The organism is Winogradskyella sp. ABM4_392 (assembly GCF_056160445.1).
In genome coordinates this window covers 403,701-445,481 of the sequence record NZ_JBSWXE010000003.1, presented here as the reverse complement: position 1 = coordinate 445,481, position 41,781 = coordinate 403,701, and the positions used below count along the sequence as shown (strand labels likewise).

38 protein-coding genes (1 of these 38 cut by a window edge) are annotated in these 41,781 nt (G+C 34.0%); 16 read left to right on the top strand and 22 right to left on the bottom strand.

The genetic code is table 11. The features are described from left to right. The 5 genes from ACXAFS_RS10725 to ACXAFS_RS10705 all read left to right on the top strand — a co-directional run. On the top strand, positions 1 to 2,718 hold a 2,718-nt coding region (locus tag ACXAFS_RS10725), incomplete at its 5' end, for a T9SS type A sorting domain-containing protein (protein WP_475306890.1). Between the two features lie 14 nt (positions 2,719 to 2,732). After that, entirely contained in the window at positions 2,733 to 2,939 is a 207-nt protein-coding gene (locus tag ACXAFS_RS10720; protein WP_243471398.1) for a PID-CTERM protein-sorting domain-containing protein, read from the top strand. A 374-nt stretch (positions 2,940 to 3,313) separates the two neighbouring features. Next, positions 3,314 to 4,150, top strand: a complete 837-nt coding sequence (locus ACXAFS_RS10715; protein ID WP_475306888.1) for a T9SS type A sorting domain-containing protein — start codon at positions 3,314 to 3,316, stop codon at positions 4,148 to 4,150. A 193-nt stretch (positions 4,151 to 4,343) separates the two neighbouring features. Further along, complete coding sequence (locus tag ACXAFS_RS10710) at positions 4,344 to 4,940, top strand: archaeosortase/exosortase family protein (RefSeq protein ID WP_475306887.1); 597 nt, start codon at positions 4,344 to 4,346, stop codon at positions 4,938 to 4,940. Further along, complete coding sequence (locus tag ACXAFS_RS10705) at positions 4,918 to 5,328, top strand: hypothetical protein (RefSeq protein ID WP_475306886.1); 411 nt, start codon at positions 4,918 to 4,920, stop codon at positions 5,326 to 5,328. Before ACXAFS_RS10710 ends, ACXAFS_RS10705 begins: the two co-directional genes overlap by 23 nt. Here the strand turns inward: ACXAFS_RS10705 and pepT are convergent. Both pepT and ACXAFS_RS10695 read right to left on the bottom strand, forming a co-directional pair. Then, entirely contained in the window at positions 5,325 to 6,554 is a 1,230-nt protein-coding gene (gene pepT, locus ACXAFS_RS10700) for a peptidase T (protein WP_475306885.1), read from the bottom strand. The genes ACXAFS_RS10705 and pepT overlap by 4 nt on opposite strands. A 20-nt stretch (positions 6,555 to 6,574) precedes the next feature. Beyond that, a complete protein-coding gene (locus tag ACXAFS_RS10695) occupies positions 6,575 to 7,405 on the bottom strand; it encodes a universal stress protein (protein ID WP_475306883.1) in 831 nt (276 codons plus the stop codon). 147 nt (positions 7,406 to 7,552) lie between these two features. On the opposite strand from ACXAFS_RS10695, the gene ACXAFS_RS10690 reads away from it, so the two are divergent. From ACXAFS_RS10690 to ACXAFS_RS10680, 3 genes are read left to right on the top strand one after another with little or no spacing between them, the layout of a single operon-like run. Then, complete coding sequence (locus ACXAFS_RS10690; protein ID WP_475306882.1) at positions 7,553 to 8,590, top strand: quinone-dependent dihydroorotate dehydrogenase; 1,038 nt, start codon at positions 7,553 to 7,555, stop codon at positions 8,588 to 8,590. Between the two features lie 6 nt (positions 8,591 to 8,596). Further along, positions 8,597 to 9,220 carry a LysE family translocator gene (locus tag ACXAFS_RS10685; protein ID WP_475306881.1) on the top strand — a complete coding sequence of 208 codons (624 nt, stop codon included), beginning with the start codon at positions 8,597 to 8,599 and terminating at the stop codon, positions 9,218 to 9,220. A gap of 39 nt (positions 9,221 to 9,259) precedes the next feature. Continuing rightward, the gene (locus ACXAFS_RS10680) at positions 9,260 to 10,123 is read left to right on the top strand and encodes a hydroxymethylglutaryl-CoA lyase (protein ID WP_475306880.1); all 864 of its coding nucleotides are present in this window, start codon (positions 9,260 to 9,262) and stop codon (positions 10,121 to 10,123) included. A 64-nt stretch (positions 10,124 to 10,187) separates the two neighbouring features. Here ACXAFS_RS10680 and ACXAFS_RS10675 read toward each other — a convergent pair whose 3' ends face one another. Together ACXAFS_RS10675 and ACXAFS_RS10670 are read right to left on the bottom strand one after the other, a co-directional pair. Continuing rightward, positions 10,188 to 10,829, bottom strand: a complete 642-nt coding sequence (locus tag ACXAFS_RS10675) for an HmuY family protein (RefSeq protein ID WP_475306878.1) — start codon at positions 10,827 to 10,829, stop codon at positions 10,188 to 10,190. A gap of 24 nt (positions 10,830 to 10,853) precedes the next feature. Beyond that, a complete protein-coding gene (locus tag ACXAFS_RS10670; RefSeq protein WP_475306877.1) occupies positions 10,854 to 12,938 on the bottom strand; it encodes a TonB-dependent receptor plug domain-containing protein in 2,085 nt (694 codons plus the stop codon). 91 nt (positions 12,939 to 13,029) lie between these two features. Between ACXAFS_RS10670 and ACXAFS_RS10665 the strand changes: the two genes are divergently transcribed. The 4 genes from ACXAFS_RS10665 (at position 13,030) to ACXAFS_RS10650 (ending at position 18,279) form a co-directional block, all read left to right on the top strand. Continuing rightward, positions 13,030 to 13,935 (top strand): DUF6607 family protein, encoded by a 906-nt coding sequence (locus tag ACXAFS_RS10665; RefSeq protein WP_475306876.1) that lies wholly within the window; start codon positions 13,030 to 13,032, stop codon positions 13,933 to 13,935. A gap of 7 nt (positions 13,936 to 13,942) precedes the next feature. Beyond that, positions 13,943 to 15,421: an ankyrin repeat domain-containing protein gene (locus tag ACXAFS_RS10660; RefSeq protein WP_475306874.1), complete on the top strand. Its 1,479-nt coding sequence runs from the start codon at positions 13,943 to 13,945 to the stop codon at positions 15,419 to 15,421. 7 nt (positions 15,422 to 15,428) lie between these two features. After that, positions 15,429 to 15,914 (top strand): DUF2271 domain-containing protein, encoded by a 486-nt coding sequence (locus tag ACXAFS_RS10655; protein ID WP_475306873.1) that lies wholly within the window; start codon positions 15,429 to 15,431, stop codon positions 15,912 to 15,914. Between the two features lie 166 nt (positions 15,915 to 16,080). Beyond that, a complete protein-coding gene (locus ACXAFS_RS10650) occupies positions 16,081 to 18,279 on the top strand; it encodes a PepSY domain-containing protein (protein ID WP_475306871.1) in 2,199 nt (732 codons plus the stop codon). A gap of 73 nt (positions 18,280 to 18,352) precedes the next feature. Here ACXAFS_RS10650 and ACXAFS_RS10645 read toward each other — a convergent pair whose 3' ends face one another. Further along, positions 18,353 to 20,584, bottom strand: a complete 2,232-nt coding sequence (locus ACXAFS_RS10645) for a TonB-dependent receptor family protein (RefSeq protein ID WP_475306870.1) — start codon at positions 20,582 to 20,584, stop codon at positions 18,353 to 18,355. Between the two features lie 228 nt (positions 20,585 to 20,812). Here ACXAFS_RS10645 and guaB point away from each other — a divergent pair, with 228 nt between their 5' ends. Continuing rightward, on the top strand, positions 20,813 to 22,282 hold the full coding sequence (guaB, locus tag ACXAFS_RS10640) for an IMP dehydrogenase (RefSeq protein ID WP_475306868.1): 1,470 nt from the start codon (positions 20,813 to 20,815) through the stop codon (positions 22,280 to 22,282). 10 nt (positions 22,283 to 22,292) lie between these two features. On the opposite strand, the gene ACXAFS_RS10635 is transcribed toward guaB, so the two are convergent. The 7 genes from ACXAFS_RS10635 to ACXAFS_RS10605 all read right to left on the bottom strand — a co-directional run bounded on the left by ACXAFS_RS10635 (position 22,293) and on the right by ACXAFS_RS10605 (position 27,167). Next, positions 22,293 to 22,760 (bottom strand): hypothetical protein, encoded by a 468-nt coding sequence (locus ACXAFS_RS10635; protein WP_475306867.1) that lies wholly within the window; start codon positions 22,758 to 22,760, stop codon positions 22,293 to 22,295. A gap of 66 nt (positions 22,761 to 22,826) precedes the next feature. After that, the gene (locus ACXAFS_RS10630; RefSeq protein ID WP_475306865.1) at positions 22,827 to 23,639 is read right to left on the bottom strand and encodes an alpha/beta hydrolase; all 813 of its coding nucleotides are present in this window, start codon (positions 23,637 to 23,639) and stop codon (positions 22,827 to 22,829) included. A 25-nt stretch (positions 23,640 to 23,664) separates the two neighbouring features. After that, on the bottom strand, positions 23,665 to 24,282 hold the full coding sequence (locus ACXAFS_RS10625; RefSeq protein WP_475306864.1) for a hypothetical protein: 618 nt from the start codon (positions 24,280 to 24,282) through the stop codon (positions 23,665 to 23,667). 219 nt (positions 24,283 to 24,501) lie between these two features. Beyond that, the gene (locus ACXAFS_RS10620) at positions 24,502 to 25,020 is read right to left on the bottom strand and encodes a hypothetical protein (RefSeq protein WP_475306862.1); all 519 of its coding nucleotides are present in this window, start codon (positions 25,018 to 25,020) and stop codon (positions 24,502 to 24,504) included. A 151-nt stretch (positions 25,021 to 25,171) separates the two neighbouring features. Further along, on the bottom strand, positions 25,172 to 25,963 hold the full coding sequence (locus tag ACXAFS_RS10615; RefSeq protein WP_475306861.1) for an anti-sigma factor: 792 nt from the start codon (positions 25,961 to 25,963) through the stop codon (positions 25,172 to 25,174). A gap of 1 nt (position 25,964) precedes the next feature. Further along, a complete protein-coding gene (locus tag ACXAFS_RS10610; RefSeq protein WP_475306860.1) occupies positions 25,965 to 26,495 on the bottom strand; it encodes an RNA polymerase sigma factor in 531 nt (176 codons plus the stop codon). Between the two features lie 90 nt (positions 26,496 to 26,585). Further along, entirely contained in the window at positions 26,586 to 27,167 is a 582-nt protein-coding gene (locus ACXAFS_RS10605) for a superoxide dismutase family protein (protein WP_475306858.1), read from the bottom strand. A gap of 259 nt (positions 27,168 to 27,426) precedes the next feature. Between ACXAFS_RS10605 and hemN the strand changes: the two genes are divergently transcribed. Both hemN and ACXAFS_RS10595 read left to right on the top strand, forming a co-directional pair. Then, a complete protein-coding gene (hemN, locus tag ACXAFS_RS10600) occupies positions 27,427 to 28,791 on the top strand; it encodes an oxygen-independent coproporphyrinogen III oxidase (RefSeq protein WP_475306857.1) in 1,365 nt (454 codons plus the stop codon). A 12-nt stretch (positions 28,792 to 28,803) separates the two neighbouring features. Beyond that, on the top strand, positions 28,804 to 29,637 hold the full coding sequence (locus ACXAFS_RS10595) for a universal stress protein (RefSeq protein WP_475306856.1): 834 nt from the start codon (positions 28,804 to 28,806) through the stop codon (positions 29,635 to 29,637). Between the two features lie 95 nt (positions 29,638 to 29,732). On the opposite strand, the gene ACXAFS_RS10590 is transcribed toward ACXAFS_RS10595, so the two are convergent. The 9 genes from ACXAFS_RS10590 to ACXAFS_RS10550 all read right to left on the bottom strand — a co-directional run bounded on the left by ACXAFS_RS10590 (position 29,733) and on the right by ACXAFS_RS10550 (position 39,053). Beyond that, on the bottom strand, positions 29,733 to 30,299 hold the full coding sequence (locus ACXAFS_RS10590) for a hypothetical protein (RefSeq protein WP_475306854.1): 567 nt from the start codon (positions 30,297 to 30,299) through the stop codon (positions 29,733 to 29,735). Between the two features lie 79 nt (positions 30,300 to 30,378). Then, entirely contained in the window at positions 30,379 to 31,080 is a 702-nt protein-coding gene (locus ACXAFS_RS10585; RefSeq protein ID WP_475306853.1) for a sulfite exporter TauE/SafE family protein, read from the bottom strand. Between the two features lies 1 nt (position 31,081). After that, positions 31,082 to 31,528, bottom strand: coding sequence for a FixH family protein (locus tag ACXAFS_RS10580; protein WP_475306852.1), 447 nt, complete (start codon positions 31,526 to 31,528; stop codon positions 31,082 to 31,084). Positions 31,529 to 31,568: 40 nt separating this feature from the next. After that, on the bottom strand, positions 31,569 to 32,993 hold the full coding sequence (ccoG, locus tag ACXAFS_RS10575; RefSeq protein WP_475306851.1) for a cytochrome c oxidase accessory protein CcoG: 1,425 nt from the start codon (positions 32,991 to 32,993) through the stop codon (positions 31,569 to 31,571). Between the two features lie 24 nt (positions 32,994 to 33,017). Further along, on the bottom strand, positions 33,018 to 33,998 hold the full coding sequence (locus ACXAFS_RS10570) for a cbb3-type cytochrome c oxidase N-terminal domain-containing protein (protein WP_475306849.1): 981 nt from the start codon (positions 33,996 to 33,998) through the stop codon (positions 33,018 to 33,020). Next, entirely contained in the window at positions 33,995 to 34,180 is a 186-nt protein-coding gene (locus tag ACXAFS_RS10565) for a CcoQ/FixQ family Cbb3-type cytochrome c oxidase assembly chaperone (RefSeq protein ID WP_475306848.1), read from the bottom strand. The genes ACXAFS_RS10570 and ACXAFS_RS10565 overlap by 4 nt, the downstream gene beginning before the upstream one ends. Positions 34,181 to 34,185: 5 nt before the next feature. Beyond that, the gene (ccoN, locus tag ACXAFS_RS10560; RefSeq protein WP_475306847.1) at positions 34,186 to 36,393 is read right to left on the bottom strand and encodes a cytochrome-c oxidase, cbb3-type subunit I; all 2,208 of its coding nucleotides are present in this window, start codon (positions 36,391 to 36,393) and stop codon (positions 34,186 to 34,188) included. A 10-nt stretch (positions 36,394 to 36,403) separates the two neighbouring features. Then, on the bottom strand, positions 36,404 to 36,583 hold the full coding sequence (gene ccoS / locus ACXAFS_RS10555) for a cbb3-type cytochrome oxidase assembly protein CcoS (RefSeq protein ID WP_138434330.1): 180 nt from the start codon (positions 36,581 to 36,583) through the stop codon (positions 36,404 to 36,406). Positions 36,584 to 36,677: 94 nt separating this feature from the next. After that, positions 36,678 to 39,053, bottom strand: a complete 2,376-nt coding sequence (locus ACXAFS_RS10550; RefSeq protein ID WP_475306845.1) for a heavy metal translocating P-type ATPase — start codon at positions 39,051 to 39,053, stop codon at positions 36,678 to 36,680. Positions 39,054 to 39,163: 110 nt separating this feature from the next. Between ACXAFS_RS10550 and ACXAFS_RS10545 the strand changes: the two genes are divergently transcribed. Then, complete coding sequence (locus tag ACXAFS_RS10545; RefSeq protein ID WP_475306844.1) at positions 39,164 to 39,841, top strand: Crp/Fnr family transcriptional regulator; 678 nt, start codon at positions 39,164 to 39,166, stop codon at positions 39,839 to 39,841. 58 nt (positions 39,842 to 39,899) lie between these two features. Here the strand turns inward: ACXAFS_RS10545 and ACXAFS_RS10540 are convergent, their stop codons facing one another. After that, positions 39,900 to 41,781 carry the 3' portion of a WD40/YVTN/BNR-like repeat-containing protein gene (locus tag ACXAFS_RS10540; protein ID WP_475306843.1) on the bottom strand. It continues 1,328 nt past the right edge of the window, so 1,882 of the gene's 3,210 nt are visible here — the last part of the coding sequence; its start codon lies off the right edge, out of view; the stop codon is at positions 39,900 to 39,902.

Genomic DNA, 41,781 nt, shown 5'->3' with positions numbered 1-41,781 from the left:
GTGATCAGCGATGGTACAAATACATATCCAGTAATGGTAGGAACTGTAGTTGCAGGACCATACAACAGTGGTGATACAGTTACGTTAACAGTAGACGCTACGGATGATGCTTGTGACTCAAGTTTAGGAGACTTTACATTTACATGTCCATTACCAGCACCAGACAATGATCTATGTGCGGATGCAGAGATGGTTGCCTGTGGTGATACGGTAATGGGAGATACCACAGCAGCAACATCAGATGCAGAGCAAACATATTGCGGAACTTCAGCACCAAGTGCAACCAACGGAGGAGTTTGGTATGCGTATATGGGTGACGGAAGTGACGTAACGTTTGATCTTACAGGATCGTCATTTGATACTAAGATATTCGTATACACAGGAGTATGTGGAGACCTGACCTGTTTAGATGGAGATGATGATGGTGGTGACGGTACAACCTCATTGGTTACAGTATCGACTACGGTAGGTACAACATATTATGTGTATGTAAGTGGCTTTGGTTCAAATAGAGGTGCATACACTATGAGTGTTTCTTGTGAAACACCAGAACCAGCACCAGACAACGATCTATGTGCAGATGCAGAAACTATAGCTTGTGGTGATACTTTAAGTGGTACAACTGACAATGCTACAAATACAGGTGTTCCAGCAGGTACAGGACCTAATGCTAGTTCTGTAGGTGTATGGTATATTTTTACAGGAACAGGCGATACTGTCACTGCATCAACTTGTGATTCAGCAGATTTTGATACTGAGATTACAGTATATACAGGTGCCTGTGATGATTTAAGTAGTTTAATAAACAATGATGATGGTTCAGGTTGTTCAGGATTTACCTCAGAGCTTGAATTTGAATCAACATTAGGAACAACTTATTATATTTATGTATCAAGCTTTGGTACAACTACTGGTAATTTTGACCTAAGTATAACATGTGAAACAGCAGATCCATGTGCTGGTCCGTTACCAGAATTAACTTGGACAGGTACTATGGATACCAATTGGGAGAATACAGGTAACTGGGATAATAATGAAGCGCCAGGTTTAATGGTGTTTGCAGATGTAACTATTCCTATGGGAGCACCTAATTACCCAATGTTAACGGTTGGACAGGATTTATATATTTCTGAATGTTCTACTGTAACTGTAGAAAGTGGAGCTTCTTTAAATGTTAATCCTAACGTAGAAGTTACTAATGATGGTATTGTTGTTAATGATGGCTCAGTAACTTTTGAGTCTGATGCAACAGGTTCTGCTTACATTGGATCAGGAATGGGTATGTTTATGGGTGATTTCACCGTAGAACGCTATATTCCTGCGAAAAGAGCTTACCGTCAATTGGGTACACCAGTTACAACGAGTACACCAATATCTGATAACTGGCAGCAGGATACGCATATTACAGGTCCTGCAGGTAATACAGATGGATTTGATGTAACGTTTACAGGAAACCCTTCAGCGTATATCTTTGATAACATAGCTTATGAGTATGTAGAGTTAGCTAATACAAATGCAACTAACCTAATACCAGGAACTATGTATCATATTTTAATCAGAGGTGATAGAAACACTGATTTAGGAGATAACGATGCAACACCATCAGAAACTACATTACATGCTACAGGTGAGTTAACTGCAGAAAATGTAGGCTCTCAAATGATAGCTGTAAATGTACCAGAACAACGATTCATAGCTGTTGGTAATCCATTCCAGTCGCAGATTGATATGAATACTGTTTTAACAACAGGTTCAACAAATATCAATCCTAATTTCTACTGGGTTTGGGATCCAACGTTAGGTACTAGAGGTGCTTACACAGCTATTATGGCCTCTTCTGGAATTGCTTCAACAGCTGGTTCTGATGCGAATCAATATTTACAAGCTGGACAAGCTGGTTGGGTTTACACAGCTGGTGCAGGACAGTCGTCTGTAATATTTGATCAAACTAGTAAGAACAATTCTGGTTTTGAAACTTCAACATTCACAGATAATGGAGGAAGCACAAGTCTAAGTCAATTACGTTTATCTTTATATGAAAGTAGTGCCTTTGCTAATAACGACACAGCTACTGATGGTGTGTTAATATTGTTTGGCGCTAATGGAAATAATGGTATAGATGCTAATGATGCATTAAGTATTACAAACTTAGACGAGAATTTTGCAACTAGTAATAACGGTGAACTGCTAAGTATTGAAAACAGAGCAATGCCGCAAGAAACAGAAGAAATACAATTGGAAATTAATACTTATAGAAGTACAAATTATACAATTGTTGCTGAAGGTATATCAATAGAAGGTGTAACACCTTACTTATTTGATAACTATACAGGTACTTACACTGAGATTCCTCAGACAGGTTCTGTTAACTATAGCTATTCTGTAGATGCTGGTATAACATCATCAATTGCTAATGATCGTTTTACAGTTGTATTCTTCCAGTCAACATTATCAACTGGTAGTTTTGACTTAGATAGCGTTAAGCTTTATCCTAATCCAACTAATATTGGTAAGTTCTATTTAAATGTTCCTTTAGGAATGGATGACTTAGAGATTACTATCTACGATGTTTTAGGTACGAGGTTATATAACGAAACAGGATTTAATGCTGGTAGCAGAATTACAGTAGAAACTGGTTCAGAGTTCAGTATGGGAACCTATTTTGTAGAGTTGAGTTCTAAGGGTAGAACAACAACTAAGAAGTTAATTATTAATTAATAAATTTAAATATTATGAAGAATTCTAAAAAGCGAATTTCTAGAGCCATAGGTACAATGGCTATAGTATGTGCATTGTTTATGTCTACGGATATAAACGCACAAGGACCTCCAGGAGGAGCAACAGATACACAGGATGTTCCTTTAGATGGCGGGCTGGTAGCTTTAGTCATCGGAGCGGCAGCATTTGGAGTTAAAAAATTACGAGATAATTTAAAGTAGTTTTCAACTATAAACTTCAAGTATGATAGAGAATCGTCTTCAATGAAAATTGAAGACGATTTTTTTCTCAAATATTACAGATTAAATAATGCTAATCCTTGAGATAGACCTGTAATCGTTTATAATTATAATATTATCGAATATTGAAGAGTAAATTATTACAAATCAATTTTAATGTTGAAATTACAAAAGCGCATAAAATATTTTTTGAATTTTATCAAGATTCATTCTGCTATTTATTCTCATAAATCTTAATTTTTTTAAGAGAATGAAAGTAAAAATTTGTAACGGCTTAAAATTGAAAGCCAATCGATAACTTTTAGGATAATATTCGAGTCAAAAATCTACTTTTTTAACTGAATTAAAGATTTAGAATGATGCAGTTTAATAATACATTGAAGAAACCGTTAGACATTTTGTTTGTAATATGTGTTGTTTTTTTTACAACAATTACAAATGCCCAAGGACCACCTGACGGAGGCACAGATACCGCAGATACATTTCCCCATCAATTGAGTGTTCTATTATATGAAAGTTCAATTTTTGCAAATAATGAGGATCCTTCAGATGGTGTAGTTATAGCGTTTGATACTGAAGGTAATAATGCAATAGACGATGATGATAATTTAAATAACGACCTTATTGATGAAAATATAGCCATAATTAACAATGGTATTTACCTAAGCTTAGAAAAAAGGAATATTCCTCAAGATCAAGAAGAAATTCAATTAGATATTAATAGCTACCTTAATAGTAACTATGTATTGGTATTAGAGGGTATAGATATGCTTGGTGCAACACCATATTTATATGATGATTATACAAGTACTTATACTGAAATTCCACAGGATGATGTTTTGGAATACTCTTACAGCATAGATGAGAATATTTCAGAAAGTCAAGCCAGAGAACGTTTTAGTATTCTGTTTGGTACTTCTGCTTTGTCTATTGATGAGAATTATTTAGGTGAAATAGTATTATTTCCTAATCCAACAAATATTGGAAAATTCTATATACAACTACCTGTAGGAGTAGATAATGTTGAAGTTGAAATTTATGATATTCAGGGTTCTAGACTTTATAATAGTACAAAACATGTTACTGAATCTAGAGTAAGCATTGAAATGGATTCTAAATTTATCACTGGAATTTATCTTGTAACTCTTACCTATGAGGATAAAAAAATTGTTAAGAAATTGATTATACATTAGTGATTTGTTTGGTATTAATAATCTAAAATCAAGGGCTCATGATTATGTTGATTAGCTCCTGATGAGTATCTTACAGATTTAAATACTATTTGTATGGTGTTTCGTGAGTATAACTTCTTAAAACTTACAGTTAGTGATTTAATTAATTTGGATGTGTTAGAGTTAAAAAAGATATTAGATAATTTAAATTAGTGTGGAAAAATTAAATTCATTTTTAAGTGATATTCCAAAACCAATCAGGCTTTTTTTAGCTAAGGCCTTATTGTTTTTTGTTGTGTGGAAAATAATATACATTGGTTTTTTGTTGAAATCCAAGGTAGTAGACCATCAATTAACTACTCACATCGGTAATGCATGTGTTGAGATCTTAAATAATTGGACTTCAATGTCTGGCTTTAGAGCCGTTAGAGAAGCAAAATCTTCTATTTATGAAGGAGAAACGACTACTGAAATAGCTTCCCTTATATTACATAATGACAAAAGAGTTTTATATATAGCTGATCTTTGTAATGGCTTAGAATTAATAGCATTGTATATTGGCTTTATTGTATGTATGCCTTCTTCGTTTTGGCGAAAAGTTAGATATATAATTATTGGAGTTATTATACTAGATGTAGTTAATATAGCTAGGTGTATTGGCTTAATTTACTTACAAGAGTATTACGAGTATTATTTTGACATTGCACATAAGTACATATTTAATATCACTGTTTATTCAGTTACCTTTATATTATGGGTAATTTATACTAGAAAAATCCATTTAAATAATGAAACTATACAAGTCGGATAAGATTCGTTTTATAATGGGTCTTGTTATTATTTTTATACTTTACTCGTGTTACTATATTTTTATTGCTGAGCATAGAGATACAGCTATGCTGCCAAGAAAAATGCGACATTTTATTAGTCTGTTATTTACAATTGCAGTTTACTTTGCAGGTACTTTTCACCTCGGAAAACTCAAGGCAACTTGGATGTCAAAGCTTTGGCACATGGTACACATCAGTGGACTGTGTATTATAACTGGTATAGGATTATTTGATTGGTTATTTCTTGAAGGAAGCACAATACCAAGACTTAGCATCTTTGCAAGGTCAGTTCAAGAAATCCTAATTTCACCTTTAATGTATTTAGCAATGGGTTTGCTAAATAATTTACTCACAAAACCTGCAAATTAATTTTTTATAGCAGTTAGTTCGGCAATCTTACATATAACTTCTACTGCTTTTTGCATGCTCTCTACTGGAACATATTCATAACGTCCATGAAAGTTGTGGCCACCAGCAAAAATGTTAGGACATGGTAAACCCATGTACGATAATTGTGAACCATCAGTACCGCCTCTAATAGGTTTTATTAAAGGTTTAATATCTAAGGATTTCATAGCTTCTTCAGCAATATCTACAATATGCTTTACGGGTTCTACCTTTTCTTTCATATTATAGTATTGATCTTTTATTTCTATCTCAAAGATTTCGGCTTCAAACTTTGTATTTAAATCAAATACTACCTTTTCCATTAAAGCTTTGCGAGCTTCGAATTTATCTTTATCATGATCTCTGATAATGTACTGAAGTAGTGTTTCTTCAACTTTACCATCTATTTTATGTAAATGGAAAAATCCTTCGTAACCTTCGGTGTGCTCAGGTGTTTCAAGTCTTGGTAAAGCATTAATAAATTCGGTGGCATAGTACATGGAATTTACCATTTTACCTTTAGCGTAGCCAGGATGAACAATTTTTCCTTTTACTTTAATTTTGGCTCCTGCTGCATTAAAATTTTCGTATTCTAGTTCACCAATTTGACTGCCATCCATAGTATAAGCCCAATCAGCACCAAATTTTTCAACATCAAACTTATGTGCACCTCTTCCTATTTCTTCATCTGGCGTAAAACCTACTTTAATCTCACCATGTTTAATTTCAGGATGATTAATAAGGTATTCCATTGCTGTTACAATTTCTGTAATACCAGCTTTATCATCAGCACCCAAAAGGGTCGTACCATCAGTAGTTATTAGAGTTTGACCTTTATAAAGTAATAGGTCTTCAAAATAATCTGGTGATAAAATGATGTTTTTTTCAGCATTTAAAACAATATCCTTACCATCGTAATCTTCAACAATTTGCGGATTTACATTAGCTCCCGTAAAGTCAGGAGATGTATCAAAATGTGATATAAAACCAATAGTTGGCACATCATGATCTACATTACTAGGTAAAGTTGCCATAATGTAAGCGTTATCGTCTATTGATACATCACTCATACCAATAGCTTTTAGCTCTTCGACTAATTTATTGGCTAAATCCCATTGTTTTTTAGTACTTGGTGTAGTTTCAGAATTAGGATCTGATTCTGTGTCTATAGTCACATAGCTTATAAAACGATCTATGATGTGCTGCATATTTTTTACTTATTTCTTTATTAAAGCTTAAATGTAATTACAGGTAAATTAGAGTGATTTACTAAGTCTTCAGAAATGCTACCACCAAAGAAATGGCTTAAGCCTGTTCTACCATGAGTTATTATAGATACAGCATCTGCACCTTCTCTTTTAGCATAATTTAATACACCATCTTCTACCATATGGTCAGAAGCAAAAGCAACATCAAAGTCTTTCGTGTCTAACTGAGATAGTTTTAAAAAGTCAGCTACCTTTTCATTAATTTCATCGGTACTCAAAAAACTTAAGTTTGGAAGATTTACATGAAGTAAAGTCACTTTTTCTGCTAATTCATTAAGCGTTTCTAAAGCATTTTTTACAGCAGAAATACTTTCCTCATTAAAATCGCATCCAAGTACTACATTGTTAAAATTAACTGAACTAGGTTTAGACTTAACAACGAGAACAGGTGTGTCGCTGTAACGCACTACTTTTTCTGTGTTAGAACCAGTGAAAACACCATCGTGTACGCTATGTCCTCTAGATCCCATAATTATAAGGTCTGCTTGCTCATAACTGGCAACTTCAGAAACTTCTTTTAATACTTTATGATGTTTTATTACTGGTGTAACTGTAATATCTTCTAAGTAAGGTTTGTCCAAGAATTTTTCGAATTCCTTATTAGTTACCATAAGCATAAATGCAGTTTCTTCACTTTTTTCTGAACCAGAGGTTGAAAATATAGATTCAGAAAGTTCTAGCATATGCATAACAATAAGCTCAGCATTATGTTGTTTAGCTAATGCTGCACCAGTTTCTAATGCGTATTCTGAATGTTGAGAGAAATCTACAGGAATTATAATTTTTTTCATGATGTGATTATTAGTTATTGCTCAAAGTTAATAATTTGAATGATTAAAAATAATGATAAATGACAGTTTATGTTTTAATTATTAATTGAAGCTAGAGCACACATAAGTTTGCCAAGATTATTATTTTTGTAATGCAAATTTATTTCCATGTATAAAGCTATTATAAGACCAATTTTATTTTGGTTCGATCCAGAAAAAGTACATCATTTCACCTTTTCTTTAATAAGAACACTTTCAAAATTACCAGGATGTAAAAGCCTTTTTAAGAAGATGTACCTGGTTGAAGATAAAAAGCTTGAGCGTGAGCTTTTTGGTTTAACCTTTATGAATCCTGTTGGTCTTGCTGCTGGGTTTGATAAAGATGCCAAGCTCTATAATGAACTTTCTAATTTTGGCTTTGGGTTTATTGAAATAGGTACATTAACACCAAAACCTCAAGACGGAAACCCTAAAAAACGTTTGTTTAGATTGAAAGAAGACTCAGCTATTATTAACAGAATGGGTTTTAATAATGGAGGAGTGGAAGAGGCAGTTGAGCGACTAAAAAACCCTTCGACTTCGCTCAGGGCAAGAGGAGTATTAATTGGTGGTAATATTGGTAAGAATAAAGTAACACCTAATGAAGATGCGGTAAAAGATTACGAAATCTGTTTTAATGCCCTTTTCGATTACGTCGATTATTTTGTAGTTAATGTAAGCTCACCAAATACACCAAATTTAAGAGCATTACAAGATAAAGAGCCATTAACAGAATTACTTAAAGCTTTACAGGTACTTAACTTTCAGAAGCCTAAGAGTAAACCAATTCTTTTAAAAATAGCTCCAGATTTAACAAACGAGCAATTAGATGATATTATAGATATCGTAAAAATCACAAAAATAGATGGTGTAATTGCTACAAATACAACCATTTCAAGAGAAGGCTTACAAAGCGAAAATAAAAAGGAAGTTGGAGGTATGAGTGGTAAGCCTTTAAAATCCCGTTCTACAGAAGTGATTAATTACTTGTCTGAAAAAAGTAATAAAGCTTTTCCAATTATTGGAGTGGGAGGTATTCATTCTGCAAAAGATGCTTTAGAAAAAATTGAAGCTGGTGCAGATTTGGTACAGTTGTATACTGGTTTTATTTACGAAGGACCAAAACTCATTACTTCCATAAATAAGGCATTACTTCAAAAAGTTTAATAGGTATTGGTTGCAGAAACCCTCATATCATTTGCATTTGCTACTTCTGCTTTGGCAATTTCGCCAGGACCAGACAACATTTATGTTTTAGTACAAAGCATTACAAATGGTAAAGCTTATGGAATAGCAACGGTTTGTGGCTTAATAACAGGTTGTATAGTTCATACTACGCTATTGGCATTTGGTGTTTCGGCAATTATTAAGGCCAATGATGATTTGTTTTTTGGAATAAAAGTACTAGGAGCTTTGTATTTGTTGTACTTAGCTTATAAAGTTTTTAAAGCAGATGCTCAATTAGATTTTGATTCTGAAACTGCTCCTAAGAAAAGTCTAAAAGCTTTATTTGTTCAAGGGTTTTTTATGAATGTTTTAAACCCTAAAGTCACCATTTTCTTTCTCGCTTTTTTTCCTGGATTTTTGTTCAGTAAAACAATGAGTACAATTGCTCAATTTTACATTTTGGGTGGTATTTTTATGTTAGTGTCTTTTATTATTTTTTCGGCTATTGCATTACTTGCAGGAGAAATTAAATCTTACACATTGAAGCATAGAAACTCAGGGATTGTGTTTAAATGGTTGCAAATAGTTGTCTTTATTGGTATAGCTGTGTTTATTTTGTCTGAAAAATGACACTATGAAATCGTTTTCGGAAACTGTATATTTGAGGCAATGAATACAGCGGTTAAACTTATAGAATGTCCTAGAGATGCCATGCAAGGCATCAAAGATTTTATTCCTACTGAAAAGAAAGTACAATACATTCAAGCTCTACTAAGAGTTGGTTTTGATACCATTGATTTTGGAAGCTTTGTGTCACCAAAAGCTATTCCGCAAATGGTAGATACTGCTGAAGTTTTAGCGCGGTTAGATTTATCTAAAACCAAAAGCAAATTACTAGCTATAATCGCAAATACACGTGGTGCTAATGATGCTTCAGTTCATTCAGAAATTGATTATTTGGGCTTTCCGTTTTCAATATCTGAAAACTTTCAGATGCGTAATACGCACAAAACTATAGCACAATCTGTGGTTACACTTTCTGAAATTTTAGAAATCGCAGATAAGAGTGACAAAGAAGTGGTTGTGTACATTTCTATGGGTTTTGGTAATCCTTATGGAGATCCTTGGAATGTTGATATAGTAGGAGAGTGGACAGAACGTTTGGCAAAAATGGGAGTAAAAATATTATCTTTAAGTGATACAATAGGAAGCTCTAACCCTGAGAATATCAATTATTTATTTTCTAACCTTATTCCCAAATATCCTAAAATAGAGTTTGGTGCACACTTACACACCACACCAACAACCTGGTTCGAAAAGATTGATGCCGCTTATAAGGCTGGCTGTCGTCGTTTTGATGGAGCCATACAAGGTTTTGGTGGTTGCCCAATGGCAAAAGATGATCTTACAGGTAATATGCCAACCGAAAAAATGATGTCTTATTTTACACAAAAAAAAGCCCATGACTTAAATGCCATGAGCTTTGAGAGCGCTTACAACGAAGCGACTAAGATATTTTCAAAATACCATTAAAAAAAGCCCTTTCACAATTTCAGTAAAAGGACTTTTCAAGTTATTAATTAGGGTTATAGATTTACTAGAACGTTGTTACGCCTTCGTTAGGTTGAAATACATAGTTAAATGTGTAATAAGGTGTAGCATCAGCAAAAGCATCTGGGTTTTCAGGGGCATCTTCGTAATAGCTTAAAAATTCTACTTTTGCATACTTTCCTTCGTTTGTTTTAAATACAAAAATCTTTCCTGCGATTGGTGTAATTAAGTGTGTTGGAGGACCAGCATAAGTGTACCAACCGTTTCCGCTACCAGTTGTAATAGCGTAGCCTTCAGCAGAATCTTGAGTGAATAAAGTTGTATCAACATCTGTTACTGAAGCCATAGTGCCAGAAACTTCATAAACTGCAGCTATTCCTGTTCTTTCAGGTTCGTCAGTTGTACCTGCAGATACACCACCATTAACAATAATTGTTGTTCCTCTAAAAGCAATATCCCATTCAGTTTCGCTTGTTGTTACTAATCCTGTTTCAAAATCAAACTTTGTAAAGTCACCAGATACTGGTTGTCCTTGTCCACCTTCTTGTGGAGCATATAAATTGGTAACAGTTTCTGTTTCTATGTCTAATAGGTTGTTAGAGCCATTATCATCATCACTACTACAAGATGTAAATCCAATACATAATGCTAATAGTGCTAATAGTTGAATTGATTTAAGTGTTTTCATGTTTTTGTTATTTATTATTAAGTGTTAAAATTGAATATTCAGTTTTCCGTATATAATGCGACCAGCAATATTGCTGATGTTTTGTGTATCTGTAAAATTGAAAAGGTTATCTACTCCAAACCCAAGGGTATAGTCATTAAAGAATTTTTTGTTTATGGCAAAATCTATTACTGTATACCCATCTACAAAGTCATCATAACTATCTAGGTAATTATTTCCGTTGGTGTCAAACAAACCATATTTACTTCGGTAGGTTCCTCTAACATTAGCATCTAGGTTTAGCTTCGGGAAAGCATAAAAAACTTTTAAGTTAGCCATATGTCTAGAGCGGTTATAAAGTCCGAAGTAATCTTCTTTTTTAAGCTGAAACGACGGAGAACTAGGAGTTTCTCTTGCATATACTTCACCGTTTTCAAAGGCTCTTTCTGCTTCTTTATCTTTTGCAAACAGTAGTTGATAACCACCAGATATTTTTAGTTTATGGTTCGGTTTCCAGGTAGTATTAAATTCAAGACCTTGCGTATAGACTTCGTTAATGTTGTAGTAACTAAACACATTTTGTCCGTTGGTTTTATTAGCAATGACTCTGGTATCAATTAATTCGTCAATAGTATTTCTAAAGGCATTAATGTTTAAATTGAACTGAGAAGACAATTTAAAATCCATTCCTAAATTGATACTTATAGAATTCTCCGGACTTAGATCTTCTTCAAATTCAGAAAGTGGAACAACGATATTTGAAATTTCACCTTGCTCTTGCAATTCTGAAATTACATCAGAAACAGCATTATAACCCAAAACAGTATATCCTACGGTCGCATTAGTGAAGTCAAAATAAAGTTGTCTAAAATCTGGCGCTTTATAACCATAGCCTACAGACCCTTTTACGGCAATTTTGTCATTGATTTTATAACGAGCTGCAGCCTTAGGGCTGAATTGCGATTTGTATTTGTTATGACTGTCAAATCTTGCACCAACAATTACATTTAGACGTTCTGTAAAGTTGCCATCATATTGCAAGTAAGCGTAAGGGGAATTAAAGATTGGATTTGCTGTAAAATCAGTTCTATCTAAAGTTTCGTGATTAAAACCAATACCTCCAATAAATGTGCTTTCATCTTTTGGTGAGTATGTAGCTCTTATCTCTGGTCTTACCAATAATTGATTATAGAAACCGTCACTATATCTGCTTCCATCTTCATTATTTAAATATTCATCTGCCTTGTATCGTGTTGTGTAAAATTCAAAATAACTACTCCATTTTTCACTGTATTTGTGGCTTAGTTTTGTATGTAAGTTCCATTCGTTAATAGAGCTTTCCCCTTTTAAAGTTGAAGACGCTACGTAATCTTGATTTTGTGTATAAAAACGTCCTGAAACAAATAAGTCAGTGTTGTCTGTAAAATCGTAAGTTAATTTAGAATTTAAGGTGTAGTTGTTAAAAGGCTCAACCGTATTTAAATCGTCATCTTCATTTAAGTCATAACCGTCACTGCTGTAACTATTAATAAACAGACTTGCACCTAGTTTCTCTTTCTTATAACCAATTGTTGTACCAATGTCATTGGTGTTAAAGGCACCAGCTCTGTAGTTAATATTACCTTTTAATCCATATTTAGGTTGCTCTGTAATAATATTAATAACACCACCTAAGGCATCATTACCATAAAGACTAGAAGAAGCACCTTTTACAACTTCTATCTGCATTATGTTTCCAACAGTTAATCTGCTTATGTCTAAAGTACCTGCAGAACGACCCACAAGTGGTACACCGTCAACTAATATAAGCGTGTATTGAGAGTCTAAACCTTGTAATTGTATGCCTTCACCACCGCCAAAATCTGGAATAGTTATTAAACCTGTTTGTTCATTTAAGATATCATTTAGTCTAACTGAGTTACTTCGTTTTATATCCTTTTTTGAAATTATCTGAGCAGGTAATGGAAGTGAAGAAAGCTGTCTAAGGGTCCTTGTTGCAGTAACAATTACTTCATCAAGTTTTTCTGTTTCGGAAGAATCTTTTTCTACAGACTTGATTTCTTGACTAAAAGCAACTGAAGCGAAAAAAATTAAAAAATAAATACAGATATTATTTTTATTTAGACTCATTCTTGATTAATTTTGCTGCAAATATAAAATCTTATTTTAAATCAATCTAAATAAGAATAAAAAAACTAAAAATAATTTTTAACCCATAATCATGAAACAAATTTTAGCTTTTTCATTAGCATTTTTAGTCACTACCTTAACTGTTGATGCTCAAGACAAAAAACAAAAAGATCAAGCCGCCATCAAGGAAATGTGTGGTTGTTACGAAGTCACTTTTAATTTTGCAGAAACATTTTCATTCAGTGAAGATTCATTGTACAAACCTTCAAAAGCCAAGGTAGATAAAGGATTAGAGTGGGCACAATTAGTCGTAGATGAGGATGATAAGATTTCTATTCAGCATTTATTACAAGTAGGAAGACCAGACCAACCACATATTGTTAAGCACTGGAGACAAGATTGGTTATTCGAAAACAAAGATTTCTACATGTACAACGGAGATAACGAATGGTTATTCGAAGAAAAAACAGACAAAGATGTAGAAGGTCAGTGGACTCAAAAAGTATATCAGGTAGACGATAGTCCACGTTACGAAGGTTCTGCTACTTGGGTACACGTCGATGGTAAAAGCTATTGGGAAAATACAACAACAGCACCTTTACCAAGAAGAGAATATACCAAGCGTAGCGATTATAATGTTACCTTAAGAGGTAATAGACACGAAATTACAGATTATGGCTGGTTACACGACCAAGATAATGCTAAAGTCATTAGAGAAAAGGGACAAGATGATGTAATTTTGGCGCACGAAAAAGGGTATAATACTTACGTAAAAGTAGAGGATAGTCGTTGCCAGGCAGCACAAGATTGGTGGAAGGCTAATTTTGATAAATGGGCAAGCATAAGAGCTAAATGGAATGAGGTTTACTCAAGAGATAAAGATTTAGTATTAGAAGAAAAGGTAGATAACAAAGTTCTTTATAAGCATTTATTTGATGAAGAAATGACTGCAGAGAAAGATATTGATACTACAATTGAATCTTTTGTTAAGAAATAAAGAAAATATGAAAATAGTAAAACAACTGATAGTGACCTTTACTTTAGTGTTCGGGTCGCTATTGTTTGCACAAAACAACGTGTTTTTAAATCGCGATTTTTGGGGTACAAAACCCAATGTCGAAACGATTGAAGCTAAGATTAAAGATGGCAATAATCCATCTGAAGCTAACAGGAATAATTTTGATGGAGTAGTGTATGCCATTCTTCAAGATGCGCCAACAAAGAGTATTATTTACTTAATGTCGCAAAAAGGGAATAATGTTAATAAATTAACTCATGACGGTAGAACTTACATTTTCTGGGCGGCTTACAAAGGCAATACAGAAATTATAAAGTATTTACTAGATAATGGTGCTAGAACAGATTTAACAGACGACAAAGGCAATACTATAATAACTTTTGCTGCTGGTTCTGGTCAACAAAATACCGCAGTGTACGATTTAATTATTGCAGCAGACAAGGATCATGTTTCAAAAACCAACCCAGATGGTGCTAATGCTTTGTTATTAGTAGCTCCTTATGATTCAGATTTAGAAGTTGTAACATATTTTGAATCTAAAGGTTTAAGTATCAAAAGTACTGATGCTGATGGTAATGGAATATTCAATTACGTAGCACGTACAGGCAATACCGATTTAATGAATAAACTTATTAAAAAGGGATTGAAAGGAACAGATCAAGCTTTTATTTTTGCAGCTTATGGTACTCGTGGAAAAGCAAATACAATTGATACTTACGAGTATTTAATTGGTGCAGAACTAAACCCAAATGTAGCAAATAAAGAAGGTGTTACACCTTTACATGTTTTAGCAGCAAGAAGTAAGGATATAAAAGTTATTACTTATTTAATCAAAAAGGGATTAGATGTTAATGCTAAAGATTCAGAAGGCAACACACCATTTACAAATGCAGCTTCAAGAAATAATCTTTCTATTGTTGAGCTTTTATTCCAGAACGTTACAGATGTAAATCAAAGCAACAATAAAGGAGCAACTGCTTTAGCATTAGCTGTTAAGTATAACAATGCAGATGTTGTTGGTTTCCTGGCTAATAATAAGGCAAACTTCAAATTTAAAGATAAGGAAGGGAACAATTTAGCTTACTATTTATTTGAAGGTTACTCACCAAGAAATGAAGAGCAATTTTTTAAGAAGCTAGAGTTGTTAAAGGAAAAAGGGGTAGATATAACCGCAACTCAAGAAAATGGTAACACTTTATATCATTTAGCTACAGAAAAGCAGAGTTTAAAATTATTAGAACTGGCAGCTAAGGAGGATATCGATATCAACGCTAAAAACAATGATGGTAATACGGCTTTGCACTTAGCTGCGATGAAAGCAAAAGATGCTGATATTTTAAAGTTTTTAATAGCCCAAGGTGCAGATGTTAAAGCAACAACAGATTTTGAAGAATCAGCTTACGATTTAGCTTCAGAAAACGAATTATTGAAAAAGAACAACGTAGGAATAGACTTTTTAAAGTAAAAACAGAATGAAGAATTTAAAAATACTAGCATTACTATTTATCATCATTATTGGATTAATGTCCTTTACTTCAATTATAGAATCTACCAAGTATAAGTGTATGATTCAGATGACTAATTACACAGGTGAAGGAGCATACATTGTTATCTCATTAATCAATCCAGATGGTGAATACGAAGAAACATTGCACGTTAAAGGAGAAGATGATGAATGGTACAACACTGTTGAAGCGTGGTGGGATTTTTACGGAAAAAAGCGTAACGATATCGATGCCATAACAGGTGCAACTATCAGTGGAGGTGAACGCTCAATTAGTGTTATAGAAATTGCAGACGATAAACTAGATAAAGGTTACAAATTACGTTTTGAAACTGCTGTAGAAGATCAGGAATATTACACATCAGATGTTGAAGTAGAATTAACTTCTGCCAACGTAAAAGGTAAATATGACGGTAAAGGTTTTATTCGTTATGTAAGACTAATGCCTCAATAATTTTTAAATTGATTACGTCAGTTCGAGTGTCCCGACGTTTTTGTCGGGAATTATCGAGAACTTCATTTTTAGGAATAAGAATAATGCTTCTCGATACAAATTTCACTCAGTATCAAATTTGAAATTCACTCGAAGAGACGAAAACTATAAACGTTAAATTCGATTTATGACAATTTCAATATGGAGATATAGTCACTTTGCGCTGGCTATATCTTCTTTCATTTTTATACTATTGGCAACCGTTACAGGTATTGTTTTAGCGTTTGAGCCCATTTCAAATCAGCTAAAGCCTTATGCTATAACCAATGCAGATGACATTAAATTGTCTAAGGTTATTACGGTTTTGCAGGGTGAGTATGATGAAATTGTTAGTGTTGAAGTAGATAATAACAACTTTGTAAAAGCTTCTGTTTTCACGTTCGAAGGTGATAGCGAAACCTTTTACTTAGACCCAAATACAGGAAAAAAACTCGGAGAATTAGAGAAAAAAGCACCAATCTTTGAGTTTGCAACAAACCTACATCGCTCTTTATTTTTAAAATCCACAGGTCGGTTTTTAGTTGGCCTATTTTCATTTTTATTATTGCTTATTGCCATTACTGGAATTCAGCTGATTGTAAAACGACAAGGCGGTTTAAGGAAGTTTTTTAGTAAAGTTGTAAAGGAAAATTTCGAGCAATATTATCACGTGGTTTTAGGACGTTGGTTTTTAATTCCTATAGTTATTATTACACTCACAGGTGTTTATTTATCATTAGAAAAGTTTGATATGTTGCCTGCCAGTAAGATGGAACATACTGAAACCGTTGAGCAACAATCTAAGGAAAAGCTAGAATTATCTCAATTCAAAATATTTAATGACACACATTTAGATGAGCTTGTTACACTCGATTTTCCATTTTCTGAAGACGAGGAAGATTACTTTATTCTACAAACAACGTCTGGCGAGTTTTATATTAATCAATACACAGGCAATGTTCTCAGCGAAGCTAAGAAACCTTTGGTAAGTCAGCTATCTTATTGGAGTTTAATTTTGCATACAGGACAAGGCACTATCGTTTGGGCAGTAGTATTGTTACTGGCTTGTTTTGCGATTCTGTTCTTTATGTATTCAGGTTTTGCAATGAGTTTTAAGCGTTTGGCTAAAGGGTCTAAAGTGAAAAATAAATTCACAAAAAATACTGCAGAATACATCATTCTTATTGGGTCAGAAACTGGGCATACCAACAAGTTTGCGCATCAGTTTTACAATGCTTTGGTAGAAGCTGGTAACACGGTTTACTTTTCAACTTTAAACCAATATGATAGTTATAAAGAGGCAAAGCACATCATCATTTTTACATCTACTTATGGTGAAGGTGAAGCGCCTCGAACTGCCAAGAATTTTGAAAAATTGTTACCTGCGATTCAACAACCCAATAACATAAAACATTCTGTAGTTGGTTTTGGGTCGTTAATGTATCCAGACTATTGTAAATACGCGATTGAGGTGGATGAATGGTTGCATAATCATCCAAATTTTGAACAGAATTTACCAGTATTCAAAATAAATAATCAATCTTTTGAAGCTTTTAAAAACTGGGTAATTCAGTGGAATGAAGCTACACAACAAGACTTAAAAGTAGTTTTGACCAAACCATTAGTTAACCGTAAAAAACTGAAGAATTTTAAGGTCATTTCTAATTCTGGTCTTAACATAGACGATACCTTTTTAATCGAATTAAAACCTGAGAAGAAATTAAAGTTTCAATCAGGAGATATTGTGTCATTTTATCCTGAAGACGATAATATAGAGCGTCTATATTCAGTAGCCAAAGTTGATGATAGCATTTTGTTGAGTGTAAAAAAGCACGAGTTTGGTAAATGTTCAACATTACTAAGTCAGTTAACGGTTGGCGCTACAATTAAAGGGAAAGTCAACAGGAATTTAGATTTTCATTTTCCGAGCTACGCTAAAGAAGTGGTAATGATAGCCAATGGTACAGGAATTGCACCTTTTCTCGGAATGCTAAACGAAACCAATAAAGACATAAAAACTCATTTGTTTTGGGGAGGACGAACCAAAGCATCTCTTCAATTGTATGCTTCTCACATAGAAAATGCTACTCAAAAAGGTTATTTAGATAATTTTAATGTAGCCTATTCGCAAGAACAGGAAGCTAAGGTGTACGTTCAAGATAGTATTAAAGCAAATGAAACACTTATTTCTAATGCGCTTAAAAACGATGGAGTCATAATGATTTGTGGTTCTATAGCTATGCAAAATCGTGTGTTAGAAGTTTTAAATACTATAACCACAACAATCTTAAACCAGCCATTAAGTACATTTGAAAACAACGAGCAAATTTTAATGGATTGTTACTAGTGTTCAAACTAAAAAAAGCGCTATCCAAATATGGATAACGCTTTCACCAATCAACTAATTTTAAACTGAATATTTAAAATCTAAATTCAAATCCTAGGTTACCACCAAAAGGATGACCAGGACGTAGACCAGCAGGAACTCTAGAAACAGCGTATGTTTCGTCTAGTAGGTTTATAATGTTTCCTGTAAGACTAAGGTTCTTTGTAAAATGATATTTTGCAGACATATCAATGATAAAATTAGAATCTACACGTTCAGCATTTGGAATAGATCCTGTGCCAGCCATAGTTCTAAATTCGCCATTAAATCTTCCGTTTATGTTGAGCTCATATTTAGTGTGCTCTAACGATAAACCAACATTAAATTGATGTGTTGGAATGTATGGTAATTCGTCACCTTCAGTAACTTCTCCCCATAAATCGTCACTACTACCAAAGCTATTTAAAAACTCGGTATTTGTATATGTGTAAGCAAACGTTATAGGTAGTTTAAACGATTTATTGTTAGGTAATAACTCGTAGTTTAATAAAACTTCTATACCACTCACAGCAACTTCACCTGCATTAAATTGATCTAAAGAACCTGTTCCGCCAGTTGCAGCTAAATCGCTACCCAATAAGTTACTGTAGTCATTATAGAAACCAACAACCTCACCACGTAATTGTTCAAAAGCAAAACGCGATCCTAATTCGTAATTGATACTTTCTTCAGCTTCTTCACCATCAGAACTTCCTGGAGGTGAAAAACCTTTATGCACACCACCAAATACAGAAACAGCATTTGTAAAAGCGTAGTTAACACCAATACCTGGAATAAAAACATCTACTTTATTTTCTCTAAAGGCAAGATCACTGCCTGTTCTACTAGGGTCATTGCTACCATAGTTATCTCGTTGTAAAATGATGTTTTCATATCTAATGCCAGGTGTTACAGTAAGCTTATCGTATTTTAATTTATACATCGCATAAGCTGCGAAGGCCTTTGCGCTGCTAATTCTGTTACCTTGCGCGCCACGTAAACCGTCAGATGTTTTAGACATATTTTGGTTTATGATACTGTAACCATCTTCCCACTGAAATCGGTCTTCTTCATCGTAATGGTATCGCAAGCCAACTTCTATATCATGAAACGTGTTTTCACCATACCAGTGGTAGTCAAATTTTGTTTGTACACCTTTAGAATAATACACACGATTATTCGCTTTAACCAATAAAGCATCAGCAGATGAATCTACATCACCACGAATAATATTCATATGGTCTGCATATGTTGTTGGGTCTGCTAACACAGTGGCAATACCTTGTTTGTCACCATTAAATATAACATCGTCTAGTTTATACCAGTTACGTGAAAATTTATTGTAATAACCGTTAGTCGTTAAACGCATATTTTTAGTGAAGTCTAAAGTATGCGTAAGCATTAATTGAATTTGCTCAGCAATCATACGATCATCTTGCGAAGCTGAATATCTACTATAAGGAGATGAATTAAAGTCGCTTTCAGTAAGACCTAAATAAGTTTCGTAAGAACGCTCATCGTAATAATGAAATTTGGCTTCTAATGACTGCTGGAGTTTAGCGTCAGCATCAGTTTTTACTTTAAACTTAGCTGTTAATTCATTAATGTCAAATCCTGTATTATTACCGTTAGGTAAGTCCTTAAAGCCGTCAGAACCGTAGTTAAGGAATTCTACCATATAGCCAATATTTTCTTTTGTGTCACCTATACGTGCCAAAACTTGTTGAGTATCAAAAGAACCATAACCAGCTCTAACTTCACCACTAAAGGTGTTTGGTATTTGTGCAGAAATCATATTAATAGCACCACCAGTCGTAAATGGACCAAACTGTACCTGGCTACTTCCTTTTAAAATTTCAACAGCCTGCATACGACCAACTGAAGGAAAATAATAAGCAGCTGGTGCACTGTAAGGAGCAGGTGCTACAAGCACACCATCTTCCATTAAGGTAATTTTTGCACTACGCTCTGGAGATGTACCTCTTAAACTTATGTTTGGTCGTAATCCAAAGCCGTCTTCTTCGTAAAAGGTAACACCAGGAACTGAACGCAAAGCACGATTAATATCTGTAAACCCAAATTTCTTTAATTCTTGTGGAGACAAATAATAAGCAGAACCTGTACGGTTACTTGCTACATATTTACTACCAAACATTTGACTTGAATTAATAATTACTTCGTCAAGTTTTTGAATAGAATCTAATGGTTTTTCGTTAGGCTGATTTTGTGCATTTACAAGAAATGTACATATAAAACCAATTACTGTAAGGGCTAATTTCCGAATCATTTATTTAGACTTGTTAAAAATAGGTTTGTTTTCAGCGTGCAAAAGTAATACTGAATTGCATTTTTTCAAACTTTATTTAGAATAAATAAAAATAAATTAACAGTAAGTATTGATAAACAGTTTCTTATGAAGGAATATTTTTTTATTCGAATTTTATTTAACCGTAAGTTGACATTTGCTCAATGAAAAAAAATGTATCTTTGCGTGCAATTACATCTTAATTGCACTATGACAGCACACGAAAACAAAATCTTAGGTGAAGGTCTTACCTACGATGACGTCCTTTTAGTTCCAGCATTTTCTGAAGTACTTCCTCGCGAAGTAAATATTCAAACAAAATTTACTAGAAACATTACCATAAATATTCCTGTGATTTCAGCCGCTATGGATACGGTTACAGAGAGTAGAATGGCTATAGCTATGGCTCAGGAAGGAGGAATTGGAGTACTTCATAAAAACATGACAATTGAAGATCAGGCACAGAAAGTCCGTCGTGTAAAGCGTGCTGAAAGTGGTATGATTATAGATCCTGTAACTTTACCATTAGATGCTACTGTTGCAGATGCTAAAAATGCTATGAGAGAGCATAGTATAGGTGGTATTCCTATTGTTGATGCTAATAAAAAATTAAAAGGTATTGTAACTAATAGAGACCTTCGTTTTGAGCATAAAAATGATAGACCAATTGCTGAAGTTATGACTAGTGAGAATTTAGTAACTGCACCAGTTGGTACCTCATTAAAGGATGCTGAAACCATTTTACAAGCCAATAAGATTGAAAAACTATTAATTGTTGAAGGTGATAAGCTAGCAGGTTTAATTACGTTTAGAGATATTACAAAAGTAACCCAAAAGCCAATTGCAAATAAGGATACTTATGGAAGATTAAGGGTTGCTGCTGCCATAGGAGTAACTGCAGACGCTGTAGAAAGAGCAGAAGCTTTAGTTAATGCTGGTGTTGATGCTGTGGTTATCGATACAGCGCATGGCCATACTAAAGGTGTGGTATCTGTTTTAAAAGAGATAAAATCAAAGTTTTCTAACCTCGATGTTATTGTTGGAAATATTGCAACTGGTGAAGCTGCTAAATATTTAGTTGAAGCTGGTGCAGATGCTGTAAAAGTTGGTATTGGTCCTGGTTCTATTTGTACAACACGCGTTGTTGCTGGTGTTGGGTTTCCTCAGTTTTCAGCAGTGTTGGAAGTTGCTGCAGCTATTAAAGGCTCTGGTGTACCTGTAATTGCAGATGGTGGAATTCGTTATACAGGTGATATACCAAAAGCTATTGCTGCTGGTGCTGATACTGTAATGTTAGGTTCATTGTTAGCAGGTACAAAGGAGAGTCCTGGTGAAACGATTATTTATGAAGGTCGTAAGTTTAAATCGTATCGTGGAATGGGTTCTGTAGAAGCTATGAAACAAGGAAGTAAGGATCGTTATTTCCAAGATGTAGAAGACGATATTAAAAAATTAGTACCAGAAGGTATTGTAGGTCGTGTGCCATACAAAGGCGAATTGTACGAAAGTATTCATCAGTTTGTTGGTGGATTAAGAGCTGGTATGGGCTATTGTGGCGCAAAAGATATTGCAACCTTAAAGGAAACAGGCAGATTTGTAAAAATTACTGCCAGTGGAATCCACGAAAGTCATCCACACGATGTAACGATTACAAAGGAAGCACCTAACTATTCCAGATAATATTTTCGTTTTAATCTGAAATCGTTATTATTTCAAAATTCCAATTGCGCTTGGTTTTAAACTTCTTGTTAAAATTAGGTGGTTTAAGACCAGCGTAAATTAAGCCTGCTCCAGGTATAGTTAACAGAAAGGCTGTAGAATCTGATATAAGCCCTATTAAAATTCCAATACCTGCTGTTAAAGCACCCAAATACACCAAAAAAGAACCGGTTACAACAGATATTAATAACGGATTGCGCTTCATTGCTATAATATCTGATAAGTTGATACTTTCACCTTGTATAAGAATAGAATTGTCTTCTATTTTGAAACGTCCTTTAAGTTTTCTGCCATCAACTGTAAATACCTTTACCCTTTTATTGTTTTTTATAATTCTTTCTTTTTGAGTGTTTTCGTTTGTGATTTTTATAGCTTTTACCTGAGCAGATATAAGATTAATGAAGAATAAAAACGAAATTAGAAATACAGTTTTTTTCATGTTATAGATTTATTCTTTAGATAATAGAAATACATAAAGGTTGCGTATCGCTTTCTTAAAGTTTTGTTAGTTATTCAATGTCCAGGTGAGGGCTTTCTCTTTAGTAGCTCTAAAAATAGTATTGTGTTGCTCGTTTGGCTCGTCGGAGTACTTCCAAGTTAAACTTGATGGTGCATTGTTCTGTAATGCCTTTTCAACTTGCTTGGTGTATTGCGAAATATCTTCTACACTAGAACCTGCAAACCATAGTTTTATATCTTTTTCATGAAGTCTGGTTAATAATGTATTTGCATTACTGGCTAGGTAATTGTTGTTCCACCAAAGCGAAGGGTCCATAGCAATATAAAAATCGAAAGTTTCAGGTTTTATAAAAAATGTTTCCATAACAAACAGTCCAGCAAGAGATTCTCCGATAATACCTTTTTTAGCTTTTGTTCTGTATCTGCTATTAATTTTTGGTATTAATTCTTCAGAGATAAAAGCTCTAAAATTTTTTGCACCATCTGTAATTGGGCAATATTGTTTATCGTCTTCTACTTCAGAAGAACCAGTAAGATCTCTTCCTCTTTCGGTATTTTCTATGCCGACCAAAATGAATGCAGGTATTTTATTTTCTTCTAGCAATTTAGAGAGTGTGTTTGCTATATGCGGAAAGTCCTCTTTTATTCCACCATCTGGCATATAGAGTACAGGAAAACGTTCAGTAGAGGTTTTGTAATTTGGAGGTGTCCATATGTTTATAACACGATCTTCATTGACATACTTAGATGTTATTGTTAAACTGTCGTGTTCTGGTATTGGGTCGTTGTAGGTTGCTCCTTGGTTTTTACAAGAAATAGCTAGAATAAATAAAGTTAGGACTATAATTGTTTTTTTCATTAGTACGAGTTTATTATTAGATAAATTAATATTGATCAAATTTAGAATTTAGCCAAGCTTCTAACAACTCATTTTTATCTTCCTCGTTGTTGTAGTTGATGTTAACACCAAAATCAAATCCGTTAATCAACCTGCCATACATACGTTGGTTAAGGAGCACATCTCCATTAGGCTTGTAAAGTGTGATGGTAAAATAATGAAAACTTAAGCCATCTATATTTGCAATTTTTGTGGCTGTAGTATCTGTTTTAATGCCTTTTTCGGTATACAAATCGTATAGTAATGCTTTAATTGAGGCATTATTACCTTCCCATTCGTCATCATATTCTACTTTAAAGGGTTCGGATGTTGATTGAAAAACATTAAATCTATTTTTTTGAAAATTCAAAAGTTGCTTTAACTCGCTATCGTCATATTCTAAACCAGTAGATTCTTTTATGATATCCAGACCTTTTTTAGAACGTCGGTTAAGAACACTTCTATGGGTAACATTCCAACCGTTTGGTATATTCATAGTCCAGCCGATTTCGTCACTACGATAGGTGTTTTCGGTTATTTTACCTTCGTCAATTTGCTTGTTAGGATCAGATTTGCAAGATGATACTGTGGTTAAGATTAATAGGACTACGAGTTTTATTTTCATGCTTTAGGTTGATAGGTAAGTTTAAAATTAGTGAAAACCTATTTAATTTTTAAGTAGAACAATTGTAGAAGTATAAAAACTAGCACAGCAGTAGCCAACAAACTATTAAAACAGGCTTTTGCTATCGCAAAATCAGGATTGCCATATAACGAGAACTTTGTTTCAAAATTAGCTTAATAATGCTTGTTTTTTAACTCAGTTCTTTGTTGTGCGTAGGTTTTATTTTTTATTCAATTCAAATGTTCCTTTGTCTTTTGGGTAGCTTGAATCATATTCGCCATTTATTTCAATTCCGTCATTATCTTTCATTCCATCGTATTCAATGAACTGTCCATTTCCAATTGACATTTTAGCTTTAAATAATCTACGATTAGATTCACGGTTTTCATTCGGTCGTTTTTTTTGCTCAATGTTATTTCCATTAATATCCGATTCCGAAAAATTTCCTGATAATTCCACTATTTTATTTTGTCCAGGCTTGTAAAGACTCCAAAGATTGTAATAAATCAACGTTTCGCTTTTAAATTCAGCGTTGTGATTTTCAGGAATTGTTGTTAGTACTTTTCCACTAACGAGAGCATATTCAGAACTGTTCCATTTTCCGTTCCAATTTGATTCCGCAAAGTTTTCAGGAATTGAAGTTCTATAGACTATTTCGTTTGATATAAACACAATAACAAAGAGTATCAAAATTGTAATTAAAATCCGTTTTAATATTTTTAGAAACTTATTTTTCATTAAGAGTTCAGTTTTTCTCAACTTACGCACAACAACTGGATATAGATATTAACTATATCCACATTATATGTTTTTGCTACAATTTACAGAAAATAAAAACCACTAATAAAGCTATTAGTGGTTTTTTTATAAATAGTATTCTGTCTTTAAATTACGGAGTAGAAGCCACCACACCAAGTGTATAAAGTTGCTCCATAGTTGGGCTTTCGCTACCACCTGCTGGCTCTAAGGTGATACCAAAGGCTTGGCTTTCGTTGGCATTGGCAATGGTAAATATTTTGTTGTCGTCGGTGTTAAAGTCGTCAATAGTACCCAAACTCGTTGGTGTTAATGGGTTTAGCGTTAAAGACCACACTTGCCATACTTTACCTTCTGGTGCGTTTGGCAGACCTTCACCATCTAGGTAAATGGTATTATCGGCTTTGTTCCAATAGACTTTGGCATAGGTAGACGCATAATCACCTTGGCCACCTAAAGGTACCGCAATAATATCCTTGTCTCTAATGGCATCTAGTAGATTTTTAGTAGCAGATAGATCGTTTCTGGCTTCTTCAATCTGTATTTCGAGATATTGCTTTTCGGTAGAAACGGTTTGTAGTTCTTCTTCAACCTTGTTTTTGTTGTTAAGCGTCCACAGCAAACCACCAGCAAGTAAAACAGAAGCTGCCCAACCTGTGTAAGAAATCCAGTTTGGTTTTCTAGGTTTTAGGTCTACAACTTTGGTGTCTGAGTTTAGTTTGCCTTTAAAGGATTCAAAATCTATAGCATGAGGCGATACTGCAGCAGTAAGTTTTACAACAGCTGCTTCTATTTCTAAAACTTCTTGTAATATTTCAGGATGTTGTTGCATCAACTCATAGACTTCCTGATTTTCTTTTTCAGAAAGTTTACCAGCTACGTAGAGCTCTAAAATACCCGATTCTATGTATGCTTTTATATCCATATTACAATACCATATCCCTTAGTTGCTGAATACAGTTTCTATTTCTTGTTTTTATTGTGCCAATAGGCATTTTTAATTCTTCGGATGCTTCCTTTTGGGTAAAGCCTTTAAAGTACAGCAACTCTATAACTTCTTTACATTTTTGGCCAAGGTTAGTCACAAACTTTTTAATTCCAATAGCATCTGTACTGTTATCTAAATTATCATTGCTTGTTATACTATCTACGAAAAAATCGGAGTTGAGGTTTTGCTTAGATTGTTTAAAGGCCTTAGACCTAGTCATATCAATTGCTGCATTGCGAGCAATATTTAATATCCAAGTAAAGAAACGTCCTTTTTTTGAAGAATAGGTGTCTGCCTTATGCCATGCTTTTATAAAGACGTCTTGCATAATTTCGTCTGCAATGTCTGCATCTTTTACGATGTTATAAACCACACCATGTATACTATTGCTATACATGCCATATAGTTTTTTGAATGCAACTTGGTTTTTAGACTGAAATTGCTGTACTAATGTATCTAATTCGGTCATACGCGACTTGCTTAGAATTTTTGCAGACAAGGGGAAGATTAGTACTGCAATAGCTCTAGCTATTTATTTTTTAGTTAGTGTTTTTAAAAATTATTCTATAATGGCACCACAACTTACTCTACTACCAGCTGCACCAGATGGTTGCGATGTAAAGTCATCAGTACCTTGGTGCACTATTATAGCTTTACCAATAATATTTTTTGTTGGGTCTTCGCAAGTTAGGCACCACTGATCTGTTGTAAATTTAATTTCTCCATTACCATCTGCACCAACTTTAAAGTTTCCAATATCTCCTTTGTGGTATCCTTCTTCTGATCCCCATTTACCATGAGGTTGTGCTGTAGGATTCCAGTGCCCACCAGTAGATTTACCATCTGGTGAAGAACAATCTGCAGATTCGTGGATATGGATAGCATGCTCACCTTCGTCTAAACCAGAAAGGTAAGCCATCATAGTAACCTTACCATTTTCTTCAACAAATTTTATAGTTCCTGTAGCATTAGACCCACTTTTAGGATCTAACTTAATTTTCATTTCAGTTTTTGTAATTACTGGTTCAGCCGTTTTCTCTACTTCAGGCTCTTTGGTTTCTTCAGTTTCTTTTTTGTTGTCTTTGCAAGATGTTGCAAAAACTACGGCTAATGTAAGTATGCTAAGTTTTAGATATTTCATAGTTGTTTCTTAGTTTTTAGTAAAGTTAAGGATATAAGCTTTCCGATGCAAATAGAGTAACACTAATCTTACAATAATAGGCTAGGGAAGTTAGCTTAGACAAGGTTTTTAACTTAATAGTAAAGTACTTTTTTCAGTTAAAAAAGCATCTTAAATACTTCACATGTTGGCATTTAGCTGTTAATTAAATTGTTACATGACAAAAATCATATTTTTTACAGTTGCTTCCGAGTAATTTTGGTCTAAGACAAAAGTTAGTATGTGTCAAAAGTTAGTAAATAAATACAATGTGGCAGGTCCACGTTATACCAGCTATCCTACGGTTCCGTATTGGAATGCTGAAACATTTTCATTGCAACAATGGAAACAAGTTTTGAAGCAATCCTTTGATGAATCCAATACAGAAGAAGGGATAAGCTTGTACTTGCACCTGCCATTTTGTGAAAGCCTTTGCACATTTTGCGGATGCCACAAACGTATTACCAAAAGACACGAGGTAGAGTTGCCTTACATAAAGGCAGTACTAAAAGAGTGGCAGTTGTACAGAGAATTATTAGGTGCAAAACCAATAATAAAAGAACTGCATCTTGGAGGTGGTACACCTACGTTTTTCTCACCTGAAAATTTAAACTTTCTTATTACAGAATTACTTAGAGTGTCTGACCTTGCTAAAGATTATGAGTTTTCGTTTGAAGGACATCCCAATAATACTACCGAAGCGCATTTACAAGCACTGTATGATTTAGGATTTAGACGTGTGAGTTTTGGAGTTCAGGATTATAATCTAAAAGTACAGAAGGCAATTAATCGTATTCAACCTTTTGAAAATGTAAAACGCGCTACAGAAACATCCAGAAAAATTGGTTACACATCTGTTGGGCACGATATCATCTTTGGGTTTCCATTTCAAACCGAAGCAGATGTTGTAGAAACCATACAAAAAACAGAAGCCTTAATGCCAGATCGTATAGCATTTTACAGCTATGCACACGTTCCTTGGATAAAAGGAAATGGGCAACGAGGTTTTAGAGAGGAGGATTTACCAACTGCTGAATCTAAGCGTAGACAGTACGAAACAGGTAAATCACTTTTAGAAAAAGTAGGCTATACCGAAATAGGTATGGATCATTTTGCATTAAAAACGGATGGACTTTACAAAGCCATGAAAAACGAAACTATGCATCGTAATTTTATGGGTTATACTGCATCTAAAACCCAAGCCATGATTGGTTTGGGTGTATCATCAATAAGTGATAGTTGGTATGGTTTTGCACAAAATGTAAAGTCTATCGAAGAATATTACAACTTATTAGAAAATAATATTATACCAGTTTACAGAGGACATATTTTAAATGAAGAGGACTTAAAAATTAGAAAGCACATTCTCAATTTAATGTGCCATTTTAAGACTTCTTGGTTGCAACCAGAACTTATGTTTGATGAGTTGCCAGAAGTCCTTATAAAACTAAAAGAATTAGAACAAGACGGGTTACTTGAATTTGAAAGAAAGCAGATAACCGTAACTGAAAAAGGGAAACCTTTTATAAGAAATATTTGTATGGCTTTTGATTTGTTATTGCAACGCAAAAAGCCAGATACTCAACTATTTTCAATGACCATTTAAAACACTAACACCATGAAAAAGATAATAGTGCCTATAGATTTTTCGGAGCATTCAGAATATGCTTTGGAAGCGGCTGCGAACCTAGCTCAAAAATACGGTTCAGAACTCATAGTATTACACATGTTAGAATTGTCTAATGCGATATTAACTGCTAATGGAAACTCTATTAATGAAGAAGCTGTATTCTATCTAAAATTAGCAGAACAGAAGTTTGATGCTTTTCTAGACAGACCTTTCTTAGAAGGCATAAAAGTGACACCTATTGTAAAACATTTTAAGGTTTGGAGTGAGGTTAATGATATTGCCAATGAACACCAGGCAAATCTTATTGTTATGGGTTCTCATGGTGCCAGTGGAGTAAAGGAAGTACTCGTTGGTTCTAATACCGAAAAAGTGGTACGTCACGCTGATATACCAGTATTAGTGATAAAACACAATCCTATACTTTTAGATTTTGAAAATGGTGTATTTGCAAGTGATTTTACGGATGAAGCTATTACACCTTACCTCAATGCAAGAAAAACTTTTGAAAAAATAGGAGCGACGATGCACTTGGTGTATGTAAACTCACCAGACGGTAATTTTAGAAGTTCTACAGAAATAGATAAACGTATATCCTTATTCCTTAAAAAGGCAGATGGTGATTTAGATAATCTTGAAAATGTTCATGTGGTATCAGATTACTCAATAGAAAAGGGTATTTTGAATTTCGCCAACACTATTGGTGCAGATCTTATTGCTGTAGCTACACATGGCAGAAAAGGCTTGGCACATTTCTTTGAAGGTAGCATTTCTGAAGATATTGCTAATCACTCTACATTACCAGTAATGACCTTTAAAATATAGTTCTTGATGTTTATTAGTTAGTGTTATTAATATCAAGCGAAAACGCCAAAGACGAGGGCTTTGGCGTTTTTTTATGCGTTTGTTTTTCGATAAAATTAAAAACGATATCCTATTCTTAGGTGTAGGTTAACAGCCACACCATTTTCATCTTCAAAGAGAAAAACATTATCCTTTTTTAATAAGTGGTAATAACCAATACCAATACCTGTTTCATATGTAAAATGTTTACCAACATTACGACGAATGCCCCAAGTTGGTATAATAGTAATGTCAGAAATGAAGACGGTATTTGCAGGTAAAGACCCTAAAACCAAATCTGGATGATAGGTAGTTTTTATCGAAACAAAATTTCCACTATTCCCATCAATACGTCTCTTCTTGGTCACTCTTTTATTTAGGTTGTAGTACAATCTTGGTTCTAAAGTTATTGCTGGTACCATGATAAAACTTTGTGAGCCAACAAAATTTTCCCCAAATATGGCAGCATCCAAGCCTAGTTCACTTCTAAGTGCAATAGAGTTAGATAATTTAGACTCATTATGAGCCCAAATACCAAGAAAACCAGTTTGAATTCCAAATGTAGATTTCTCTACACTTGCATCTTGTGCTGCTATTTTAAATACTGAAAGGGTGAAGACTAAAACTAAAGGAAACTGTTTCATATTACAATTGATTGATTTTTTGATATTGCAATAATACCAAAAAAGTTAGTTGGAAATTAAACAGTGGAATTTTTTAGTCTTAATGACAGTCTATAGCACTAGTTGCCATTTCAACTACAGGAGCAGGTGAGATGTAGGGAATACCTAATCCTAATCCTCTAAGAATGAATAAAACACCTATTATAACTACAAAAACAGGAATGACTTTTTGTATACGTTGTTTTATGGCTTGGTTTAAAAACTTACCTAAATAAATAGCTGAAGTCATCAAAGGAATGGTACCTAAACCAAATAAAACCATATAAAAACTACCTTGTAATAAGCTGCCTGTGGCTACAGCACCAAAAACAGCCATATACACTAAACCACAAGGTAAAAAACCATTTAGAAAGCCTATGGTTAAAAAGGTGTCAGGTGTTTTTTTCTTTAAAGCTTGTCCGAGATTAGATTTTACTTTAGAGATGACTTTATTTAAAGGTTTAGATAAATTGTATTTAGCAAAAGTTCGATAAGGGATAAGAACAACAACAATCATTAAAATTCCTACAGCTATAGAGAGTTGTTGTTGTACACCAAACAGATTTAGACTTTTACCAACCAGACCAAAAGCTAGTCCTATTAAACTATAAGCTAATAATCTACCAACATGGTAAACACCAATTTGTGATACTTTTTTTATGGAATTAGAACGATCTACAGGCAACATAAAGGCTATTGGTCCACACATACCAACGCAGTGCAAACTACCTAATAAACCTAATATAATTGCCGAATATAACATACTAATAGTTTATCGCTTTTTTGTATAGATAAGCTTCATTATTGTAGGTCCAGTCAATGTTAATGTTCCAACGACCATCTAACAATTTGTTGTCAGGTATGAGCAAATTGTGATCAGATAATGAAATAGGAATTTCAAAATCTAACGTCTTGTTAGATGGTCTGTATAGGAACACTGAACCTTTAATCTTTTTTATATCTAAATCTTTAGGGAATTCAACGAGAATACCATCTTTAGTCTTTTTCCAACTAACATTGGTTTTTAGGTTTTTAGAATTTTCTTCTTTATCAATATCAGTTTGAAATTTCAACTCTTTTTGATAATAATCTTCTACAACTAAATCATGATCATACTTATCATCAGTAGCCATGTTGATTACAAAGTACATGATAAAGCCTATAAAACCTGCGAAGGCTATAACTATTGCTGTTCCCCAATTTACTTTCATAACACAATTTTATTTTGTCATCCTGAACTTGGTTCAGGATCTAATTATAACTTCTAGGGCCTAAAAAGCTTACCGAAGTTGTTTCTATTAATTTGTCTCCACTATAAACATCTATAGTCAAGCTATTTTTGTCTCCAGAAAGGTCACTTTGTTTTAATTCTATAAACAAAGTTCCTTCAGCTAGTCCACTTTCTTTTACTGTAAAGGTATCACTTGTAGAAACCAATTTTATTTCACCATCAATACCTCTAAGCTTAAAGCTTACATCATCAATAGTTTCAGTCGTTTTATTTACAATTTTATACGTGTAGACATTACTAATAATATTATTGTCTTTATGCTCATATAGCTGTCCTGGTAATCTAAGTACTCTAGCTTCAACATCATTTCTTAAGGCTAACATACCGAGTAATACACCAGTTAAAATGACTAGTACTGCAACGTAACCTTTCATTCGAGCTGTAAGTTTAAAAGGCGCTTTCTTTTCTATATTATCTTCACTGGCATAACGGATTAATCCTTTTGGTTTGTTGATTTTTTCCATTATAGTATCACACTCATCAATACAAGCCGTACAGTTTACACATTCTAATTGTGTACCATTTCTAATATCTATACCTGTAGGACAAACATGCACACATTGTAAACAATCAATACAATCACCATGACCTAAAGCTTCTCTATCTTCATTTTTTCTAAACTTCTTTCTTCCGCTTTCACCTTCACCACGTTTGTGATCATAAGCTACAACAATAGATTTATTATCTAAAAGTACACCTTGTAATCTACCGTAAGGACAAGCAATAATACATACTTGCTCTCTAAACCAAGCGAAAATAAAATAGAAGACACCTGTAAAAATTAATAATGGAATTAATGTACCTACATGCTCTGATGGACCTTCTTTTATGTATCTTAGAAGCTTGTCACTGCCAATTAAATAGGCTAAGAAAATATTAGCAATCAAAAATGAAATTATTAAAAAGATAAACCACTTTAAGGTACGTTTTCTAATTTTTTCAGCATCCCATTTTTGTTTTTTAAGGCGTATTTGTTTATTTCTATCTCCATCTATCCAGAACTCAATACGTCTAAAAACCATTTCCATAAAAATGGTCTGTGGACATATCCATCCACAGAAAATACGACCAAAACCTACTGTAAATAGCGTAATGAATACCACACCAATAATCATGGAAATCACAAACAAGTGAAAATCCTGTGGCCAGAACGGAAAACCAAAGATGTTAAAACGTCGCTCTAAGACATTAAACATTAAGAATTGGTTACCATTAATTTTTATAAATGGTGCAGCAAAGAGAAAAGCTAATAGAAAATAGCTTACCAACTTTCTCTTTTCCCAGTATGCTCCTGAAGGTTTTTTAGGAAAAATCCAATTACGTTTACCTTCTTCATTAATGGTACCAATTGAATCTCTAAAAACTTCGTTCTCTGGCGTTTCCATTTGGGTGTGGTTTTTTAAAATAATTTAATTAGAGGCAACAGTTTGTACTTCTTCAATTACCTCAGTAGCGTTTTCTTCAGTTTCATTTGTTGCATCTTCAGTAGAAGGTTCCTCAGAAGTATCCTCAGATTCGTCTACCCAAATATCTCCTTCAGCCTCTTTTGGATTAGCAGGTGTAGTGCCTTGGAATTGTAATACATAACTTGCTACCTGAGCCATTTCAATTGGTTTTAAGTTGGCTTTCCAGGCAACCATACCTTTACCATCTCTACCACCTTCTGAGATGGTATTGAAGACGTTTTTAATACCACCACCAAGAATCCAGTGTTTGTCTGTTAGATTTGGTCCAATACCACCACCACCATCAGCCATATGGCAGGCTACACAGTTGGTTTCAAATAATTTTTTACCAGCATTTAAGTCTGAAGCCTCAGTAAGAACTTCTACAGTATTAACATCTACTAAATTTTTTGCTGTCTTTTTATATTCTTCAATTGCTCGGTTTGCTTCAGCATATTCAATTTCGTATTCGGCAAACTGATCGTCTGCATTAAATACATGATAACGCAACATGTAGACAAAAGCAAAGATGATTGTTGCATAGAAGCCGTATAACCACCAAGGCGGAAGATTATTATCTAATTCTTTTATACCATCATAGTTATGGTCTAAAATGATTTCACCTTCTTCTTCTATAGGTTTACCACCTCTTAATTTTTTATAAGTGTTTTGTATCCATAATGCTAATTTAGATGGTGCAGCTCTCTGCGCGTCATACCTAGCTTTACCTTCTTCATCTAAACTTTGATATAAGATGTTATCCATTGTACCAACAATACCTTCTATTGCAATTAAAAATAGAAGCACTAGTAAAAGGAATAAAAGAATGACAGGTTGCTCCATAAACGCTGGTTGATCACCAGAATCTATGAAATACTCTATGAGTCCTGCAATTGCAAAGAATACCACAGGTACTCTGATATATGATGGAATTAAATGTCTCATGATTGTGTGTCGTTTTGGTTATCTAAAGGAATATTACTGACTGTTGTTATATATTCTTTCTTTGCTGTAAATACCCAGAAAAACAGTGCTACAAAAAAGATGAAGAATATTAAGAGGGATATCAAGGGATAGATTTCTATCCCTGTGATACTTTCCATATGATTTTTTACAAATTTTAGCATGATGATTAGTTTTGAGCAGTTTCGTTAAGAATTTCTTTCACTTTAATATCTGTACCAAGTCTTTGTAAGTAAGCAATAAGTGCAACAATTTCTCGGTTTCTCATTTCTACGAAATCTTCACCACCAGCTGCTTTGTCTGCTTCATAAGACTTGGCAAAGTCAGGATCGCTATAAAGATTTTTCTCTATTTGAGTACCTTGCTCTAACATTGAAGCTTGCGCGTTTGCTATATCTTCTTCAGTGTAAGGCACACCAAGACTTACCATTGTTTCCATTTTCTTCTCAGTCATAGACTTATCTAGTTTAGCACCTTCGCCTACAATTAACCATTTGTATGCAGGCATAATAGAACCTGAAGAAGTGGTTTGCGGATCGTACATGTGGTTAAAGTGCCAGTTGTCGTTGTATTTTCCACCAACACGATGTAAGTCTGGCCCTGTACGTTTACTTCCCCAAAGGAATGGATGGTCATAAACAAACTCACCAGCTTTAGAGTATTCACCGTAGCGTTCTACTTCACTTCTAAATGGTCTTACCATTTGAGAGTGACAGCCTACACAGCCTTCTCTAATATAAATATCTCTACCTTCTAGTTCTAAAGGAGTGTAAGGTTGAACACTACTAATTGTAGGGATATTAGATTTTACAACTATAGTAGGTATAATTTGTACAATACCTCCAATTAATATTGCAATGGTAGCGTAGATTGTTAATAATATAGGTTTACGCTCTAACCAAGTGTGCCATCCTTCACCAGCAACACGTCTTTTAGATACACGCTTTAATGCTGGCGCTTCCGCAAGTTCGTCTGTTACTTTGCTGTCAGATTTAGCAATGGTAACAATAACATTATACACAAGAATTAACATACCAGTAATGTAAAGGGTACCACCAATAGCACGCATCCAGTACATAGGCATAATCTCAGTTACTGTTTCAAGGAAGTTACCATAAACTATGCTTCCATCTGGATTAAACTGTTTCCACATACTTGCTTGAGTGAAACCAGCAACATACATAGGTAATGCATAGAGTATAATACCTAGAGTTCCTACCCAGAAGTGTAGGTTGGCTAAACTGATAGAATGCAATTTAGTTTTAAATAAACGCGGTATTAACCAATAAATCATACCGAAGGCTAAGAAACCGTTCCAGGCTAATGCACCTACGTGAACGTGAGCAATAATCCAGTCTGTAAAGTGGGCAATGGCGTTTACGTTTTTAAGTGATAGCATAGGGCCTTCAAATGTTGCCATACCATAACCAGTAATCGCAACTACCATGAATTTAAGTACAGGATCTGTACGTACTTTATCCCAAGCACCACGTAAGGTTAATAAACCATTAATCATACCTCCCCAAGAAGGTGCAATTAACATAACAGAAAATGCAACACCTAAATGTTGAGCCCATTCTGGTAAAGCTGTATATAATAAGTGGTGAGGACCAGCCCAGATATAGATAAATATTAATGACCAGAAGTGAACAATAGATAATCTATATGAGTAAACAGGTCTGTTAGCAGCTTTTGGTACAAAGTAGTACATTAAACCTAAGAAAGGCGTTGTTAAGAAAAATGCAACCGCATTATGTCCATACCACCACTGCACCAAGGCATCTTGTACACCTGCATACACAGAGTAACTTTTCATACCAGTTAAGCTAACAGGAAGTTCTAAACTATTAAAAATATGTAGTACTGCAACGGTAACAAACGTAGCGAGGTAAAACCAGATTGCAACATATAAGTGACGTTGGCGACGTTTTAAGATTGTACCTATCATGTTAACTCCAAAAACTACCCATACTAAAGCAATAGCGATATCAAAAGGCCATTCTAATTCGGCATACTCTTTTGAAGTTGTATAACCAAGAGGAAGCGTAATTGCTGCACCAACAATGATTAATTGCCAGCCCCAAAAGTTAATGTTACTTAGTAAATCACTAAACATTCTGGCTTTAAGTAAACGCTGAAGGGAATAATACACACCAGCAAAAATGGCATTACCTACAAAGGCAAAAATTACAGCATTGGTGTGTAATGGTCTTAATCGCCCAAAACTTAACCATGATATACCATCGGTCATATTCGGGAATAAAAACATAAAGGCCAGAATAAGCCCAACGAGCATACCAACTACACCGAAAACTATAGTGGCGTAGAGGAATTTTTTAACGATTTTGTTATCGTAGTAAAATTGTTGCATTTCCATATTAATATAATTAGTCAGTTTTTATTGAATTTTCTTTTTTTTGGTTTACTATTTCATCCTCAAATAGCATACGCACTGATGGTGTATAACTATCATCGTATTGGCCGGATTTTACAGCCATTAAAAAAACGATAAAGAAAGCCACACCAACAATGACGCTTACTGTTAAAACTATATATATAACACTCATACCTGTTTTGAAGTTATGGTTCAAATTTACTCTCGAACCTTTTTTAAAAACATGACATTTATCATGTCATCCTATTTAGATTTATTTCAAATAATTATTTCAGTTTTCTACCTATAAAATTGGTAGCTACCGTTGTAAATACCACTATACTTATAGAACTTAAAGGCATCAATATTGCCGCAACTACAGGTGCTAACTGACCTGTTACAGCAAAATATAATCCGATAACATTATAAATGAACGAAAGCACAAAGCTCCATTTTATGATCTTTATAGCTGATTTTGAAGCCATGACATAATCATACAAATGCTTGAATTTTGATGCGTCTAAAATGGCATCACAAGCAGGCGAGAATACATTAACATCTTCAGAAATTGCAATACCTACATCACTTTGTGCCAAAGCGCCTGCATCGTTAAGTCCATCTCCAATCATTAAGACTTTTGCGCCTTCAGACTGGTGGTATTTTATAAACTCTAACTTATCATCTGGCTTTTGGTTGAAAATTAGTTTGGTTTTTCCTGGTAGTAATTTTTTGAGATTTTCGCGTTCACCCTCATTATCTCCAGAAAGGATTACCAAATCAAAATGTTTTTTAAGCTGGTTAAATAGCTTTGAAACTCCTTTTCTATAACTGTTATAAAATGTGAATTTTCCTTTATAGTTATTATTACTACTTATGTGTACTGTGGTATTGAGCGTTGAGGTTTGTTCAGCATTTCCAACAAAGCTTGCAGACCCAACTTTTAAGTTAATATTATCGTGTTCAGCTTCAATGCCTTTACCTACATGTTCTTCAAACTTATCTAATGTTATGATGTCATGTTCATCTAAAATGTTGTAAAGTGTTCTACTCAATGGATGATTAGATCCTCTTAAAGAATTTTTTAGAACCAAACTTTCTGAACCAGATAACGATATACCTTCATACTCAGCATTACTTTGTTTGTTAGATGTAATAGTCCCTGTTTTGTCGAATATAACAGTATTAATATGTGCTAGTTGCTCAATGACACTTGCATTTTTCACATAAAATTTCAGTTTACCAAAAATGCGAAGTAAGTTTCCAAAGGTAAAAGGTGCAGATAAAGCAATAGCACAAGGGCAAGCAATGATAAGTACTGCTGTAAATACATTCATAGCTTTACTTGCATCTGTAAATAACCAGTAGCTAGCAGCTATTACTGCTATTGTAAGTATCGCAATAGTAAAGTGCTTACTTATATTGTTGGTGATATTGGTAAATCCATCTTCCTTATTTTTATTAAAGACGTCATTACTCCATAATTGTGTGAGGTAACTTTGCTCTACAGATTTTAAGGCTTCAAGTTCAATAACACCAGCTGTTTGTTTTCCGCCTGCAAAAAGTTTGTCACCAGATTGTTTAGTGACAGGTTGAGATTCACCTGTAACAAAACTGTAGTCTATTTTTCCTCTACCATTGATAAGGATTCCATCAACTGGAATTAATTCTTCGTTTCTTATTAATAGTCGATCACCTTTTTCAATATCATAAACCTGAATTGAGTTTTCACTTCCATCTTTTTCAATTTTAGTAATTGCAATAGGGAAGTAGCTTTTATAGTCGCGCTCAAATGATAGAAAATCATAAGTTTTTTGTTGAAAAAATTTACCTAACAGAAGGAAAAAAACTAATCCTGAAAGACTATCAAAAAAACCAGAGCCAATATCAAAAGCTATTTCAACTGTACTTCTTATAAATAATACCGAAACACCTAAAGCAATAGGAACATCGATATTTAATAACTTTGCTTTTAGACCCTTATATGCAGAAATAAAATAATCTTGTGCAGCATAGAAAACCACAGGAATGGACAAAGCAAACATAAGCCAACGGAACATATGCTTATATTGTTCTAACCAGAATTCATTAATTTCAAAATACTCAGGAAACGACAAAAACATAATATTACCAAAAGCAAAACCTGCAACACCAAGTTTGTAAATAAGTGTTCTGTTAACTTGCTTCTTACCAGCTTTAAAATCATCTAAACTGATGTATGGCTCATAGCCAATACTGCTTAATAAGACTACAACCGACTTTAAGTCCGTTTTTTTAGAATTATAAGTAACTCTAACCGTTTTTTTACCGAAGTTAACTTGAGAATCTGATATGCTTGGGTTGAGTTTGTTGAGGTTTTCAAGAATCCAAATACAAGAACTACAATGAATATGCGGAATGTAAAGTGTCGCTATTTCAATCTCATCGCTTCTAAATTCTGTGAGTTTTTCGACAATGTTTTCCTGAGACAGAAAATCGTATTTTCCTTCAATTTCTTTCGGAATAGCACCTGGTGAGTTTTGTAAATCGTAGTAACAGGTTAAATCATTTTCGTTAAAAATTTCGAAAACAGTTTTACAACCATTACAACAAAACGATTTATCCTGAAACGTAATAGGGTGGTTGCCACAGTCGTCACCACAATGAAAACAAGAGTTGTTTTCCATATTTTAATTTGCTCATTTATACCTGTAACAAAGGTGACATTATCTTAAAATATAAAATATGATATTTGTCATGTTATCATTATATTTGGGTAATCACAAAATCAATTGGTATGAGTAAATGTGAGTCTTGTATTATCAAGGAGTTTAATTCTTTAAAGTCTCTGACACGAGAAGAATTAATGAGAGTTTCAGCTTGTAAAACAGGTAAGTTATACAAAAAAGGACAGATTATTTTTGAAGAAGGTGAAACGCTTAATGGTGTATATTGTGTTAGAGATGGTGTTTGTAAACTCTCAAAGCTTAGTGAAAATGGCAAAGATCAAGTTGTTAAATTAGTTGTTAAAGGTGGTTTGTTGGGGAAGCGGTCATTGGTTTCTGAACAGAAGACGAATCTTAGTGCTATAGCTCTTAATGATATGGAAATGTGTTTCATTCCTAAGAGTGAAATAATGAGCGATTTGTCTAAAAATCCGAAGTTTACCATGGATGTATTAAGAGAAATGGCTAATGATTTAAAAGAATCGGATGTATCATTAGTAAATATGGCTCAAAAATCGGTTAAGAGAAGAATGGCTGAAATACTTATGTATATTCATGATAATTTTGGAACAGATAATGATGAATATTTAAGCATCGTCTTATCTCGTGAGGATTACGCTAGTATAGTGGGTACAGCTACTGAGTCTGCTATTAGGATTTTGTCCCAGTTTAAAAAAGAAGGCTTAATTTCTACATCAGGCAAACGTATAAAAATTGAAGACTATAACGGACTTAAATGGATTGAGTAGAAAATCAATTAAATACTATAAAAAAAGCGCTCTAAAGAAAATTTAGAGCGCTTTTTGTTTAGTCTACACTAAAGGTTTTGGTGTCTTTAAATGGATTAATTTTTAAATCTTTCATTGTATTTTGATAATCTTTCCATGTGGTATTAAAGAAATTATTGGTCTCGCCAAAAACTTTGTCTAAAGCATCTTTAGCATGTTGTATTAATGTAGTTTCTGTAATGGTTAAACCTGTTTGGCTATTATTTACATAACTTCTTGCAGTGCCTAGACGCTGCATTGGTGTCACTTCAGGATTTCTTGTAATACCTTGACGCTTATCAACTTTACCTAAGTATCTGTCAATTAAACTATCAATAGCTTTGATGGTTTCTTTAGAACTTTCAATTTGGTCTTTATACAATTCTTTGTCAAGCTGAGATAATTCTTTTTTATAATCTTCAGCAATAGTTTTACTTTTCACAAGTTGTTCAACGGCTTCAGCAGCTTTTTGCTGCAGTTGCTCTAACTGTTTTGAAGCAGCATAAACTTCATCAATATTTTTTTGAGAAATATTTAATCTAGGATCTGACTTTACAGAAATCGTTGTTTCCGAAGTTATATCTCCATAATGCAACATAGCCTTGTAATTTCCTGGTTTTACAGTAACTCCACCTGGTTCTCTATTTTGCTTACGTACTCTTCGAGAAGGCCTGCTTACACCAGCTTCATCCATGTACCAAGTCCATTTATGCAATCCATTTTCTTTAGGTGCTTTTTGCTTTAGTGTTCTAATTAACCGATCTCCATCATAGATTTTTAAAGTTAGAGAGTCCCAACTAATCTCATTACCAACTTTTTTGTCACTTATATTTTTATCGCCTTTTTTAGCATCTGCTTTAATATCAGATTTAACGGCTTCTTTTTTATTAAACAAATACGAAAATTGAGCACCATATGCACGATTTTCGCCATGATACATGGCATCTGCACCAAAACGACTTCCGGTTGGTTGTTGGTAGGCAGCTTGATATGCTGTTGGAGGATCAAACAATTCAATATTCGAATTGATGACTGATTTATCTTTCGCCATAGCTCTTAGTGGTCTAATATCATCTAAAACCCAAGCTGCTCTTCCAAATGTGCCAATTACCAAATCGTGCTCACGTGGATGAATTACCAAATCCTTAACCGAAGTAGTTGGGAAACCTTCAGTCCATTTGGTCCACTTTTCTCCAGCATTTATAGATACATATAAGCCATCATCTGTTCCTAAAAACATAAGGTTAGGTTCTTCAATATCTTCAACAATTGCCAAGGTGTAACTTTTTACATCTCTATCATCTACAATGCGTTCCCATGATTTACCATAATTCTTGGTTCTGTATGCATAAGGCGTGTAATTGAAGCGTCTGTAATCATTGGCAACTAAAAGCGCTTCACCTTTATTTTTATTAGAAGCTTTAATCTGTACAATCCAGCTGCCTTTTGGTAAACCTGTAATGTTTTTAGAAACATCTGTCCAGTTTTGTCCACCATCTGTAGTATAATGTACACGACCATCATCTGTGCCAGCCCAAAGCATATCTTTTTCAACAGGTGAAGGCTCAATAACTAAAACAGTACAGTGATTTTCTGCACCAGTAGCATCCATAGTTAAACCTCCACTTTCAGATTGTTTTAGTTTTTCAGGATCGTTAGTTGTTAGATCTGGTGAGATAACCGTCCAGGTTTCACCTTTATCAGTGGATTTATGAACAAACTGACTTCCAAAATAAATTGTACTATTATCAAAAGGATCTATGTTAATAGCAGAATTCCAATTGAAACGTAACTCCACATTTGCATCAGGATGCGTTGGTCTTACGCCATAATTATTTCCGGTTTGCCAATCGTAACGGCTTACATAACCTTGTTGACTCATGGACCATCCATAGCGTGAATCGTCTCTATCAGGAACTACA

Excerpts from the sequence above, each read along its gene's own strand:
- ACXAFS_RS10720 (WP_243471398.1), top strand. The coding sequence starts at position 2,733 with ATGAAGAATTCTAAAAAGCGAATTTCTAGAGCCATAGGTACAATGGCT.
- ACXAFS_RS10715 (WP_475306888.1), top strand. The coding sequence starts at position 3,314 with ATGATGCAGTTTAATAATACATTGAAGAAACCGTTAGACATTTTGTTT.
- ACXAFS_RS10705 (WP_475306886.1), top strand. The coding sequence starts at position 4,918 with ATGAAACTATACAAGTCGGATAAGATTCGTTTTATAATGGGTCTTGTT.
- pepT (WP_475306885.1), bottom strand. The coding sequence starts at position 6,554 with ATGCAGCACATCATAGATCGTTTTATAAGCTATGTGACTATAGACACA.
- ACXAFS_RS10695 (WP_475306883.1), bottom strand. The coding sequence starts at position 7,405 with ATGAAAAAAATTATAATTCCTGTAGATTTCTCTCAACATTCAGAATAC.
- ACXAFS_RS10690 (WP_475306882.1), top strand. The coding sequence starts at position 7,553 with ATGTATAAAGCTATTATAAGACCAATTTTATTTTGGTTCGATCCAGAA.
- ACXAFS_RS10680 (WP_475306880.1), top strand. The coding sequence starts at position 9,260 with ATGAATACAGCGGTTAAACTTATAGAATGTCCTAGAGATGCCATGCAA.
- ACXAFS_RS10675 (WP_475306878.1), bottom strand. The coding sequence starts at position 10,829 with ATGAAAACACTTAAATCAATTCAACTATTAGCACTATTAGCATTATGT.
- ACXAFS_RS10670 (WP_475306877.1), bottom strand. The coding sequence starts at position 12,938 with ATGAGTCTAAATAAAAATAATATCTGTATTTATTTTTTAATTTTTTTC.
- ACXAFS_RS10665 (WP_475306876.1), top strand. The coding sequence starts at position 13,030 with ATGAAACAAATTTTAGCTTTTTCATTAGCATTTTTAGTCACTACCTTA.
- ACXAFS_RS10660 (WP_475306874.1), top strand. The coding sequence starts at position 13,943 with ATGAAAATAGTAAAACAACTGATAGTGACCTTTACTTTAGTGTTCGGG.
- ACXAFS_RS10655 (WP_475306873.1), top strand. The coding sequence starts at position 15,429 with ATGAAGAATTTAAAAATACTAGCATTACTATTTATCATCATTATTGGA.
- ACXAFS_RS10650 (WP_475306871.1), top strand. The coding sequence starts at position 16,081 with ATGACAATTTCAATATGGAGATATAGTCACTTTGCGCTGGCTATATCT.
- ACXAFS_RS10645 (WP_475306870.1), bottom strand. The coding sequence starts at position 20,584 with ATGATTCGGAAATTAGCCCTTACAGTAATTGGTTTTATATGTACATTT.
- guaB (WP_475306868.1), top strand. The coding sequence starts at position 20,813 with ATGACAGCACACGAAAACAAAATCTTAGGTGAAGGTCTTACCTACGAT.
- ACXAFS_RS10635 (WP_475306867.1), bottom strand. The coding sequence starts at position 22,760 with ATGAAAAAAACTGTATTTCTAATTTCGTTTTTATTCTTCATTAATCTT.
- ACXAFS_RS10630 (WP_475306865.1), bottom strand. The coding sequence starts at position 23,639 with ATGAAAAAAACAATTATAGTCCTAACTTTATTTATTCTAGCTATTTCT.
- ACXAFS_RS10625 (WP_475306864.1), bottom strand. The coding sequence starts at position 24,282 with ATGAAAATAAAACTCGTAGTCCTATTAATCTTAACCACAGTATCATCT.
- ACXAFS_RS10620 (WP_475306862.1), bottom strand. The coding sequence starts at position 25,020 with ATGAAAAATAAGTTTCTAAAAATATTAAAACGGATTTTAATTACAATT.
- ACXAFS_RS10615 (WP_475306861.1), bottom strand. The coding sequence starts at position 25,963 with ATGGATATAAAAGCATACATAGAATCGGGTATTTTAGAGCTCTACGTA.
- ACXAFS_RS10610 (WP_475306860.1), bottom strand. The coding sequence starts at position 26,495 with ATGACCGAATTAGATACATTAGTACAGCAATTTCAGTCTAAAAACCAA.
- ACXAFS_RS10605 (WP_475306858.1), bottom strand. The coding sequence starts at position 27,167 with ATGAAATATCTAAAACTTAGCATACTTACATTAGCCGTAGTTTTTGCA.
- hemN (WP_475306857.1), top strand. The coding sequence starts at position 27,427 with ATGTGTCAAAAGTTAGTAAATAAATACAATGTGGCAGGTCCACGTTAT.
- ACXAFS_RS10595 (WP_475306856.1), top strand. The coding sequence starts at position 28,804 with ATGAAAAAGATAATAGTGCCTATAGATTTTTCGGAGCATTCAGAATAT.
- ACXAFS_RS10590 (WP_475306854.1), bottom strand. The coding sequence starts at position 30,299 with ATGAAACAGTTTCCTTTAGTTTTAGTCTTCACCCTTTCAGTATTTAAA.
- ACXAFS_RS10585 (WP_475306853.1), bottom strand. The coding sequence starts at position 31,080 with ATGTTATATTCGGCAATTATATTAGGTTTATTAGGTAGTTTGCACTGC.
- ACXAFS_RS10580 (WP_475306852.1), bottom strand. The coding sequence starts at position 31,528 with ATGAAAGTAAATTGGGGAACAGCAATAGTTATAGCCTTCGCAGGTTTT.
- ccoG (WP_475306851.1), bottom strand. The coding sequence starts at position 32,993 with ATGGAAACGCCAGAGAACGAAGTTTTTAGAGATTCAATTGGTACCATT.
- ACXAFS_RS10570 (WP_475306849.1), bottom strand. The coding sequence starts at position 33,998 with ATGAGACATTTAATTCCATCATATATCAGAGTACCTGTGGTATTCTTT.
- ACXAFS_RS10565 (WP_475306848.1), bottom strand. The coding sequence starts at position 34,180 with ATGCTAAAATTTGTAAAAAATCATATGGAAAGTATCACAGGGATAGAA.
- ccoN (WP_475306847.1), bottom strand. The coding sequence starts at position 36,393 with ATGGAAATGCAACAATTTTACTACGATAACAAAATCGTTAAAAAATTC.
- ccoS (WP_138434330.1), bottom strand. The coding sequence starts at position 36,583 with ATGAGTGTTATATATATAGTTTTAACAGTAAGCGTCATTGTTGGTGTG.
- ACXAFS_RS10550 (WP_475306845.1), bottom strand. The coding sequence starts at position 39,053 with ATGGAAAACAACTCTTGTTTTCATTGTGGTGACGACTGTGGCAACCAC.
- ACXAFS_RS10545 (WP_475306844.1), top strand. The coding sequence starts at position 39,164 with ATGAGTAAATGTGAGTCTTGTATTATCAAGGAGTTTAATTCTTTAAAG.